Annotated in this window: 41 protein-coding genes and 5 tRNA genes; 16 read left to right on the top strand and 30 right to left on the bottom strand. The window is 64.6% G+C overall.

Features of this window, described 5'->3' with window-relative positions; all coding sequences use genetic code 11:
- The first annotated feature begins 9 nt into the window (after positions 1-9).
- The 13 genes from JHD67_RS12175 to JHD67_RS12115 all read left to right on the top strand — a co-directional run bounded on the left by JHD67_RS12175 (position 10) and on the right by JHD67_RS12115 (position 19,128).
- The gene (locus JHD67_RS12175; protein WP_255557236.1) at positions 10-6,222 is read left to right on the top strand and encodes a non-ribosomal peptide synthetase; all 6,213 of its coding nucleotides are present in this window, start codon (positions 10-12) and stop codon (positions 6,220-6,222) included.
- 30 nt (positions 6,223-6,252) lie between these two features.
- Positions 6,253-7,380, top strand: coding sequence for a glycosyltransferase (locus JHD67_RS12170; protein ID WP_199099447.1), 1,128 nt, complete (start codon positions 6,253-6,255; stop codon positions 7,378-7,380).
- Positions 7,377-8,504 carry a glycosyltransferase family 2 protein gene (locus tag JHD67_RS12165; RefSeq protein WP_199099446.1) on the top strand — a complete coding sequence of 376 codons (1,128 nt, stop codon included), beginning with the start codon at positions 7,377-7,379 and terminating at the stop codon, positions 8,502-8,504. The genes JHD67_RS12170 and JHD67_RS12165 overlap by 4 nt, the downstream gene beginning before the upstream one ends.
- On the top strand, positions 8,498-9,607 hold the full coding sequence (locus JHD67_RS12160; protein WP_199099445.1) for a polysaccharide deacetylase family protein: 1,110 nt from the start codon (positions 8,498-8,500) through the stop codon (positions 9,605-9,607). Before JHD67_RS12165 ends, JHD67_RS12160 begins: the two co-directional genes overlap by 7 nt.
- Positions 9,595-10,860, top strand: a complete 1,266-nt coding sequence (locus JHD67_RS12155; protein ID WP_199099444.1) for an O-antigen ligase family protein — start codon at positions 9,595-9,597, stop codon at positions 10,858-10,860. Before JHD67_RS12160 ends, JHD67_RS12155 begins: the two co-directional genes overlap by 13 nt.
- A gap of 91 nt (positions 10,861-10,951) precedes the next feature.
- On the top strand, positions 10,952-12,307 hold the full coding sequence (locus JHD67_RS12150; protein WP_199099443.1) for a phenylacetate--CoA ligase family protein: 1,356 nt from the start codon (positions 10,952-10,954) through the stop codon (positions 12,305-12,307).
- Positions 12,307-13,416: a glycosyltransferase gene (locus JHD67_RS12145; RefSeq protein ID WP_199099442.1), complete on the top strand. Its 1,110-nt coding sequence runs from the start codon at positions 12,307-12,309 to the stop codon at positions 13,414-13,416. Before JHD67_RS12150 ends, JHD67_RS12145 begins: the two co-directional genes overlap by 1 nt.
- Positions 13,417-13,419: 3 nt before the next feature.
- Positions 13,420-14,598 (top strand): glycosyltransferase family 4 protein, encoded by a 1,179-nt coding sequence (locus tag JHD67_RS12140; RefSeq protein WP_199099441.1) that lies wholly within the window; start codon positions 13,420-13,422, stop codon positions 14,596-14,598.
- Between the two features lie 2 nt (positions 14,599-14,600).
- On the top strand, positions 14,601-15,236 hold the full coding sequence (locus JHD67_RS12135) for a polysaccharide deacetylase family protein (RefSeq protein ID WP_233171845.1): 636 nt from the start codon (positions 14,601-14,603) through the stop codon (positions 15,234-15,236).
- Positions 15,233-16,399 (top strand): glycosyltransferase family 4 protein, encoded by a 1,167-nt coding sequence (locus tag JHD67_RS12130; RefSeq protein WP_199099439.1) that lies wholly within the window; start codon positions 15,233-15,235, stop codon positions 16,397-16,399. The genes JHD67_RS12135 and JHD67_RS12130 overlap by 4 nt, the downstream gene beginning before the upstream one ends.
- Positions 16,396-17,559: a hypothetical protein gene (locus tag JHD67_RS12125; protein ID WP_199099438.1), complete on the top strand. Its 1,164-nt coding sequence runs from the start codon at positions 16,396-16,398 to the stop codon at positions 17,557-17,559. Before JHD67_RS12130 ends, JHD67_RS12125 begins: the two co-directional genes overlap by 4 nt.
- Position 17,560: 1 nt before the next feature.
- Positions 17,561-18,349 (top strand): formyltransferase family protein, encoded by a 789-nt coding sequence (locus JHD67_RS12120; RefSeq protein WP_199099437.1) that lies wholly within the window; start codon positions 17,561-17,563, stop codon positions 18,347-18,349.
- Positions 18,346-19,128 (top strand): polysaccharide deacetylase family protein, encoded by a 783-nt coding sequence (locus JHD67_RS12115; protein ID WP_199099436.1) that lies wholly within the window; start codon positions 18,346-18,348, stop codon positions 19,126-19,128. Before JHD67_RS12120 ends, JHD67_RS12115 begins: the two co-directional genes overlap by 4 nt.
- 12 nt (positions 19,129-19,140) lie before the next feature.
- On the opposite strand, the gene JHD67_RS12110 is transcribed toward JHD67_RS12115, so the two are convergent.
- From JHD67_RS12110 to rlmE, 18 genes are all read right to left on the bottom strand, one after another.
- Complete coding sequence (locus JHD67_RS12110; protein ID WP_199099435.1) at positions 19,141-20,295, bottom strand: GNAT family N-acetyltransferase; 1,155 nt, start codon at positions 20,293-20,295, stop codon at positions 19,141-19,143.
- 17 nt (positions 20,296-20,312) lie between these two features.
- Positions 20,313-21,839, bottom strand: coding sequence for an oligosaccharide flippase family protein (locus JHD67_RS12105; RefSeq protein WP_199099434.1), 1,527 nt, complete (start codon positions 21,837-21,839; stop codon positions 20,313-20,315).
- A 67-nt stretch (positions 21,840-21,906) separates the two neighbouring features.
- Entirely contained in the window at positions 21,907-23,643 is a 1,737-nt protein-coding gene (locus JHD67_RS12100; protein WP_233171844.1) for a hypothetical protein, read from the bottom strand.
- On the bottom strand, positions 23,633-24,628 hold the full coding sequence (gene galE / locus JHD67_RS12095) for a UDP-glucose 4-epimerase GalE (protein WP_199099433.1): 996 nt from the start codon (positions 24,626-24,628) through the stop codon (positions 23,633-23,635). Before galE ends, JHD67_RS12100 begins: the two co-directional genes overlap by 11 nt.
- Entirely contained in the window at positions 24,625-25,458 is an 834-nt protein-coding gene (locus tag JHD67_RS12090; RefSeq protein ID WP_199099432.1) for an alpha/beta hydrolase, read from the bottom strand. The genes galE and JHD67_RS12090 overlap by 4 nt, the downstream gene beginning before the upstream one ends.
- Positions 25,455-26,237 carry an alpha/beta hydrolase gene (locus JHD67_RS12085; protein ID WP_199099431.1) on the bottom strand — a complete coding sequence of 261 codons (783 nt, stop codon included), beginning with the start codon at positions 26,235-26,237 and terminating at the stop codon, positions 25,455-25,457. The genes JHD67_RS12090 and JHD67_RS12085 overlap by 4 nt, the downstream gene beginning before the upstream one ends.
- Positions 26,234-27,574: an outer membrane beta-barrel protein gene (locus tag JHD67_RS12080; RefSeq protein ID WP_199099430.1), complete on the bottom strand. Its 1,341-nt coding sequence runs from the start codon at positions 27,572-27,574 to the stop codon at positions 26,234-26,236. Before JHD67_RS12080 ends, JHD67_RS12085 begins: the two co-directional genes overlap by 4 nt.
- Positions 27,575-27,634: 60 nt before the next feature.
- Positions 27,635-28,420, bottom strand: a complete 786-nt coding sequence (locus JHD67_RS12075) for a polysaccharide biosynthesis protein (RefSeq protein ID WP_199099429.1) — start codon at positions 28,418-28,420, stop codon at positions 27,635-27,637.
- A complete protein-coding gene (locus JHD67_RS12070) occupies positions 28,417-29,961 on the bottom strand; it encodes an XrtA system polysaccharide chain length determinant (RefSeq protein ID WP_199099428.1) in 1,545 nt (514 codons plus the stop codon). The genes JHD67_RS12075 and JHD67_RS12070 overlap by 4 nt, the downstream gene beginning before the upstream one ends.
- 40 nt (positions 29,962-30,001) lie before the next feature.
- A complete protein-coding gene (locus JHD67_RS12065) occupies positions 30,002-30,625 on the bottom strand; it encodes an XrtA/PEP-CTERM system exopolysaccharide export protein (protein WP_199099427.1) in 624 nt (207 codons plus the stop codon).
- A 533-nt stretch (positions 30,626-31,158) separates the two neighbouring features.
- The gene (locus JHD67_RS12060; RefSeq protein ID WP_199099426.1) at positions 31,159-31,983 is read right to left on the bottom strand and encodes a TIGR04325 family methyltransferase; all 825 of its coding nucleotides are present in this window, start codon (positions 31,981-31,983) and stop codon (positions 31,159-31,161) included.
- 367 nt (positions 31,984-32,350) lie between these two features.
- A tRNA-Lys gene (locus tag JHD67_RS12055) sits at positions 32,351-32,426 on the bottom strand.
- 28 nt (positions 32,427-32,454) lie between these two features.
- Positions 32,455-32,531, bottom strand: a tRNA-His gene (locus tag JHD67_RS12050).
- A gap of 13 nt (positions 32,532-32,544) precedes the next feature.
- A tRNA-Arg gene (locus JHD67_RS12045) sits at positions 32,545-32,621 on the bottom strand.
- A gap of 27 nt (positions 32,622-32,648) precedes the next feature.
- Positions 32,649-32,725: transfer RNA gene (locus JHD67_RS12040), tRNA-Pro, on the bottom strand.
- A 169-nt stretch (positions 32,726-32,894) separates the two neighbouring features.
- A tRNA-Arg gene (locus JHD67_RS12035) sits at positions 32,895-32,971 on the bottom strand.
- A gap of 470 nt (positions 32,972-33,441) precedes the next feature.
- Positions 33,442-35,391 carry an ATP-dependent zinc metalloprotease FtsH gene (ftsH, locus tag JHD67_RS12030; RefSeq protein ID WP_199099425.1) on the bottom strand — a complete coding sequence of 650 codons (1,950 nt, stop codon included), beginning with the start codon at positions 35,389-35,391 and terminating at the stop codon, positions 33,442-33,444.
- Positions 35,388-36,038, bottom strand: a complete 651-nt coding sequence (gene rlmE / locus JHD67_RS12025; protein WP_199099424.1) for a 23S rRNA (uridine(2552)-2'-O)-methyltransferase RlmE — start codon at positions 36,036-36,038, stop codon at positions 35,388-35,390. The genes ftsH and rlmE overlap by 4 nt, the downstream gene beginning before the upstream one ends.
- Positions 36,039-36,116: 78 nt before the next feature.
- Between rlmE and yhbY the strand changes: the two genes are divergently transcribed.
- Complete coding sequence (gene yhbY, locus JHD67_RS12020; RefSeq protein ID WP_199099423.1) at positions 36,117-36,413, top strand: ribosome assembly RNA-binding protein YhbY; 297 nt, start codon at positions 36,117-36,119, stop codon at positions 36,411-36,413.
- Between the two features lie 7 nt (positions 36,414-36,420).
- Positions 36,421-36,798 carry an Mth938-like domain-containing protein gene (locus JHD67_RS12015; protein ID WP_199099422.1) on the top strand — a complete coding sequence of 126 codons (378 nt, stop codon included), beginning with the start codon at positions 36,421-36,423 and terminating at the stop codon, positions 36,796-36,798.
- A gap of 91 nt (positions 36,799-36,889) precedes the next feature.
- Here JHD67_RS12015 and JHD67_RS12010 read toward each other — a convergent pair whose 3' ends face one another.
- From JHD67_RS12010 to surE, 4 genes are all read right to left on the bottom strand, one after another.
- Entirely contained in the window at positions 36,890-37,858 is a 969-nt protein-coding gene (locus JHD67_RS12010; protein ID WP_199099451.1) for a peptidoglycan DD-metalloendopeptidase family protein, read from the bottom strand.
- Positions 37,859-37,923: 65 nt separating this feature from the next.
- Positions 37,924-38,532 (bottom strand): VTT domain-containing protein, encoded by a 609-nt coding sequence (locus JHD67_RS12005; protein ID WP_199099421.1) that lies wholly within the window; start codon positions 38,530-38,532, stop codon positions 37,924-37,926.
- Positions 38,533-38,563: 31 nt separating this feature from the next.
- On the bottom strand, positions 38,564-39,244 hold the full coding sequence (locus tag JHD67_RS12000; protein ID WP_199099450.1) for a protein-L-isoaspartate(D-aspartate) O-methyltransferase: 681 nt from the start codon (positions 39,242-39,244) through the stop codon (positions 38,564-38,566).
- 1 nt (position 39,245) lies between these two features.
- Positions 39,246-40,040: a 5'/3'-nucleotidase SurE gene (gene surE / locus JHD67_RS11995; protein ID WP_199099420.1), complete on the bottom strand. Its 795-nt coding sequence runs from the start codon at positions 40,038-40,040 to the stop codon at positions 39,246-39,248.
- Positions 40,041-40,240: 200 nt separating this feature from the next.
- Here surE and JHD67_RS11990 point away from each other — a divergent pair, with 200 nt between their 5' ends.
- Positions 40,241-40,786: a Smr/MutS family protein gene (locus tag JHD67_RS11990; RefSeq protein WP_199099419.1), complete on the top strand. Its 546-nt coding sequence runs from the start codon at positions 40,241-40,243 to the stop codon at positions 40,784-40,786.
- 45 nt (positions 40,787-40,831) lie between these two features.
- Here JHD67_RS11990 and truD read toward each other — a convergent pair whose 3' ends face one another.
- The 8 genes from truD to JHD67_RS11950 all read right to left on the bottom strand — a co-directional run.
- Positions 40,832-41,848 carry a tRNA pseudouridine(13) synthase TruD gene (gene truD, locus JHD67_RS11985; protein WP_199099418.1) on the bottom strand — a complete coding sequence of 339 codons (1,017 nt, stop codon included), beginning with the start codon at positions 41,846-41,848 and terminating at the stop codon, positions 40,832-40,834.
- 57 nt (positions 41,849-41,905) lie between these two features.
- The gene (gene mgtE, locus JHD67_RS11980; protein ID WP_199099417.1) at positions 41,906-43,324 is read right to left on the bottom strand and encodes a magnesium transporter; all 1,419 of its coding nucleotides are present in this window, start codon (positions 43,322-43,324) and stop codon (positions 41,906-41,908) included.
- On the bottom strand, positions 43,321-43,794 hold the full coding sequence (gene ispF, locus JHD67_RS11975; RefSeq protein WP_304487904.1) for a 2-C-methyl-D-erythritol 2,4-cyclodiphosphate synthase: 474 nt from the start codon (positions 43,792-43,794) through the stop codon (positions 43,321-43,323). The genes mgtE and ispF overlap by 4 nt, the downstream gene beginning before the upstream one ends.
- A 15-nt stretch (positions 43,795-43,809) precedes the next feature.
- Positions 43,810-44,499 carry a 2-C-methyl-D-erythritol 4-phosphate cytidylyltransferase gene (gene ispD / locus JHD67_RS11970; protein WP_199099449.1) on the bottom strand — a complete coding sequence of 230 codons (690 nt, stop codon included), beginning with the start codon at positions 44,497-44,499 and terminating at the stop codon, positions 43,810-43,812.
- A complete protein-coding gene (ftsB, locus tag JHD67_RS11965) occupies positions 44,499-44,822 on the bottom strand; it encodes a cell division protein FtsB (protein ID WP_199099415.1) in 324 nt (107 codons plus the stop codon). The genes ispD and ftsB overlap by 1 nt, the downstream gene beginning before the upstream one ends.
- Before the next feature lie 19 nt (positions 44,823-44,841).
- Positions 44,842-46,155, bottom strand: a complete 1,314-nt coding sequence (eno, locus tag JHD67_RS11960; RefSeq protein ID WP_199099414.1) for a phosphopyruvate hydratase — start codon at positions 46,153-46,155, stop codon at positions 44,842-44,844.
- Positions 46,156-46,248: 93 nt separating this feature from the next.
- Positions 46,249-47,082, bottom strand: coding sequence for a 3-deoxy-8-phosphooctulonate synthase (gene kdsA / locus JHD67_RS11955; RefSeq protein WP_199099413.1), 834 nt, complete (start codon positions 47,080-47,082; stop codon positions 46,249-46,251).
- Positions 47,079-48,153 (bottom strand): CTP synthase (locus tag JHD67_RS11950; protein ID WP_199099412.1); only part of this gene is annotated, 1,075 nt, incomplete at its 5' end. The genes kdsA and JHD67_RS11950, both read right to left, overlap by 4 nt.

The following is a 48,153-nucleotide window of genomic DNA, read 5'->3' as shown; positions in this document are numbered from 1 at the left end:
CAAGCCGCCCTGCAGCAATTGGTGGATCGCCATGAGGCCTTGCGCGCCACCTTCAGCCGCGATGGCGAGGAGCTATGCATCGCCGCGCAGCAGGCGCTGGTATGCGAAGTACGCGACCTCTCATGGCTGGGCGTGGATGAGCGCGGTGCGGACGTCGAGGCCACCCTGCGGCATGCCGTCACCACGCCATTCGACCTGGAAAACGGCCCGCTGGTACGCGCCGAACTGCTCAATCTGGATTCGCAGGATCACCTGCTGGTGTTTACCGCGCACCATATCGTGTGTGATGGCTGGAGCTTCGGGGTGATCGTGCGCGATCTCGCCGCGCTCTATGCACAGCAAGTCGGACAGGGCGCGGCGCTGCCCGTGGCGGACACCTTCAGCAGCTTCGCGCTCGCCGAGGCCGCGCATAAGCAGAGCGACGATGGCCGCCACGCTGAAGCCTATTGGCTGCGGCGCTTCGCCGATACCGCGCCCTCGCTGGACCTGCCCACCGATCGTCCACGTCCACGCCAGCGCAGCTTCGCCTCGCGGCGCGAAGACCTGACAATCGATGCCGCCCTCGTCGCGAATATCAAGCGCGCTGGCGCGCAACGCGGCGCCAGCCTCTACGCCACCTTGCTCAGCGCGTTCGGCCTGCTGTTGCAACGCCTCAGCGGCCAGGACGACGTCGTCATCGGCATCCCCTCCGCCGGCCAGGCCGCAGGGGGGCACGACGCCTTGGTCGGTCATTGCGTAAACGTGCTGCCGCTGCGCGTGGCCATCGATCCGACCGTACCGTTCGCGCAGAGCCTGAGCCTGGTGCGCAGCGACCTGCTCGATGCCTTCGAACACCAGCAGTACACCCTGGGCAGCCTCCTGGCGCGGCTGTCGTTACCGCGCGATCCCGGCCGCCTGCCCCTGGTGAGCGTGCTGTTCAATCTGGATCAGGCGCTGGACGAACGCAGCGTGAGCTTTCCCGGGCTGCGCTTCCAGTTCACCGGCAACCCGCGCGCGTTCGAGAACTTCGAGCTGTTCGTCAACGCGGTGCAATTGCCCGATGGCCTGCGCCTGGAATGCCAGTACAACAGCGACCTGTTCGACGCCGCCACCATCCAGGCCTGGCTCGATGCCTATACGACCATGCTGCGCGCCATCGCTGCCACGCCCGATGCACCGGGCGGCACGCTGGCCCTGGTATCGGGCGAGGCGCTGGAAGCGCTGCGCGGGCTGCAACCGGCACGCACGCCCTATCCCGCCCAGCAGTTGGCCCACCAGTTCTTTGAACGCCAGGTCGACAGCCATCCTGCGCGCATCGCCATTGCCAACGGTGCGGCGCCGCTCACCTACGCGCAATTGGACGAACGCGCCAACCGCATCGCCCAGGTACTGCGCCAGCGCGGCGTGGCTCACGGCGGCCTGGTCGGCCTGTCGCTGTCACGCGGGCCGGACATGATCGCCGCCTTGCTCGCGGTACTGAAGACCGGCGCCGGCTACGTACCGCTGGACCCCAGCTTCCCACCCGATCGCCTGGCCTTTATGGCCGAAGACGCCGCGCTCGCCGCCTTGATCGTGGACGACGAGCCCATCGCCGCGCTGGCCTTCCCTGTCGACAAACTCCTGTCGCTGCGCCGCGATGCCGACACCATCGCCAACGCCAGCCCGGCGCGCCTGCCGCACGATGCGTTGGCGGCCACGCCCGAATCGGTGGCCTACCTGATCTATACCTCCGGCTCTACCGGCAAGCCCAAAGGTGTGCGCGTGCCACATCGCGCCACGGCCAACTTCCTTGCCAGCATGCAGCGCGAGCCCGGCATCGGGCCCGACGACCGGCTAGTGGCGGTGACTACGCTGTCCTTCGATATTGCCTTCCTGGAACTCATGCTGCCGCTGAGCGTGGGCGCCGCCGTAGTGCTGGCCAGCTACGACGACGTGCGCGATGGCGCCGCGCTGCGCCGACTGGTGGAACAGAGCGACGCCACGATCATGCAGGCCACGCCCGCGGGTTGGCGCATCCTGCTGGAATCGGGCTGGGCCGGCCGCGCCGGCTTCAAGGCTATCGCCGGTGGTGAGCCCTTGCCGCTGGATCTGGCCGACACCCTGCTCGAACGCTGCGGCGAAGTGTGGAACGCCTACGGCCCCACCGAAACCACGGTGTGGTCCACCCTGTGGCGGGTGCAGACACCGCGTGCGGGCATCGCTATCGGGCGCCCCATCGCCAACACCACGGTATATATCCTCGACGAGCATGGCGCGCCCTGCCCGCTGGGCATGCCCGGCGAGATCTACATCGGCGGCGACGGCGTCACCCTGGGCTATCTGCATCGCCCCGAACTCAACGCGGAACGTTTCCTGGCCGACCCCTTCGCCGGTGAGGCCGACGCATGGATGTATCGCACTGGCGACCGCGGCCGCTGGCTTGCCAGCGGACTGCTGGAACATCGCGGCCGTCTCGACTTCCAGGTGAAGATTCGCGGCTACCGCATCGAACTGGGCGAAATCGAAGCCGCGCTGGCCGACCTGCCGGAAGTCGCGCGTGCCGTCGTGGTCGCTCGCGAGGATCGCCCCGGCGACGTGCGACTGGTCGCCTATGTGGTGCCCAGCGAAGGCGCCGCCATCGAAGAAGCCGCGCTGTGTCCGCGCCTGCGCCAACGCCTGCCCGAGTACATGGTGCCGCAGCACATGATGGCGCTGGAGGCCATTCCGCTGCTGCCCAACGGCAAGATCGATCGCAAGGCGCTGCCGGCGCCGCCGGTGCATTCGGTAGCGGCCGACCGTCCGCGCCAGGCGCCGCAGTCCGACACCGAGCGCCGTGTGGCGGCCGCCATGGAGGCGGTGCTGGCGCTGCCCGAGCTGGACGTCAACGACAATTTCTTCTCGCTGGGCGGACACTCGCTGCTCGCCGCCCAACTCACCGCGCGACTCAATCGCGAGTTCGAGATCACCCTCTCGTTCCGCACCCTGTTCGACGCGCCCACCATCGCCAGCCTGGCTGCCACCATCGACCAGCTCAAGGCCAGCGGCGCGGCCATCTCGGCGCCCCCCATGACACGCCGTGCCGAGCAGGGGCGCGCGCCACTGTCGCTGATGCAGCAGCGCCTGTGGGCGCTGGAAGAACTGCAGCCCGGTCGCGTTACGTATAACGCGCCGTCCGCCCATCGCCTGCGCGGCGCGATGAATGAAGCCGCCTTCGACCAGGCCATGCACGAACTGATGCGGCGCCAGCCGATCCTGCGTACCGCCTTCCGCCGTCAGGGTGACGAGGTGGAGCAAGTGGTGGATGACGTGGCGCTGACCTTGTTCCCGGCGGAGGATCTCTCCGCGCTGGCCGAGAGCGAACGCGAGAGCGTGCTCATGCAGCGCTTGCAGACACTCACCGATACGCCGTTCGATCTCACCCGTGCCCCCCTCTTCAGCGCGCGCATGTTCAAGCTCGCGCCCGACGAGCACGTATTCTTCTTCATGCCGCACCACATCATCTGGGACGGCTGGTCGTTCGACATCCTCTACGCGGAGTTGTCGCAACTCTACAAAGCCTTTGCCGAAGGGCGTCCCTCGCCGTTGGCGGAACTGCCCGTGAGCTACGGTGATTTTGCAACCTGGCACGCGCAGTGGCTGGAGAGCGAGCCGTTCAAGGCGCAGCTCGACTACTGGCGCGAACGCCTGGCCAAGGCGCAGGAAACGCACGCACTGCCGACCGACCACCCGCGCCGCCCCGGCATGTCGGGCGTGGGCCGCACCGAATGGATCCGTGTACCCAAGGATAAAACCGACGCGATGCACCAGGTTGCCAAGCAGGCCGATGCCACGCTCAACATGGCCTTGCTCGCGCTCTACTACGTGCTGCTCAGCGGCATGGCCGGCCAGCGTCACCTGGTGGTGGGCACGCCGGTACGCGCGCGCAACCAGACCGAAGTCGAAATGGTCATGGGCTATTTCAATAACCTGCTGCCGCTGCATGTGACGGTGGACCCCTCGCTGCGCTTCATCGATTTCGTGCGGTTGGTAAAGAACGCCGCCATCGAGAGCTTCGGCCACCCCGACGTGCCGCTGGAGTTCCTGCAGCGCGAGCTGCGCACCGGCCACGGCCACGGTGCGGTGCTGTATCAGGCCCTGTTCTCGTTCCAGGATGCACGCCAACGCGTGGTGGACTGGGGTGGCCTGGAACACGATCAAATCCTGCTGTTCCAGAGCGGCGCCACCGAGGATCTCGGCCTATGGTTCCTGGAGAACAACAAGGGCCTGCTGGGCGGCGTCACCTACAACGCCGATATTCTGCAAGCCGATACGGCCCGACTGCAGCGCGACCGCTACCTCACCTTGATGGCGCGCGTGATCGCCGACCCCAGCCAAACCATCGACACGCTCAACGCGATCACCGCCGACGAGCATGCCCAGCAACAGCAATGGAACGCCACGGCGACCTCCCAGCCGGCGCTCACCGATGTGCTGAGCCAGTTCGAGGCCCAGGTCGATGCGGCACCCAAGGCCCCGGCACTGGCCGTGGGTAACTGGAATACTTCCTACGAGGAACTGGAGACACGCAGCAACCGCGTCGCCGACTGCCTGCGCCAACGCGGCGTGGGTCGCGGCAGCGTGGTGGGCGTATGCGCCGAAGCCGGCATTGGCCGATTGAGCGCCCTGCTGGGCGCCTTGAAAGCGGGCGGCACACTGCTGCTGCTCGATCCGGAAGACCCGGCCGCACACCTACTCGACCTCATCAACGACGCCGATGCCAGCTTCCTGATCGGCCCCGCGTCCTTGGAAAGCACACTCCGCTGGCCGCATGCCAAGGCCCTGTGGCTGGATACCGATACCAGCGAACTGCTCGCCGCATCGGCACAACGCAATACCGATTCGCGCGCCACCCTGGACGACATCGCCATCGTCAGCTATCTCCCTGGCGATAACGCGCAGCCGCACGGCATGGGCATCAGCCATCGCGCACTCGCCCTGCAAGTGGCGGGGCTGCGCGACGAACTCGGCGTCACCGCGGCGGATAGTGTGCTTGGCATGGCACCAGGCACCACCGGCCTGTCCGTGGTGGAACGTTTCCTTGCACTGGGCAGCGGCGCCAAGTTCGTGCTCGCCGGCATCCACCAGACCGACGATGGCGACGCCTTGCTCAGCCTTATCAACGCCAGCGCCACCGGTGTGATGCTGGCTCCCGGCCCCACTTGGCGCGCCTTGCTGGCAGCGGGTTGGCAAGGCGACGCCAGGCTGCGCGCCGTATGCGTGGCGGGCGCGCCGACACCCGAACTGGCTACTCAGCTGGCGGCACGCAGCGCCGGCCTGTGGAACCTGTTCGGCGCCGACAGCAGCGCAGCCGTGGCAAGCATCGGGCGCATCGAGCACCCCGCCGAAGGCGTACACGCCGGGCGGCCGCTGACCTCGACCACCGCGTGGATTCTCGACGCCCAACAACGCCCTTGCCCCATCGGCGCCATCGGCGAAATCCATCTGGCGGGCGACACGCTCCATGCACCGTTTGGCCAGCGTGCCAGTAGCAGCGACACGCGCCACGTCGCTACCGCGCATGCACCCGCATTGCGTCCCACCGGCTATCGCGGCCGCTGGCTCGCCGATGGACAGCTCCAGGCGCTGGGTCGCTTCGATCGCCGCGTGCAGGTCGGCGGTCGCGAAGTCGATCCAGCCAGCACCGAAGCACTGCTGCGCCAGCAACCTGGGGTGGCCGACGTCGCCGCCGTGGCGCGTACGCACGCCGACGGTGCCAGCCAGATCGATGCCTATGTGGTAGCCGCCACAGACACTCGCCTGGATCGCGAAGCACTGCGCACCGCACTGAGCCAACTGCTCGCCGCGCATGCCATGCCCAGGCACCTCGTATTGCTGGATGCACTGCCGCTGCTGGCCGATGGCACGCTGGACGTCGCGGCCCTGCCACCGCCGGGTGCGCACGGCGATGACCTGGCCGAGCTGGCGGTGCAACCCAAGACGCCGGGCGAGCAGCTGCTTGCCGCTCTGTGGAAGGATCTCCTGCATATCGGCCAGGTGCGCACCAGCGATAGCTTCTTCGATATCGGTGGTCACTCCTTGCTCGCCGTGGAGATGGCTACGCGGGTGCAACGCGAAACCGGCGTGCGGCTCAACTTGCTGGATATCGCCAACGGCACGCTCGCCACGCTGGCGGCCGAGTTGGTGGCCGCGCCGGAAGCGGCGCCCGCCAGCCCCCGGCCGGCCCCGCTCGGCCAGCGCCTGCGCAGCCTGTTTGGACGACGCTGAGATGAATCCATCGGTTTGGGGGAAGCCGATATGAGCTCACTGGTCTATGCCGCATTCCTGGCCAGCGGATGGCTCCTGCTCTACACCTTCGTCGGCTATCCGGCGGGGGTGTGGATGCTGGCGCGCTTACGGCCGCAGCGCATCGACAAGCAGAACCTCACGCCCACCGTCAGCGCCATCATCGTGGTGCGCGAAGGTGCGCTGCATATCCGAGAGAAGATCACCAACCTGGGCACGCTCACGTATCCGCGCGAACGCATCGAGATCATCGTCGCCTGCGATGGTTGCCGCGACGGCACGCCACGCCTTGCCAAGCTGGTCAACGACCCACGTGTGCGCGTGCTGGAGTTCGGTACGCCGCAAGGCAAGGCTGCCTGCCTCAACAGCGCCGTGGCGGCAGCCAAAGGCGAGGTGCTGCTGATGACCGATGTGCGCCAGACGCTGGCGCCGATCGCCCTGCGCGAACTGGTGGCGAACCTGGCCGATCCGCAAGTAGGTATCGCCAGCGGCGAAGTGCTCTACACCGACAACCACTCCGGCTTCGCCCAAGGCATCGCCACCTATTGGCGCTACGAGAAGGCGCTGCGCCTGGCCGAAAGCCAGAGCGGCTCCACCGTCAGCGTGAGCAGCGCGCTCTATGCCATGCGGCGGCTACAGTTCGAACCGCTGCCGCCCGGCACCATGCTGGAGGACGTGCTCATCCCCCTGCGCATCACCGCCAGCGGCCGTCGGGTGATCTTCGAGCCACGCGCGCTCGCGTGGGACCGCCTGGAGCAGCGCGCGGAGGAAGACCGCCCGCGTCGCGTCTACTACGCTGCCGGTCACTATCAACTGTCCCGGCTGGCACCCTGGCTGTTGTCGCCGCAGAACAATCCCGTATGGCTGCGCTTTGTCAGCCACAAGCTGCTTCGACTGGCCACACCGTGGCTGCTGCTAGGCATGGCGCTGGCTTCGCTGCTGCTGGCCCGGCGCCATGTACTGTGTACCGCCACCGTCGCCCTGCTGGTGGCGGGCGCCTGCCTGGTGGCGGCCGGACGGCTCTCACCGGCACTCACGCGCTGGTTGCCGGTACGACTGGCCGCAACGTTCTTCTATCTCAATCTGTCCTCGGCGCAGGCGCTGGTAACGTTCGCGCGTCGCCGTGAGGTGGGGCCATGACCGCCGCCTATGTGATTTTCTGGGTCTGCGGCCTGCTCCTGGTCCACATCTTCGTGGGCTATCCAGCGTGCATGTGGCTCCAAGCGCGATGGTTCCCGCGGCCGGTGCATACGCAATCGATCACGCCCAGCGTGACCGTGGTAATGGCCGTCTACAACGGCGGTGCCCTTATCGAGGCCAAGCTGGCGAACCTCGGCGCGCTCGACTATCCGCGCGATGCCATCGACATCGTGATCGCCTGCGACGGCTGCCGGGACGACACCGCCCGACTCGCGCACGCGTTTGGCGATGCACGCGTACGCGTGCTGGCGTTCTCCGAGCGCCGCGGCAAGGCCGCCTGCCTCAACAGTGCCGTAGAGCAAGCACGCGGCGAAGTATTGCTGCTCACCGACGTGCGTCAAAAGCTGGCGCCGGGCGCCCTGCGCGCCTTGGTAGCCAACCTCGCCGATCCTGGCGTGGGTGCGGTCAGCGGCGAGCTGATGCTATCGGACCCTGACTCCGGCTTCGCCCAGGGGGTGGATGCCTACTGGCGCTACGAAAAGTTGATCCGCCACGCGGAAAGCCGCTCCGGTTCCACCATCGGCGTCAGTGGCGCGCTGTATGCCATGCGTCGATCGCTGTATCGCCCGCTGCCCGACGGCACCGTGCTGGACGACGTACTGGTACCGATGCGCGTGGTGGCCGACGGTTCCCGCGTGGTGTTCGAACCCGAAGCCATCGCCTGGGATCGCGCATCGCAGGCACCGCAGGAGGAGCGCCGTCGCAAGATCCGCACGCTGGCCGGCAACTGCCAGTTGATCCAGTTGGCACCCTGGTTGCTGCTTCCCTGGCGCAACCCGGCCTGGTTCCGATTCGTGAGCCACAAACTGCTGCGCCTGCTCGCGCCATGGCTTTTGCTTGGCGTCGCCGTCACCTCCGCTTGCCTGGCCGGCCGCTACCTGCCGTGTGCGCTGGCACTGGCCGCCCTGCTGGTGGCCGCGCTGCTGGTGCTGATCGGCCGCCTGCAAAGCGTCACTGCACGCTGGCTGCCGGTACGCCTGGCGACGGCGTTCTTCTATCTCAACCTGTTCGCCGCGCAAGCCGTGGTGACTTTCGCGCGCAACAAAGGACTGCACCTATGGTGACGCAGGTACGCGATAGCGGCCGCCCGGCCGGACTTCGAGGGCAGCTTGGCGAGCTGTGCCACAGCACCGGCCTGCTCGGCTCCGTGCAGCGCCTGCGTTCCTGGCTGCGCAAGGATCTGCGCATCCTGGCGTATCACCGCATTACGCCGCTGCCCGACCCGGATACCTACGAATTCGACATGGAATTGATCAGCGCATCGCCGCAAGGCTTCCGCGAGCAGATGCGCTTCATCAAGCAGCACTACCGCCCCATGCACCTGAGCGAGGTCGCCGCCGCGCTGAATGCAGGCAAGGAGTTGCCGGCCGACGCCGTGGTGGTCACCTTCGACGACGGCTACTACGACAACTACCAGGTGGCCTTTCCCATCCTGCGCGAGCTGGGCGTACCCGCCACGTTTTTTGTCTCCACCGGGCATATCGACAGCGGCCGGCCGTTTGCCTACGACTGGCTGGTGCACATGATCCTGCTCAGCACCGCCGAGCGGCTGGTGTTGCCTGAGATCAACCTGGACATAGCCATTCCGCCCACGCGCGCCGAACGTCGCGTGCTGGCGGCCATCGTGCTCGATTGCATGAAGGAGATCGACGCCCTGGAGCAATCGGCCATGACCCGCCGGCTGGAGCAACTGTGGTCGATGCCCAGCGATACCGCTCCGCCGGATTGCCTGCCGATGACCTGGGACCAGATCCGCGAGATGCACGCGGCCGGCTATGAGTTCGGCTCGCACGGCGTACACCACCGCATGCTTTCCAAATTGCCACAGGAAGAACTCGACTACGAAGTGCGTCATTCGCGCGAGACGCTGGATCGTGAACTCGGCCCGAGCATGCGGCACATGTCCTATCCGGTGGGCGGGGCCCGCGCGTTCGATCAACGGGTCATCGAGACCACGCGCGGTGCCGGGTTCGAACTGGCCTGCTGCTATATCAGCGGTACCAACCCGCAACCCCACATCAACCGCTATGCGCTCTACCGTCTGGCGGTGGAACGCAATATGGGTACCGGCTGGTTCGCCGCCATGCTGGCCATGCCCAGCCTGATGAGCTACCCCAGCGGCAGCCACACCGAGCTTGCGATCAGGGGTGAAGCATGTTCCCACTGATCCTGCTGTACCTGGTGCTCACCATCGTGCGCCCGCAGGACTATATGCCGGCGCTGATCGGCGTGCCGGTGTTGCCGGTGGTGTTGATACTGGCATTCCTGTGCTGGCTGGGTTCCAAGGAAAGGACCTTCGCCGCGCCGCAGTTCGCGATATTGCCAGTCTTCATGCTGGTGCTGATGATCTCGCAAGCCACCAACGGCTGGACCGGCGGCATGCTGGACCAGGCGGCCAAGTTCGGCCCCACCGTCATCTCCTTTTTCATCCTCGCCGCCGCGTGCACGCAAAAGCGCCGCGTGGAAATCAGCATGGCGGTGATCGTGCTGTGCTCGTTCGTACTGGCCATGCATGGCGTGGACCAGAGCAACAGCGGCGTCGGCTGGACGGGCATACCCGTAGGCGAGGACGGTCGCATCCAATACGTAGGCATTTTCAACGACCCCAATGATCTCGGCCTGCTGTTCGTCGCCTCCGTGCCGATGGCGATCTACCTGGGTCGCAAGAGCGGCGCGCTCGGCAAGCTGTTCTGGTATGCCGGCACCCTGTTGCTGCTGTATGGCATCCGCCTCACCGATTCGCGCGGCGCCATGCTGGCCGTGCTGGTGATGGCCGGCGTGTATGTCTGGTACCGCCGCGGGGCCATGCTCGCCGCCGTGCTCGGCGTGGTCGGGCTGACCGTGATGAAGCTGCTTTCCTCGCGCATGCAGGATCTGGATGCCGGCGAGGAATCGGCCAATGGCCGCGTCGATGCCTGGTACTCCGGCCTGCACATGTTCATGTCGCATCCCCTGTTCGGCGTGGGCGCGGGCAACTTCACCGAATACAACGACCTGACCGCACACAACTCCTTCGTACTGGTGCTGGCCGAGGCCGGCTTTGCCGGCTACGTGTTATGGCTGGCATTCGTGGGGTACAGCTTCTGGATGATGTGGCTGGTACTGCGCTACAAGCCCGATGTGGCCCAGTTCCCGGAGGACGCCGCGCAATGGCAGATCGAGCGCCCGCTCGCGCTCACCCTGTTCATCGCGCTGTGCGGCATGTTTACCACGGCGTTCTTCCTCAGCCGCAGCTACATGATCGTGCTCTACCTGATCCTCGCCATTGCGGTGGGCTACTTCGTCGGCGCGCGCAAGCGCATGCCCGGCATGGCCAACTACCGCATCACCCGCAACTGGTGGCGCTGGGTACCCGCCGCCATGGGCAGCATTGCGGGGCTGTACGTGCTGGTCGCCATTCTGCTGAGGACCGCAGGATGACAACGCGCTGCCTTGCCTACCCGCACGGTGTTTCGCATGTGGCAGTAGCCGTCCTCTTGGAGCCCGGCGCATCGACAGGGATACATGCACCATGAACAGCTTCTATGAAAAGGCCTTTCGACGCGTGCTCTTTCCCGTTTACGAAAGCGGCATCCGCCGTCGCGGCACGCTGGCGTGGCTGGCCGAGTACGAGCACAACCAATGGCTGTCGCCGAACCAACTGGAATCATTGCAATGGGAGCGCCTGAAGCGCCTGCTGGAGCACTGCTACCGCGAGGTGCCCTACTACCAGCGGCAATGGAAGGCGCTGGGCATCACGCCCGACGATATCCGCAACCGGGATGACTACGCCCGCCTGCCCATGCTCACCAAGGCCGATATCCGCGCGCAGGGCGACGATCTCAAAGCCCAGTCGTGGCGCGATCGCATGCTCTACAAGAACACCAGTGGCTCTACCGGCGAGCCGCTGCGCTTTGGCTATACCCGCGAGAGCAACGACCGCCGCAATGCGGTGATGTTTCGCGGCTACGGCTGGGCGGGATCACCGCCGGGACGTCGCAGCCTGGTGATGTGGGGCGGCGGCCTGGGCAATCCCACGCTGGCGCGTCGCTGGAAAGACCAGCTGTACCACGCCGCGTTCGGCCGACGCATCGTCAACAGCTTCCATATGACGGAAGCGAACATGAGCGAATACGCCGACCTCATCGATAGCTACCGCCCGGAAGTGCTGGCGGGCTATTTCAGCCCGCTGCTGCGGCTGGCGCAATGGCTGCTGGATACCGGCCGGCGCGTGCATTCGCCCAAGGCGTTCATCGTCAACGGCGAGGCCATGCACGAATTCCAGCGCGAGATCGTCGAGAAGGCGTTCGGCTGCCCCGCCTTCAATACCTATGGCTGCCGCGAATTCATGATGATCGCGGGTGAATGCGACCAGCACAAAGGCATGCACGTAAACATGGACCACTTGCTGGTGGAACGCGTGCAGCCGCCGGATGCCCACCTCGCACCGCTCACCGGCGAGGCGGTAGTCACCGATCTGTTCAACTACGGCATGCCATTCATCCGCTATGCCACCGGCGACCTTATTACCGCCTCGCCGCAGCTCTGTGCCTGCGGTCGCGGCCTGCCCCTGATCACCCAGGTGGAAGGACGCATGCTTGATGCCATCCGCACGCCGGACGGGCGCATTCTGCCGGGCATGTTCTTCCCCTTCCTGCTCAAGGAGGTGCCCGGCGTGCGGCAGTACCAGGTCGTGCAGCGACAGCTCGATCGCCTGGATGTTTCGCTGGTGCGCGGCGATGCCTTCAACGATGACTCGCTGGCGATGATCCATCGCGAGATCCGCAAGGTGCTGGGTGACTCCATCGAAGTGGCCTGCCACTTTGTGGACGACATTCCCTTGACCCGCAGCGGCAAGACGCGCCTCACCATCTCGGAACTGGCTTAGTGAACATCACCCACGTAGTGGAAAACCTCAATCGCGGCGGCCTGGAGCGCATGGTGCTTGAGTTGGTGAAGATCCAGCACCGCCAAGGCCACCGCTGCCAGGTAGTGTGCCTGTTCGAAACCGGCTCGCAGGCGCACGAGCTGGATGCACTGGGCATTCCCGTCATCGGCTGCCACAAGCGCGACGGGGTGGACTTTCGGGCGCTGGCCCGCGCCCGCCGCAGCTTCGCGCGCCACGGCACCGAGGTGCTGCACACGCATAACGCGGTGGCGCACTATCAGGCCGTGCTGGCAAGTTGCGGGCTGGGCATTCGACGCATCCTCAACACCCGCCATGGCATGGGCGTGAACCAGCGCACGGGGCGCCGCGAGTGGTTGTATCGCCGCGCGCTCGCGCATACCGATACCGTGGTGACGGTTTGCCAGGCGGCGCTGCGCGACGCGGTGGCGCGCGGCATCGTGCCCCGGGTAAAGGCCGAAGTGGTGCCCAACGGCATTCCGGTGAACCTGTTCGCGCCCGCCTCGCCCGATATGCGCCTGCGCCTGCTGGAAGCCTTGCAACTGCCCGCGCACGCCCCCCTCATCGGCACCGTGGGACGCCTCAACTGGGCCAAGGACCAGATCGGCCTGATCCGCGCCTTCGGCCAGGTGCATGCGCGGCATCCGCATGCCGCGCTGGTGCTGATTGGCGACGGCGAACTGCGCGCGCACCTGCAGCAGCGCGTGAACGACGAAGGCCTGCAACAGGCCGTGCATTTCCTCGGCGACCGCAACGACGTGCAGGCGTTGTTGCGTGGACTGGACCTGTTCGTGCTCTCGTCGCTCAGCGAGGGATATTCGATGGCCTTGCTGGAAGCCTGCGCCACCGCGCTACCCATCGTGGCGACCGACGTCGGCGGCAATGGCGAAATCGTGCACGACGGCCACACCGGGCGGCTGGTACCCGCCGGCGACCCGCCGGCCCTGGCCGAGGCCATGCTTGCCTTGATCCAGGCGCCCCAGAAAGCCAGTGCCTGCGGTCGTGCCGCACGCGAATGGGTGGAGCGCAACGGTTCGCTGGAAACCATGGCCGGCCGCTATGACCGGCTCTACCAAGACACGGAGCACTGAGCGATGCGCCTGCGCGTGCTCGTGTTGACCAACCTCTTCCCCACGCCTTGGGACCCGCTGCGCGGCGCCTTCAATCGTCAGCAATTCGAACGGCTGGCCCAGCATCACGACGTGGACGTGCTCACCGCCGTGGACTTTCGCGAGCGTCTGGCCGGACGCAAGGGCGAGGTATCGCTCAAGGCATTGCGCACCGACTACTTTACCTTTGTCTATCCGCCGCGCATCGGCCGCTCGCTGCACGCCGCGTGCTGGTACCTGTCGTTGCTTGCCCAGCGTGGCCGCCGCCTGCGTGCGGCGCATTACGATTGCCTGCTCGCCAGTTGGGCGTATCCCGACGCGGTGGCGGTAGGCTGGTTGGCGCGCAAGCTCGGTATTCCGTATGTGGTGAAAGTGCATGGCAGCGATCTCAACGTGCAAGCCACCTTCGCGCTGCGCCGGCCGCAAATCGCCTCCGCGCTGCGCGACGCCCATGCCGTGGTGGCGGTAAGCCAGGCACTCGGCGCCAAGGCCACCGCGCTGGGCGCGCAGCCGTCGCAGGTGCACGTGCTCTACAACGGCGTGGACCCCACCCTGTTCGCGCCGGGCTCCCTCAGCGAGGCGCGCAGTCGCCTCCAGCTATCCCCCGACGCCCCGCTGCTGCTGTACGTGGGTAACCTGAAGGACAGCAAAGGCTGCCTGGATCTGCTCGAGGCCTTCCCCGCCTTGCTGGCCGCACAGCCCCGGGCCCAACTCGCCTACGTCGGCGCCGGCCCATGCGCGGCAGCGCTACGCGAGCGCGCCAGCGTGCTGGGTTGTGCCGATCGAGTACAACTGGTCGGCGCCATCCCCCATGATGCGCTGGGCGACTGGTTCCGCGCCGCGGATCTGCTATGCCTGCCCAGCCACAATGAGGGCGTACCCAACGTGGTACTGGAAGCCATGTCGTGCGGCACCCCGGTGGTCGCCACGCAGGTGGGCGGCATTCCGGAAGTGGTGCCGGCGCTGGCCGGCTTGCTGGTGCCGCCGCACGACCCTGCCGCCCTGTCGGCGGCCTTGATCGAGGCCTGCGAGCGCCACTGGGATAGCGAGGCGATCGCCCTGCACGCCTCGGTCTTTCGCTGGGAAGACAACGTGCGCCATCTCGCCACCATCCTCAGCGAAGTGGTAGCGTCAGCGCCATCGCCAGCGAGGGCCGTTGCGTGAATATGCGACCCCATAAGCAGCGCCTGCTCCGCTGGCTGCCGGACAGCCTGCTGCAGACGCGCGGGCCGAGCCTCGATGGTGTGCGCTATCTCACCTTCGACGATGGCCCCGACCCGCAGCACACGCCTCGCCTGCTCGATCTTCTGGCCGAACATGGCGTGCATGCCAGCTTCTTCCTGGTCGGCCATCGCGTGGAACACCATCCCGAACTGGTGGCGCGCATGGTGCGGGATGGCCACCTGGTCGCCAACCATTCCTATTCCCACCGTGCGTTCCAGGCGATGACGCTGCGACAGCAGATGGACGAGTTCGCACGCACCGATGCCTTGCTGCAGGCGTTCGACGGGCAAGCCCGGCACCGCCTGCGCACGCCGCAGGGCCACCTCGATGCGCGCCTGCTGCTGCAGTGCGCACGCCAGTCGCGCAACATCGTGTACTGGTCGTACGACAGCCTCGACTACCAAAAGCCTGAGCACCACGATTTCGTCGCCCGCCTGCGCGCCGACCCGCCGCGTTCCGGCGACATCGTGCTCATGCATGACGACAGCGACCGCGCTACCGATGCACTCGCCGTGCTGCTGCCGGAATGGCAGCGTGCCGGCCACCAGTTCCGCGCCTTGCCAGGGATAGGACCATGAAGATCCTGTATCACCACCGCACGCGCGGCCGCCATGTGGAAGGCGTGCACATTCGCGGCATCGTCCATGCGCTACGCGACCTGGGCCACGACGTCACGGTGATGTCGTTCCCCGGCGCCGATCCCGAACACGAGTTCGCTGCCGCGCAGCCCGGCAAGCGCGGCCGACTCGCCGCACTGGTGGCGCACATGCCCGGCGTGCTGTTCGAACTGCTGGAGCTGGGCTACAACCTGGTCACCTTGTGGCGCATCGAACGGGCGATCCGTCAACAGCGTCCCCAGCTGATCTACGAGCGCTACTCGCTATTCCTGTTCGCCACCGTGTGGCTGGCGCGGCTGCATGGCATTCCCCTGGTGCTTGAGATCAACGACTCCGCCCTGGTGCATCGCGTGCGGCCGTTGAAGCTCACCGGCCTGGCCCGTCGCATCGAGGGCTGGTGCCTGCGCCAGTGCACCGGGTTGGTGTTCATCTCCAGCTATTTCCGCCAACAAGCGGAGGAAGCCTACGGGCGGATCGCGCCCTCGGTGGTGTCGCCCAACGCAGCGGACCTGTCCCGCTTCGATCCCCGCCGCTACGATCGCGAACGCCTGCGCGCCGAACGCGGGCTCAAGGGCTACGTGGTATGCGGTCACATCGGTGTATTTGCGCATTGGCACGGCGTGGACGGCTTCGTCGACGCCATCGCCCAGCGCTTGCGCGAACAACCCGAACTGTTGCTGGTACTGGTCGGCGACGGACGCACGCTACCGGCCGTGCGCGAGCTGGTGGCCGAGCGCGGCTTGTCGCATCGGGTGATCCTGCCCGGCCGGGTACCGCATGACGACGTGGCCGCCTGGATCGCATGCATGGATTACGCCGTGCTGCCCGACTCCAACCTCTACGGCTCGCCCATGAAGCTGTTCGAACTCATGGCGATGGGCGTGGCCGTGGTCGCGCCCGATTACGAGCCTGTCACGGAGGTCATCAGCGACGGGCACACCGGCTGGCTTTTCCCGCGCGGCGAACTCGATGCCTGTGTGCAACGCGTGCTGGATCTGGCCACCCAGGAAGACGAACGCCGACGCATCGGCCACGCCGCGCGCGACTATGTCGTACGCGAACGCCAGTGGCGCAACAACGCCGAGCAATTGCTCTCGCTGGTGCCGACGGAGGCCGTGGGATGAGCCTGCTACTTTTGATCCTGGTGGTGGTGCTCGCCATGATGGCGGTGGTGCTGCGGCGGGCGATCTACGCGCGCAACATGCAGATATGGCTGGGCAGCTACCTGCGCCGGCGCGTGCCCGATCCGGGCAAGGGCACGGTGCATGTGATGTTCTGCTTCGTCGATCACTTCGAGCCTGCCTGGGGCAAGGCACCGCTGGAGACACAGCGCGCCCGGGTGGACCGCTGGTGCCATGAATACCGGTTGCTGGCCAATGCACACCGCGACGCTGACGGCCGGCCGCCGCAGCACACCTTCTTCTATCCGGAAGAAGAATACGTCGACGAACACCTCGACAAACTGGCGGCGCTCTGCGCGGATGGCTACGGCGAGATCGAGGTGCACCTGCATCACGACAACGACACCGAAGCCAATTTCCGCAGCACCATCGCCCGCTTCAACCAGGTGTTGCACGAACGCCACGGCGCGCTATCGCGCGACCCCGACACGGGTGAGCTGCGCTTTGGTTTCATCCACGGCAACTGGTGTCTGGACAACTCGCGTGCGGATGGCCGTTGGTGTGGCCTCAACAACGAGCTGGTACTGCTGCGCGAACTGGGCTGCTATGCCGACTTCACCCTGCCCTCCGCGCCCAGCGACACGCAAACGCGCACCATCAATGCCATCTACTACGCCACCGATGACGTCGCGCGCCCCAAGTCGCACGACACCGGCGTGCCGGCGCGTGTCGGCGGCCAGCCCAGCGGCGACCTGTTGATCGTACAGGGTCCACTGGGACTCAACTGGCGCGAGCGTCGGCTGGGTGTGATTCCCCGCGTGGAGAATGCCGACGTACGCGCCTCCTGCCCGCCCAGCGATGCGCGCGTGGATGCCTGGGTGCGCGCCGGCGTGCAGGTGGAGGGCCGCCCGGATTGGATCTTCGTGAAGATCCATACGCACGGCACGCAGGAGCGCGACATGGATACCTTGCTCGGCGAACCCGTACACGCCATGCATCGCTACCTGGAGCAGCGCTACAACGACGGCAACCGCCATATGCTGCATTACGTCACCGCGCGCGAGATGTACAACATCATCAAGGCGGCCGAGGCGGGCAAGCGCGGCAATCCCAACGAATACCGCGACTTTGCACTCCCGCCGCCACCGCACCGGGCGTATTGACATGCGCACCGTGCTGATCTGCCATGCCTCGGACCGCTTTGACCGCGAAGGACTCGCCGCGTGGCTGGACTCCTTCTCCGAGTTGGCGGGTATCGTCGTGCTGGAGGAAACCCCGCAACAGATGCGCGCCCGCGTGCGACGCGAAATCCACCGCGTGGGCTGGCTGCGCTTTCTGGACGTGATCGCCATGCGCCTTTACCAGCGCCTGGCGTTGGCTCGCCGCGACGGGACATGGACTGAGCAAGCCCTGGCCACGCTTCGCCAGCGCTACGGTGCCGCACCCTCGGTGCCGCAAGTGATGGCTGCCGACGTGAACGATCCGGCAGTGCTCGCCTTTCTGAAAAAGGCGGCGCCCGACGTCGTGCTGGCGCGCTGCAAGCAACTGCTCAAGAAGCGGCTGCTGGCGATTCCTCGCGTGGGCTGCTTCGTGATGCATCCCGGCATCTGCCCGGAGTACCGCAATGCGCACGGTTGCTTCTGGGCGCTTTCCGAACGTGACTTGGAGCGCGTGGGCATGACCTTGCTGAAGGTCGATGCCGGTGTGGATACCGGGCCGGTGTACGGCTACTTCAGCTACCCGTTCGACGAGCGGCGGGAATCGCATGTGGTTATCCAATACCGCGTCGTGCTGGAGAACCTGGAACGCATCGCCGCGCGCTTGCAGGAGATCGCACGCGGGGATGCCAGCACCATCGATACCCGCCATCGCGCCAGCGCGGCCTGGGGCCAGCCCTGGCTCAGCCGATACCTGCGCTGGCAGCGCGCGGCGGCAAAGGCCGGCGAACGATGAGCATGCCCGTGCTGATGTATCACGATGTGGTCGACGCCGGCATGCCGGACCAGAGCGGCTTCCCCGGCGCTGCCGCCGCCCACTACAAGCTCGATACGGCGCATTTCACCGCGCACCTCCATGCGCTCGCTTCCAGCGGCCTGCACTTTCCCTCCGTGTTGGCACAGGAAGCATCCGCCGATCGAACCTGCCTGCTCACCTTCGACGATGGTGGCGAGAGCGCGACCCGCGTGGCCACACTGCTGGATCGCCATGGCATGCGCGGGCACTTTTTTATCACCACGCAACGTATCGGCACCGCGGGCTTTGCTTCCGCGGCGGAGCTGCTTGCCCTGCACCGCGCGGGCCATGTGGTGGGTAGCCACTCCCACACGCACCCTGCGGACATTTCCAGCCTCGATCACGCTGCGCTGGCTGCGCAGTGGGTGGAAAGCCGCGACCGCCTCGAGCAGATACTCGGCGAGCCCGTACAGGTTGCCTCGGTGCCTGGCGGCTTCTATACGCACCGCGTGGCGCGGGTGGTGGCTGCCGCAGGCTTTCGCTACCTGTTCACCTCCGAGCCCACCGTAGCCATGCATAGCGTAGAAGCCTGCCGCGTGCTGGGACGCTACGCCGTATGGCATGACACGGCCGCACGGGACGCGCTGGCATTGGCCACCGGCGAAGGATCGCAACGCCAGCGCCAATGGCTGAGCTGGAACCTCAAGAAGCCGCTCAAGCGCTGGTCACGGCCGGTCTATCAACTGGTGCGTCGTCGCTGGCTGGGTGAACATTCCTAACGCCCCAGACGCTCAGGCGACACTGGCGTCTTGCGCGCGACCGGACAACCGACGCGCCCAGCGATACAGGCCGCGCATAGGCGCGATCATGCCAAAGCGCGCCAACGGGCTGGCCCCACGGACCAGATACAACGAACCGCAGGGCACCTGCCGATTGGAAAGGACGCGCTTGTACTGGTTGTCGCCATAACCGAAATCGATGACATCGCCCGGGTGACGCTCCAGCAGGTCGCATACCGCCTGGAACACCAGGGCCGAACCGGCGCCGAGCGGGGCGAACTCTTCGTCATAGCCGGTATCGTCCATCAGGTAGCGACCATCGTGGCGATAGCCGTGCACATACGCCACCGCTCGATCTCCCAGCAACAACAGGTGCCCCACCAGGCGCCCCTGCGCCGCCAGCCGCCGAAACAACTCGACCCGCGCGGGCAGCTGCCAATCGATCGGCAGCTCCTTGGCGTGCCAGCTGTTCGCGTACACCTGATTCATCAGCGCCGCGTAGGTTTCCATGTCATCCGGATGCTCGAACACACGCATGTGCGCCTGCTCGCCTAGCTTCTTGTACACATTGCGCTGACGACGCGTGAGATCGTTGCGCTTCTTGGAGCCCAGCGCGCCCAGCCAGTCGCCTAGCGCGGGAGCGGGATCGATCGACCAGCTCACCTGATCGAGCAGGTTCGATTGCACCGGGGTAAAGCGATGCGGCCCCAGCGCCAAGGCCTGCGCAAAGCTATTGGGCAAACTCGTCTCCTGGATGCGCAGCACGCGTGCGCGGCGCGTATGTCGCAACACCTCGGCCACTGCACGCTCCACTTGCACACGCCACGCTGGCGACGCCACCACGCCCGAACCAAGCAACCGCAACGCGCGCCCACGATAGATCGGCACCTGATGCGGCCCCAGCGCGAGACGGGCGTGGTGTACATAGGCGAGCAGCGGCGCGTAGCCCACCACGTTGCCATCCGGCGCACGCACCACCACCACATGCGGCGAGAAGATCTCGCCGCGCCAGGCAAGTTCGAACAACAGCCAATCCGGATGCTGCACCACGCCCGAAGCGGCACCGGGCATATCCGCCACCCGCGCCAGCGCATCGCGCAACTGGCGCAGTTCTTCCGTGCCATGCACGGTGATGGCGGTGATGGACGCGTCGCTGGACAACATCATGGCGAGATCCAGGCTCCCTATCCTTGTAGACAACTAAGGCCGCGCATCAACACGCGTCCGGGTGGCCCCAGGCGCTGCGCCACCGAGGCAATGAACTGGTAATCATCGTCGGCCCAGTAGCGCACCAGCACGCTGGCCGGCAGGAACACCACCAGGAAGACGGCGCTACCCAGCAGGAAGCCAAAGGGGTTGGCGACCCAATGTGTCACCAGCCACGCCGTCGCGGTCGCCAACAGCCCGATACCGAACAAGCGCGCCATAGCCCCCACCGGCAAGCCGCCCGTGGTGGCACGGCGCAGGTAGTAGATCGCCAGCAACAACTCGGAGAACCGCGTACCCGCATAGGCCAGCACCGCGCCGGTGAGCCCAAGCCAGGGAACCAGCGCCAAGCCAAGCACGGCGTTGACGGTCAGCGAGATCATGGCGATGCGTACGCGGTCACCTTGCCGGTCCACCACGGTCTGGTAGGCAGCGATGCCATTGACCACCAACAGCAAGCCCGCCAGCACCAGCATGGTTTCAATGGCGGGAATCGCGTCCACGTAGCGGTGCCCATACATCAGGGTAACGATATCGGGCGTGGTGACCAGGCCGAGCCCGGCAATGAGCAACCCCAATGCCCAATAGAAGCGCGAAGCTTCGCCGAGAAAGCGCACCGCGTTCTCATGCCCCTTCTGGCCGTACGACTTGGACATATACGGCAGCAAAGTCGACGTCAGCCCCACCGAGAACAACTGCACCGCCCCCTTGGTCAAGGTTCCGGCGATCGCAAAAAAACCCACGGCGGTGGTGGTACTGAACGTGTTGAGCAGGAACACTTCAATGGTGCCCGCCTTGCAGGAACCCACCAGGATCAGCACGGCGGTGAGCCGCAAATGGCGCACCAGCCGCGCCTTCAGCTCCAACGGGATCGGACCTTTTCCGAACGGCACGCAGTAGTGTCGATAGGCCACGCGGTTGATCAGGTTGAGCAGCAGGCATGCCACCGTGAACAAGCCGACGAAGGCCAGCAACCCCGCATGCAGCACCATGGCCGCAAGCACCAGGCCCATACCCACCACGCCACCCAGCACGGTAGCGATAGCTTCCGGCTCGAAGTGCTCCTGCCCCTTAGCAATCGCCACACGCATGGCGTAGTTGGCCTTGCTCACCGTGGCCACCACCACCATCGCCGCTGCCGGCAGCAGGCCGTTATGCCATTCGGCCGGCTGGATGATGGTCAACGCCAGCAGGAACAGCCCCACCACGATCAGGCTGCTCTTGTGCTGCACCTGGTTGAGCCAATAGGCGATATGGGAGGCGACCTGGGTTTGCCCGGCACCCTCCGCTTCGGCGATGAACTTGGTCGACGACGTGGTAAGCGCGTGATTGCTGCAGACGATCAACCACCCACACAACCACACGGTGAAGGCGTAACGGCCAAAGTCGGACGGTCCCAGCGCGCGCGCGATCCACACACTCACCAGCAAGCCGAGCGCGAACTCGATATAGCTCGATACCGAAACGATGGTGACGCTGCGCAGGATGGCGGTACGGCTGCTCATGCGGTGCTCCGCATGCATCGCTGACCCTGCCGTTGGGAGGCTGCGCCCCTGTTGCGCGGCCCCCGATTCATGGCGAGGCCTGCGCTGCAGGCGATGCCGGAGGCGACGCGCCACTGCCCGGCGGCTGCCGCATCAGCCACTGCACGACGCCACTGCCGCGGTTGTTCCAATTGAACCGGCGCTTGGTGTCGTCGAGCTTGCCGCAAGCGGGGCTATATGAACTGGAGAGCTTCTCGAAGCGCTCCTTCAAGGCCGCACTCTGCTTGGGGTCGGTTTCGAAGTAGTAGGCCGCCGCTACCGGCAACGCCAACTCCACGTCGTGGGCGTCGCTGTACCAACCTTCCGATTCCTGAATCTTGCGCAAGGCATCGATCTTGGCCTTGGAGGACGACCAATACCAGGCAATCTGTCCATCTGCGCCTGAACACGGGTTACGCCAATCGTGCGGATTCACCAGCAGGTCGCGACTGATCCATCCGTACTGCTCCAGATAGCGGCCAAACCCGGCAATCATGCCCGGAATGCGCTTGTCCCCGGTGACCAGCCACGCATGCCATAGACCATCGATGATGTTCTCGGTCATCCACGGCGAGGCACCGCGCACATCGCTGGCGGGGTTCCAATCGTCGTTCTCGTGGATATTCCAGCTATTGCGCCAGGAGCCATCGTCGCCCAATCCGTCCGGGTTGTTGCGCTGGTGCTCATACAGCCAACCCACCCGATCGTTCACCTTGGCCAGCCAGCGCTTGTCGCCGGTGAGTTCATACGCGCTCACCGTGGCCAACAAACCCAGCCCGGCGAGTCGTTCGGTGAAGTACTGCTGCGGCTTGGTGTAAGGACCGGGCCGATTGTTCCAGCCGCCGTTGTCCCACAGCGTCGCCATCTTCTCCACCATCGCGCTGTCGTAGGTCACATCGTCGCCGGTGAGCGCAAGGGAAAGCAGAATGGGCTCGATATAGACGTACTTCACGTCGCAAGGCTTGTCGTTATACGTCCAGCCGCCCGCACAACCAGGGCTCTCCGGCATACCGTCGCGCTTGATGTACTTCATGTAGAAGCGGTAACTGAGATCGGCCGCCTGCAGGTAGTCCAGCCGACCGGTACGAATGTACGCCTTGAACAAGGTCGAGGATCGATCAAACAGGAATGCGGTGGAATCGTCCGCCGGCAAGCGACCGGCCCATTTGAACTGGGTGGCGACATAGTTGGCGTAAGCCTCGTTCGGTGCGGCGACCGCCTGCGGGCCGGCGATCAGCGAAGCGGTCAGCCATTCGGGGGTAAGCGTGGCGAGCGCGGCAGGCACGCGAAGGCCCTTTTCCCCCTCCACCAATCCCGTATCGTACGGCCAGCCGGCGATCTCCTGCTGGCGCGGTTTGTCGATCGCGAAGTAGAAGGTCTCCTCATCGGAGGTGAGCGGTGCACGGAATTGCACACGTACGGCGCGGATGCTGTTGTCCTTGGCGTACCAATGCAGCACGGTCTTGGCGACCGAAGGCACTTCGTTGCCCTTCTCGTCGAGAATCCGCAGCAGTTGCGGGTCCTTCAGCGTATCCGGCGCAAACGGAATGCCCATGGTCACCAGCGCAGGCGAACGGTCTCCCACGTTGCGATGGACCACGATGCGCTGATCGGGTAGCAACTCGCCCTGCGCGGCAGTCGCTGTTCCGGCCTGCGTGGCCGGCGACGGGTTGGTATGCGCCTTGGTTGCCGAGTGTGTAGAGGCAGCCGCAGCCGCGCCCGCGAACAGCAGCAGCACACCCAGGGCGACGCGGCAGCGACGCGCGATGGCGATATCAGGCCACATGCGCTATCCGCTCCACCATCTTCTGCTCCCAACGGAACGCGGTGGTGACGATAAAGTCCAGGTCGTCATATTGCGGATGCCAATCCAGCACCTCCTGCAGGCGCGCGCTCTGCGCGATCAACATGGCCAGATCGCCGGCGCGACGCGGACGTTCCACCACATTGAGCGCGCGACCGCTGACCCGCGTCACCGAGTCGATCACTTCGCGCACGCTGTAGCCATGCCCATAGCCGCAATTGAGCGTGAGCGACGAGCCGCCGCGACGCAGGTGATCCAGTGCACGCAAATGCGCGGCCGCCAGATCCTCCACGTGGATGTAATCACGAATGCCGGTACCATCCGGCGTGTTGTAATCGGTGCCGTAGATGCACAAGCTCTCGCATTTGCCGACCGCATGTTCGCACGCGGCCTTGATAAGCAAGGTGGCATGCGGGGCGGAATGACCGATGCGCCCCAGAGGATCGCAACCCGCGACATTGAAGTAGCGAAGGATCACATGCCGCAAGCTCGATGCCGCGCTCAAGTCGCGCAGGATGTTCTCCGACATCAGCTTGGACATGCCATACGGGTTGACGGGGTTGGTGGGTGTTTCCTCATCCGCGATCCCGGCCTCGGTCAGGCCGTACACCGCCGCCGTCGATGAGAAAATAAAGTGCTGCACGCCGGCTTCCGCACAACTGGCCAGCAGGTTGCAGGTGTTGCAGGTGTTGTTGCCGTAATACTTGACCGGATCACTCACCGACTCGGGCACTACGGTATGCGCCGCGAAATGCAGCACCGTATCGACCCGGTAGCGTTCGAGCACCCTCGATACCAGGCCTCGATCGCCGATATTGCCCACGACGAGTTCGGCACCGTGCACGGCTTCGGCGTAACCGGTGGAAAGATTGTCGATCACCACCACGTGCTCTCCGCGCGCCACCAGCTGCTGCACGACGTGACTACCGATATAGCCGGCTCCGCCGGTGACGAGGACTCCATTCATGGCGAAGCACCTGCATGGGCTGTGGGAAAATTGCGGCAGAGCCACGCCTCGATGTGGTCGATCAGATGCCGCCGATCGTCCACCAGCACGTAGGTGTGGTCGGTTTCCTCGATGTAGCGCGTGCTCACGGCCGGGCTGGCCATGACGCTGCCGAAGCACTCGCGGAACTGCCGCGAGTGGTTGAAATACATGTTGATGCCGCCGCTGTAGATCATGCAGAGCTTGAGGCCCCGCCCGACCATATCGCGCAGGTCTTCGCTCACGACGTCCTGCGGCAGCGGCGCCACGCCGAAGGACGGTGCGTCACCCTTGGCCAGTTCACGCGACTTGCGCCCCAGCCAGCGCGTCCATCTGCGCAGGTTGAACACGCGCGGAAGGTAATAGCGCAGTTTGAAACCCAGCGTGCGGTAGGCAAAGCCATCCAAGAACACCACGCCGGTGAGCCTGGTGTGGCTGGCCCGATCGCGGGCCACGGTATGCGCTTTCTCGGCGCCCGAGCACAGGCCCACCAGCACGAAGCGGGAACACCCGGCCTGCTGCTGCAGCAGGCTCATGGCGTCGTCCACATCGGCGCAAACCTGCTGCGCGCGCGTCTGCGACTCCCCGGACGCACCGCTGTCGCCAATGGTGGACATGTCAAAGCGCAAAGTCGCATAACCCAGCGCATTCATGCGACGCGTCATATCGACATTGAGGCGAAACGGACCGACGCGATGCACCAGCCCCGCATTGAGAACGATCACGCCCACCGGCGCTGGGGTGGATTCGGGCAGCCCGGCGATGCCCACCAGGTGCTGTGCGCGTCCAAACCGGAAGGCCCGCTCGATCATCCGCACGCTCCGCTCAAATGCGAGCTGACGGTCTGGACCACGGGATGCGAGATGATGGCCGCTTCCAGTCGGGCCAGGTCGTCCCACGGCGTGGCGGGTTCGATCACGCGGATGCTGCTGGCATCCACCGACAAGCCTTTCCAATCGTGCGGCGCGGCATCGCCCAAGGTGTCGAGCAGCAGCGATGGTCGCTTGTGCCAGCCGGCATGCAGGGCGCCGATCTGTCGGCGCAGTGCCGGGTTAACCTCAAAACCAAGCCATTGACCTGCGGCATCCACCCATTCGCGCGGGCGCACGAAACGCTTGGTGTCGCGTCGCAAGGCGTCCTGCAGCGCATCGAGCGTGGCGACGTAGGCATCCCCATGCAACACGGGATCCCACACCAGGACATCGTCCAGCCGCGCCGCCTGAGCGGCTGCAAGTGCCACGCTGCCACCCAGGCGAGCGCCAAACGCCACCACATGATCGATACCCGCACGCGCGCGCAACTCGTGCGCCGCCGTGGCGGTGTCTTGCAGGCAACGATCCCAATCCACTTCGCTACTTGCACCGGCCGAATCACCGCAGCCGTAGTAGTCGAATCGCAAGACCGGCATGCCCTCCGCCGCCAGCGTGCTGGCAAGTTGTCGGTATAGACGATGGCAACGGATATAGTCCTGGCCCAACGGCGCGCACAACAGCACTGCCTTACCCATCGAGCGGGGAGCCGGATGATAGATGCCGAATAGCTCCCCGCGCGTACCGAAGAAAAACGGAAGCTCTTTATCAGGCCGTTTCATCGTTTGTATACCACCGTCACCAGGTATTCGTTCTCGTGGTAGGACTGCCCTACCGTGTCGCTGTGCTGGATCTGGCGCACATAGGAAGTGCCCCAGCTCCAGTGCTGGGTCAGCTGATGATTGAACGCCAGGCCGTAGCGATAGCCCTTGTCGTGGCGATCGATGCTGTCGTACGTCACCCGTTCGCCGGTGGCGAAGCCCGATATCGATACGCTTTGGGTGAGCTTGTAGTCCGTGGTGAAACCCAATCCCTTGGCGGATTGGTTCAGCGTGGTCGTGTTGATGTAATCGAGCTTGCTATACGACGGCACGACCGAGAAGTTGAGGCGTTCATCGCGATAGCTATAGGTGGCCGAGATCTGCCGTTCCTTGTATACGTCCGAGCTGATGACCACGCTGCCCACGCCAATGGTTCCGCGGGTGGCGTCCATCGCCTCGGTGAGCGGCTGCAAGGGCACCAGTTCGCCGCCCACGGAGACATTGGTGGGTTGCAGCATGTCCTGCGCCGCATCGGCGTATTGGTACGCACCGTTGATGGTGATGGTGCTGCGTGGCGTAAGACTCCAGCCCAGCACAATGCGCGCGAGCGGGCTGCTGTAGGAGCCGCCCTGGGTAAATTTGATTTGCGACCAGCCCAGCGATGCGTCGATGCTCAGGTGCGTGAGCCGGCTGGTGTAGCGCGCGTAAGCCGCATAATCGTCGTAGTTGGAGCCCGCCGTGCTGCTGCTGAAGTCGACGTGCTGGTACTCCACGTTGCCGGAGATCTGGTCGGTGGGGCTGATATCGCGAAACAGACGCAGCGCGGCTTGTCCACGCGATGAATTGAACTCGTCCACCTTGGATGCATAGCTATTGATGTAGTGCACTTCCGCGTCGCCCGTCATACCCTCGCCCACGCGAAAATGCAGGGTCGGGCCGATGGCAAGTACGTTGGTTTGCTGCTGATTGCCCGGCGCATTGGCGGCCAGGGAGTTCACCGGCGCCACGCCTGCGTAATCCTGCACGGTGAGATCGAGCCGCTGGGGAATCACCGCCCAGTTGGCTTGCCCCGCGACCTGGGCCACGGTCTGGTTGGCGAAGGTGTTGCCGGAATAGTTGCGATATTCCAGGTTGCCGGTAACGTTGGCCTGCACCGCGGAACCCTGCTGGGTGTAAGCGAATGTGACGCCAGGAGCCAACACATTGGTGCTGATCGGCGCGGTGGTGGTCAGTGCGGCGTTATCGGTGTGCTCGCCCGTCACATAGACCGACCAGTCGAACTGCGACGCGTACACGTTGCCCGAGCACGCCGCCAGGGCAACCATGATCGATCGAGCCAGTGTTGTGCGTACTGCCATGTCCCTTCCCCTGGTGGAGTCGTCGCTGGAACCGCCTAGGTCAACTCGCAGTACGGCCCTTCACGGCACGTGGTTAAACACCACACCGGCCATTTTTTCGGGATCGAAATTGGTGACTGCCTGACTGATCGCCCCTGGCGTGTCGCGCCCATAACCCGCCACCACCACCACAAAGTCGGCCAGGTCCGAAAGGATGCGTGCGTCCGGTGAGCCCTTGATGGCGGGCCCGTCCAGGAACAGGTAGCGATCGGGATAGCGACAGCGCAGCGAGTCGAGCATGGTGCTCATGCGGAACGAGGAGAAATACTCGCCGCTGTTCTCGCGTGCCTTGCCCGCCGGAATCAGGCGCATGCGCGGAATACCGGTTCGGTACAGCACCGGCTCGATGCCCAGCGAAGGCTGTTCCAGAAAGTCGATCAGGCCACCACTGAGCGGCTCCACGCCCAACGCTTTGTGCTGACTGGGATAGCGCAGATTGCAGTCGATCAGCAAACTGGTTTTGGCTTCATCGAACGCAAAGGCCGCCGCCAGATTGCGCGTGACGAAGCTGCCACCTGAGCGCGGGCTTACTGAAACCACCAACGTGACGAAGTTCTGCTGGCCCGCGATGCCGAGCAGGCGCGTACGAATCTCGCGGAATGCATCGGACTGGCGACGCACCGACTCATCGCGATGGATCAACCGGCGTTCTTCCAGCTGCAGCGGCACCAGCTCCTGGCCGCTCTCGTTCATGCGCGCGATCGAGTGACCCGGTGAGCCATGGCGCTGCAGGCTCCGCGCCGCTTCTTCCAACACATTCTCGAAGCTGTCGGAGGCGTCGTTCACGTTGTCGTCTTTGATGTTCATCCCTTCAGCCTCAGCCAGAACACGCCCAGGTAGATCGCCGCAATGCCCGCCAGCGTGACCATCAGAAACAGGTTTTGCCGATGCTCTCGACGACGATCATCGGGGGTGGGATAGAACGGGATGGAGGCCAGCACGGCGAGACCCGTCGCCTGCTCCAGGCGCTCTACCGAACGCACGCGTGGATCCAGCCGCACCAGCCCGAACAACAGGCCCACCGGCACTGCCAATGCCAGCGCGAGCCCCGCAATGCTGAAGTGCATGAAACGCAGGCCCGAGGGCACCAACGGCATCACGGCGGGGTTCTGGATCAGGAAGGTCAGACCACGCTGCTCGGCATCCAGGTTCATGGACACACGTGCGTTCTCGCGACGCTTGAGCAGATCCTGATACACGTCCCGATTGACGTTGTAGTCACGCGTGAGCTCGGCCACCACGTTCTCGGAATTGGCGATGCGGGCGCTGCGCTGCAGTTCGGTTTGCAAAGCCGCTTCGCTGGCACCCAGGCGCGCCGCAGCCGCCGCAGTGGAGGCGCGCGTGGTGCTCAACTGGGTCTTGATCTGCTGATAGGCCGGATTGAACTGCACGCGGCTATCCAGTGTCGTTGGTGTGCCGGACAGTTGCGCGGCCGCCTTGCGCTGGTCTTCCTGCGCCATCTGCTGGCGAAGGTCCTGCATCTGGTGACGTATGCGGACCACGTCCGGGTATTCCTCGGTATAGGTCAGCAGCAGCTTGTCCAACTGCGCCTGCAGATCGGCCATCTGGGTTTGGTAGACGCCACCCACCGTCTCCACCGTGCTCACTTCCGACTCGCCGGTGAGCTGGGACGCCAGCGAACCTTCCTGCGAACGGCGCTCCATCAGATCCATGCGCGCCTGCTCGATCTGGCTGCGCAACTGGCTGATGCGCGCATTGGTATCGGTCTCGCTGCCCGGGCGCGCATCTTCGTTGGTGCCGCGATAGGCCTTGAGCTTGTCCTCCGCATCGGTGAGCTTGCTGCGGTAGGCCTCGACCTGGCTGTTGATGAACTCGTAGGCTTCGCGACTTTCACGCTGCTTGGAAGCCAGGCTTTCGCTGATGAACAGCTGCGCGAACTGCCGCGTCACCTCGTAGGTACGGCGGGGATCGGTATCGAAATAGCTGATGGTGATGAGGTTGTCGCGCTCCATCAGCACCTTGGTGCGCGACTTGATGCCTTCCACGATGCGATCCTGTTCGATCGGCGAGGGGTGCTTGGCCGCCCAGCCGCCGACAACCAGGATCTGGTTCATCACGTCGCGGCTGAAGATCACGTCGCGGGCGATGCTGGCTCGGTTCTTGTTGGCCGTCGCCGATGCCGCGCCCTCCATCAGCGGCGAGATGATGTTGCTCTCCTGCGCGATGATGGTGGTGGATGCCTCGTATTTCTTCGGCCACAGCGTGCCGGTGACCAGGGCCGCCAGGGCAATCAGCGCGAACAGCACGCCCATGGTCACTCGCCGACGACGCGCCTCGCTTACCAGTGCTGGTACCAGGCTCGCAAAAGGTGTGAGTTCGCCACTCATAGCTATTCCCTCGATCCGGTTCCCTGGATCACGGCGGGCGTCAAAACGCCCGCAACGGCACGGTCACCACGTCACCAGGCTGCACCGGATAATTGGTGGCCAGGTCCCCTTGTTGCAGCACTTTGTCCAGCCGCACCGCATAGGGCGTGGTTACGCCATCGGCGGTCTTGCGATAGAGCTCGGTGCGGTCGGGCGCGGCGAATTCGGTGGTGCCACCAGCCGCCAGCACCGCATCCAGCACGGTCATGCCCTGCCGGTAAGGAATGGACACTGGCGAGCGAACAGCACCGGTTACGCGCACGCGTGAGAGGTATTCGTGGCTGCGCAGCTCGGTGAGGATCACCGCTACCTGCGGGTCGCGCACGTAGGCTTGCAGCTTGTCCTTGATCTCGCCGGCCACTTCCTCCGGCGTCTTGCCGCCCGCGACCACATCGCCAATCAGCGGCACGGTGATCTTGCCGTCCGGACGCACCGGCACGCTTACGCTCAAATCGGGGTTATGCCAGACGGTGATCTGCAGTTGGTCATCGACACCAATGCGGTAGGTCGTCACAGCCTGCGCCTGTGGATCGATCTTGGGCGCCTCTGTCGACCCGCCACCGGTCGCGCAGGCGCTCAACAACAGCACCGCACACAGTACGAAAAGCTGACGAAGACTCTTCATGGCCGCCCCCTGGTTCAAAAGTGTGAACTGCGTCACGACTGAGTATATCCAATAGAAAATCCCGCTTGACAAAGCCATTAGAGCTATGACTTGCCGCACATGGACGGCCATCGCAACCGCACCGCCAGCCGCGATGGAAGGCTCTCGCTACCGCGCGCTCGCCTCTAGCAGCCAGACGGCCTAGGCAGGGCCGGCCCACTGATCCGACGCGGTAGGCGGGCTACATCCGACACATGAGAGCAACCCCGCCGGGGCAGCCGATTTAGACCATTTGGCCGATACGTCCGGACGCTCCACCCATCGGGCCGCATCCAACTCATTCCGACACGGCCAGGTACGCACTTGCCAACCGCGCCGACCGCAGCGGGAGCGCCTTGCGTCGTCAGGGGTTGCATGGCGCGCGCCTCTGCCGCCGCTTAGATCGAGCGATGCAGCAAATGCCTCGCCAGAAAGCGCGCTTAAAGGATGTGTAACGGGTGCCATCCAGGAATCAGGCACCCGGCTCGCATGGCGATGACGCGGGTGGGCGCGCGTCAGGATTCGCGACTGAGATACAAACCAAAGTAACGATCCAGCGAATGCGCCGGATAGAAAGGAATATCACAGCGGCGATCGGTGTTCTCCCAGCGATCGCGCACGACATAGCCCAGCTCTCGCAAGCCATCCACGAACTCGCGCTCAGCAATGACGCGATACGGGCAACAGGAAACCCCGGTGTTCTGCACGGTGAAGTACGACACCGTCATATGGATGGGCACGGAGTTCAGCAGCAAATGCGCCGGTCGCCGATCGAGCTGGGCGAGCAACTGCGCCAACGTGTAATCAAGGTACTGCAGCGAACCCGCCGCAAAGAACACATTGGCATCGCCGGCATCCTCGGGACGAGAGGTGAAACTGAGGTGGCGCAGGCTATCGTTCTTTTCCGCCCATGCCGCACCGGCCTCCATCACCGCCGGCACGTCCATTACCGTCCAGCGCACGGTATCGGGGTAACGGAAATAGCGCTGATATGCGTAATACGCAATGCCGATATGGCCACCCAGATCGAACACGGAGGTCTGCCCCTCCTCGAACAGGCGCGACAACCACCACATCGCGGGGTAGTCGTTGAGAAACACGCGCCGCGTGCGCTCCCGATAAAAGGAGGCGGATGCCGCGTTGTCGTACCCCTGCAGCAGACTCTGCGGAATACTTGCCTGCGCTTCCGCAAAGCTGGAGTACACGCCGCGATAGAGATTGCGCATGGTGGAATCGTGCGCACGAAAACGCCGCTCGTACCTGGCGCGCAGCAAGCCGCCAATACCCGGCCAATGCGACGCTTGCTCCACTATGCCCTGGATCGTCGTATGACTATCCATACCGCCCCCGTTGCCATGTGATGCCCCGCACCACCGCATACGCGGCAACTCGCAAAGCCCTGCCCGCACTATCAGCCCAAACGCCCGCCCCGGGCAGACTCACGAACGCTCTATGGCCATCAGCCTAGGGGGACAGCGTGGAAGCAGCCTGATCGTGACGTGGCGCGGCGCGGCGCGTCCGGCCTGCCGTGTGCCCGTGGTGCAGCTCATCGGAAGGGCTAAAAAGTAGGCCGAGATCAACTTGGCATGACCTGAGACACTGCGCCGGCGGGCGCCGTTTCATAGGCGAATTACCGGCCAATTTCCCGGGCATTTTTCCGGCAGGCAAAAGAAAAGGGACTTAGCTTTCGCTAAGTCCCTATCTTTTTGGTGGGCCGTCTAGGATTCGAACCTAGGACCAATTGATTAAGAGTCAACTGCTCTACCAGCTGAGCTAACGGCCCAAAACTTGTTTTTACTTACCGGCTCAACTGGGGTGGAAGATGGGACTCGAACCCACGACCCTCGGAATCACAATCCGATGCTCTAACCAGCTGAGCTACATCCACCGCAAACTTGAACTGGCGCGCCCGACAGGAATCGAACCTGCAACCGTCGGCTTAGAAGGCCGATGCTCTATCCGGTTGAGCTACAGGCGCTTGTGCACATTGTGCATCAGCATCTGCTGGTCGGGGCAGAGGGATTCGAACCCCCGACATCCAGCTCCCAAAGCTGGCGCTCTACCAGGCTGAGCTATACCCCGATTTCGAACCCTCAACCTTCTCGGGCTGAAGCCTTGAAATGCTACGGGTGACGCGTAGCCTAGTCAATCCGTATAAAGCATACCGAACTTTCTCACTACGTTCGGTCCGTTTGGCGATTCACTGCCTTGCGGTGCAAATCGTTGTGCGAACACATCGACTTGCTAAATTTGGCGCGCCCGGAGAGATTCGAACTCCCGACCACCAAGTTCGTAGCCTGGTACTCTATCCAACTGAGCTACGGGCGCGTTTTCAAAACATTTTGCCTTGCCGCTTAACCACCTTAGTGGAAAGCGCCGAAGCGAGAAGCGGAATTATTCAGATTCGAGGCCGGCGCGTCAATACTTTTTTTCATATTTTTTTCATCGATTGCTGAAGAAGCTTCTGCAAAACGATGAAAACGCGTCACCCGAGCTGCATAGTTTATGCCATCCGCTTCGGGTTTCGCCAGACCTTTCCGGCAAAAAATTTCACAAATAGTGATATGGGGTGACAACACCCTGCATGGACACCGTTACGCGGCGCTCGCGCTTCGCATGACGCGCTACGCGTGACGTGCTGCATGCGTACTGAGACTCGTCGCCTGCCCCGCACGATGTGTGTGGCGTGGTGACCGCGATAGCCGCGTTCTGTGCGCATTGCACGCGACCCTGCATTGCAGGAAAAACAAAGGCGGCCTTGCGGCCGCCTTTGATGTGCTGTTTCTGCACGCCATCGATCAACGATCAGCGATACGACTCTGCGTGGCCGGATCACCCACCTTGGCACCCGCATCGCCACGCGGCGGCGGAGGCGGCGGCGTGGAGCCGGTGCTGGAGGTCTTGGACCAATCCGCCGGTGGACCCGGCACGCGACCATTCATGATGTCGTCAATCTGGTGCGCGTCGATGGTCTCGTACTGCAGCAGTGCGTCGGCCATCACGTGCAGCTTGTCGATGTTGTCCGTCAGCAGCTGCTTGGTGCGAGCATAGTTGCGATCGAGGATGGCGCGCACTTCTTCATCGATCTTGCGCGCGGTCTCGTTGGAGACGTTTTTGTGCTGCGTCACGGCGCGCCCAAGGAACACTTCGTCCTCTTCCTCGCCGTAGGTGACGGGGCCGAGCGTGTCGGACAAGCCCCACTTGGTCGCCATGTTGCGCGCCATCTTGGTCGCGCGCTCGATGTCGTTGGAGGCACCGGTGGTGACCTTGTCCTCACCGAAGATCAGCGCCTCGGCCACGCGACCGCCATACAGCGAGCACAGCTGCGATTCGATCGCCACACGGTTCATGCTGTACTTGTCGCCTTCCGGCAGGTACATGGTGACGCCCAGCGCGCGACCGCGCGGAATGATGGTGACCTTGTAGACGGGATCGTGCTCGGGCACGAGGCGACCGACGATGGCGTGGCCGGCTTCGTGATAGGCGGTGAGCTTTTTCTCGTCTTCGCTCATGGCCATCGAGCGACGCTCGGTACCCATGAGGATCTTGTCGCGTGCCTTGTCGAGGTGGCTCATGCGCACATCGCGTGCGTTCTCACGCGCGGCGAACAGCGCGGCCTCGTTGACCAGGTTAGCGAGATCCGCACCGGAGAAGCCGGGCGTGCCGCGCGCGATGGTCATGGGGTCGACGTCCGGTGCCGTGGGCACCTTGCGCAGATGCACTTTGAGGATCTGCTCGCGGCCCTTGACGTCGGGCAGGCCCACCACGACCTGGCGGTCGAAGCGGCCCGGGCGCAGCAGCGCCGGATCGAGCACGTCGGGACGGTTGGTGGCGGCGATGACGATGACACCTTCGGTGCCCTCGAAACCGTCCATTTCCACCAGCAGCTGGTTGAGGGTCTGCTCGCGCTCGTCGTGACCACCCCCCAGGCCGGCGCCGCGATGGCGACCGACGGCATCGATTTCGTCGATGAAGATGATGCACGGCGCGTGCTTCTTGGCCTGCTCGAACATGTCGCGCACGCGGCTGGCGCCCACGCCCACGAACATCTCGACGAAGTCGGAGCCGGAGATGGAGAAGAACGGCACCTTGGCTTCGCCGGCGATGGCCTTGGCCAACAGCGTCTTACCGGTACCCGGCGGGCCAACCATCAGCACGCCGCGCGGAATCTTGCCGCCCAGCTTCTGGAACTTGCCCGGGTCGCGCAGAAACTCGACCAGTTCGCCCACTTCTTCCTTGGCTTCGTCGCAACCGGCGACGTCGCTGAAGTTGACCTTGATCTGGTCCTCGCCTTGCAGCTTGGCGCGCGAGCGACCAAAGCTCATGGCGCCTCGGCCACCGGCACCGGCCTGCATCTGGCGCATGAACCAGATGAACACGCCTACGATAAGAATGATGGGCAGCCAGTTGAGCAACAGGCCTAGCAGGGTCGGGCCGTTGTTGGACGGCTCCTGGCGCACTTCCACGCCCTTGTCCTGCATCTGCTTGACCACCGAGTTGGTGGACCAGCCGAGGACCGGTGCAACGGTGCGGAACGCGCTGCCGTCCTTCAGCTTGCCGCTGATGGCGGCCGGCTGGTCGGCACTAATGGTGGCCGTGGCCACGTTTCCGTTGTCCACGCTCTGCACGAAGCTGCTGTAGGGCAGATCCGAGGAGGACGCGCCATGCGGATTGAAGCTCTGGAACACGGTGAGCAGAACCACCGCGATGATCAGCCAGAGCAGCAGGTTTTTCGCCATTTCATTCATGCACGGTTCTCGCCCGATTGCCCGCCGGTGATCTTGCGACCCACGGCTAATGCATACACCTCCCGCGAACGTGCGCGGGAGGCCTTAGGTTTACGCATGGTCACGCGGGTGAAGTCCCCGCGCAAGCTGCGCAAGTAATCGTCAAAGCCTGTCCCCTGGAACAACTTGATCAGGAACGATCCACCCGGCTTGAGCCATTGCCGGCTGAAATCCAGTGCCAGCTCCGCCAGGTCCATCGCCCGGATCTGGTCCGCCAGGGCTACACCACTCATATTGGGGGCCATGTCAGATAGCACAAGATCCACTTTTTGGCCCTGCAAACGGCTTTCCAGCTCGCGCAACACCGATTCTTCACGGAAATCGCCCTGGAGGAAATCCACCCCGGCAATACCTTGCATGGGCAGGATATCCATGGCGATCACCGCGCCGGTGTCGCCCAGGCGCTGGCGGACCAGTTGGGACCAGCCGCCCGGGGCGGCACCCAGGTCCACCACGCGCATGCCCGGCTTGAGCAGGCGGTCGCGGTCGACCAGCTCCTCCAGCTTGAACACGGCACGGGACCGCAGGCCCTCGGCCTGGGCCTTCTTCACATAAACATCATCGAAATGCTCCCGCAGCCAGCGGGAACTACTCTTGCTGCGAGACATGTCGGCAACGGACGCAGGTAGGGGGATACCGCATGATACCCTTAGCAGTCTCTCCGCCGCGAATTTAAGACTGAACGCATGGCTCTTTCCCCCTCGCAGCGCCGCTACCTGCGCAGCCTCGCCCACGATCTCCACCCTGTCATCCTGCTTGGCGCCAAGGGTGCCACCGAGGCTGTCCTCAAAGAGCTGGACCTCGCTCTCTCCCATCATGAACTGGTGAAGGTGAAGCTGTCCGGCGGCGATAAGGACGAGCGCCAGGAGCAGATCGACTTCCTCACCAACGGCACCCGATCCGAGAGCGTGCAGCAGATCGGCCATATCGCCGTACTGTTCCGTCGCAACGAGGACGAGCCCAAGCTCGCCCTGCCGCGCTGAGGCACGCATGGACCTGACGCTCGACCGCCCAGGCAATTACCTGTTCGTGCGCCGCGTGGGTCCACGCAGCGTCACGGTGATGGACCGGGAAATCACCGCCAGCTTCCTGCTGGCGCCTGACCGTGCGATCGAAGGCTGGCCGGTGGCCGCGTCCACTGAGCTGGATGCCGGCCATGCAGAGGCCATCCTGGAACTGAAGCCGGAGTTGGTGGTGCTGGGTACCGGCGAGCGCCAGGTGTTCCCGGCCGCTGCCTTCATGGCCGGGCTGCTGCGCAAAGGCGTCGGCGTGGAAGTGATGGACAACGCCGCCGCCGCTCGCACCTATGACTTACTGGCGGCCGAGAGCCGTCGCGTGGTGGCGGCCTTTATCTTGCCGGCGGCCTGAAAGCCGACATCCTGGCAGCCACGCCGCTACCGTGAGAGAGCGCACATCGGCGCTCTACTCACGCACCCACCTACGGAATGGCCTTGCGCGCTTAGCGCGACGGCAGGTAGCCCAGCGGGTCGACCGGGTTGCCGTCCTTGCGAATCTGGAACTGCAATTCGTCGCGGGTGGCGCCTGTGGCGCCCATCTCGGCGATCTGCTGGCCGGCGCTCACGCGTTGACCTTCCTTCACCAAGCGCTTGCTGTTGTGGCCGTAGGCCGACAGATAGCTGTCGTTGTGCTTGACGATGACCAGCTCGCCATAGCCCACCAGGCCGTTACCGCTATAAACCACTACGCCATCGGCGGCCGCGCGCACGGGGTCGCCGGACTTGCCGGCGATCTCGATGCCCGGAATGGCATCGCCTGCCTGAAAGCGCTTGATGAGTGAACCGTCGGCAGGCCATCGCCAGGCCACGCCGCCACTGCTGCGGGTAGCCCCCGGTGCGGCGGGCGCTGGCGGGGGCGGCGGCGGTGTGGTGGCGGCCGCCACCGGGGCGCCGGCCACCGGCACCACCTGTGCCGTGCTTGCCGCCGACGCCGGGGTGCTGGCGGGCGTGGTCGAACTGCTCGCGACCGGCACGGACACGACCGGCGCAGGAGCATCCGCAACCCCATGGGTCGCGGCGGGCGCAGGCGTGGGTGTCACAGGCTTGGCGGTGGTCACCACCGTGCCTGTCATGTTGCGTACGGGCGTGACGGCCGGCTTACCACCCGCCGGGCCGAGCTTGAGCTCCTGGCCGGGCCAGATGGTGTAAGGCGAATCGATATGGTTCCAATTGGCCAGGTCGCGGAAATCCACGCCGTTGCGAAACGCGATGGAATAGAGCGTGTCGCCCTTCACCACTCGATAGGAGCCGCCGGGTGCCGGACGCGCGGCCGGAGACACCACGCCGCCGCGAGACGAACCACCAGCGGCAGGCTCGACCACCACGGAGCGCTGCGTGCCGCATGCGGCCAGCACCACGGTGGCGGAAACCAGAACGAGTGACCGGAGATATCCATTCATGGCCGCCAGCATAACGAGGCCATCGCCGTTTTTCATGCGATGACCCACTGGACGACCGCCGGCCCGACGGCCGACGTTCAGCGCGAGAGCAGCCACCACGCCAACAATCCCACCAAGATGACGATAGCCGCCCAACCGATGCGCTCGATATGTTTGTGCAGAATGCGCTCGGCGCGCTCACCAAACAGGCGGATCAGCAGCGCCAGCAGCCATACGCGCTTGCCGCGTCCAACCGCCATGCACACCAGGAACGGAATGATCGGCACGCCAACGATACCGGCGGCCCAGGTCACGAACTTCATCGGCACCACCGGCTGCAGCGCGGCCAGCGCCAGCACCACCAGCAAGCCAAGCCAATGCTCGTTCATCTGCAGGCGCAGGTTGTCCACGCCCTTCTCGATGGGCGCCAGCAGGTGCAGGCTGTCCAGCAGGGGCGACAGCGCGTGGAAGGCCCAATGGCCCAGGGCGTAGCCCACCAGCGAACCTATCAGCGAGAACAGCAGGCTGATGTTGGCGTAGAAGAAGGCCTTGTGACGCTTGCCCAGCATCATCGGCGCCAACATCACTTCCGGCATGATCGGAAAAATGAAGGCTTCGAAGAAGCTCAGGCCGCAGAGGTAATAGACAGCCCTGGGGTGGCGCGCCCACGTGAGTGCACGCGCATATAACGGTCCGAACAAACGCATGCTTAGCGGGTTCCCTGTATGAAGTGGTGCATCAGCCGATGCCGCCGAGCAAAGGCACGAAACTGACCGCACCCAGCTCTTCCTGGATGAAATCGCCCTGGCCGTCGCCACGCATGCGGATCAGCATCTGGTTGCTGGGCGAACCTACCGGCGCCACCAGCACACCGGTGGGGCTGAGCTGATCGAGCACGGCGTGCGGAATGGCATCACCGGCGGCGGTGAGGATGATGGCGTCGAATGGAGCTTCATCCGGCCAACCCAGCTTGCCATCGTCGTGGCGCGAGCGGATGTTGGACAACCCCAACTGGCGAAAGCGACGACGCGCCTGTCGCAGCAATTCTTCGATGCGCTCCACGGTGAAGACCTGTGGCACCAGCTGCGCCAGCACCACGGCCTGATAGCCCGAACCGGTGCCGATCTCCAGCACCTTCTGCGGCACACCGTATTCCAGCAACGCCTCGGTCATGCGCGCCACTACCCACGGCTGGGAAATGGTCTGGCCATGGCCGATCGGCAGGGCGGTGTTTTCGTAGGCGCGCGAGTGCAGCGCCTGATCGATGAAATGGTGGCGAGGCGTATTGCGCAGCACGTCGATCACACGCTGGTCGCGAATGCCCTCTTCCTTGAGTTTGGTAGCGAGACGGTCGCGCGCTCGCTGCGAGGTCATGCCCTCGCCTTTCAATGCCGATGGAGGCAGCGGATGCACGTTCACCTCAAGCGGCCTCATCGGTCGACTGGCCGCCCGAGACACCCTGATTCAGGCCGCCTACCCAGCTGCTGACTTTCTCCAACGCCTGGAAACGGGTGAGATCGACATGAATCGGCGTGACCGACACATAGCCGCGGCGCACCGCGTCGAAATCAGTGCCGGGGCCGGCATCGTCCACGTCGCCGGCCGGACCAATCCACCAGATGGTTTTGCCGCGCGGATCGGTCTGCTTGATGCATGGCGCCGAGCGATGACGCTTGCCCAGGCGAGTGACTTCGAAGCCGCGGATGTCCTCCCACGGGCGATCGGGCACGTTGACGTTGAGGATGGTATCGGCCGGCAGCGGGTCCACCAGCAGGCGCTGCATGAGCAGCAGCACGGCATTGGCCGCCGACTCGTAATGAATGCCGTTATGGTCCTTGCTCACCAGTGACACGGCGATGGCGGGCAGGCCGAGAAAGCGCCCTTCCATCGCGGCCGATACGGTGCCGGAGTAGATCACGTCGTCGCCCAGGTTGGCGGCGTTGTTGATGCCCGAAACCACGATATCCGGCTCGTGATCCAACAACCCTGCCAGCGCGAGATGCACGCAATCGGTGGGTGTGCCGGCGACACGGTAGTAACCGTTGTCCATGCGCAGTGCGCGAATGGGCGCATCCAGCGTGAGGGAATTGCTAGCGCCGGAACGGTCGCGATCGGGGGCCACTACCGTGACCTGGCCAACCGCGCCTAGGCGCTCAGCAAGTACGCGGATGCCCGGTGCATCCACGCCATCGTCGTTTGAAACCAGAACTTGCATGATGATCCGTTCAGAGCCAGTCGCAGCGTCTTGGCCTTGCCGAAAGACGCCTGGTGAAGCACCGAGTCTACCGGACCGGGGCGACGGTTTCACATTGCCCGGAGCACGCTTTAACCATACGTCGGCGTTCAACTTGAGACCCATCTCACGCTCAGTGCCGGCGCGACACGCGCCCCCAGCGCCTGCATTAGGATGGATGGATGAAACAACGCCCTCCCACCCAGGTTACCGAGGACGACGCTCGCCTTTTTCGCGAGGCCATTGGCGAGGTGAAGCCTTTCGATCCCGTCGCGCCCCCACCGGCCGCGCCCAAGCCGGAACCGGAAGCGCGCATGTTCGAGGCGGATGAGGCGGCCGTGCCAGGCGAGCTGCTGGATATGGCCTTTGACCCGGCCCTGATCGAAGTCGGCGAGGAGCTCACCTACCTGAGGGACGGCTATCCGCCCAAGCTGCTGCGTCAGCTCAAACGCGGCCAGTTCAGCATCCAGGACGAAATCGACCTGCACCAGATGAACGCCGCCGCCGCACAAGCCTGTATCGCGGACTTTCTGGCCGAGGCCAAGCAGCGGGGCCTGCGCTGCGTGCGCATTGTGCATGGCAAGGGGTTGCGCTCGCGGGCGTCTGGCCCGGTGCTGAAGATGCTCACTGACCGCCTGCTGCGCCGCCGCGATGACGTGGTGGCGTTTGCATCGGCAAGGCCCATGCAGGGGGGCACCGGAGCGGTGGTGGTCTTGCTGAAGGGCTAAGCTTTTGCGCGCCCCTTTCCACCCTGGAGAAGGGGCGCGCCGGGGTCAGCCCGCGCTAGCCAGCTCTCGCACCACGGTGGTGGCGTACGCGCCCGGGGGTAGCTCGAAGCTGAGTTCGAGCGCATCCTCGTCCAGCCAGCGCCAGGACAGGTTCTGCGGAATCATGCGCAGGGCGCGACGCTCCTGATCCATCTTCGCCTCGACCAAGCCTTCGGCCAGGTCGCTATTGGCGGCAGCCACGGCGTTCTCCAGCGCAGCTACATCCGCCTTGGCCGGAGTTTCGCCACGGCCCCACAACGGACCGGAAGGATGGATGTCGCCGCTGGCCAGTCGCGCGGACAAGGTAGCGTCGAACGGCTCGGGGCCAAACCAGGAGCGCGAACCGGCCAATGCCCAGATCTCGCCCTCCATCGGCGAATCCCATACGCCCTGCTCCACGCGCGCCGCCAGCAAGGCATTGAAGATATGCGAACGCGCGGCGGACAGCAGGAAGTGACGCTTGTCGCGATCCACCCGTCGCCCCGCGAACATGGCACGCGCCTGTGCCACATTGCCGCCTTCACGGCCAAAACGCTGCTCACCGAAGTAGTTGGGCACGCCACGCTGGGCGATCTGCTGCAACACCTGATCGGCCACGGTGCGATCGCCCTGGATCTGGCGCAGCACCAATACGAAGCGGTTACCGCGCAGCGCGCCACGCTTGAGCTTGCGCTTGTGGCGCGTCACAGCCAGTACTTTCACGTCGGCGTGCGGAAACGTCGACCAATCCGGATCGGGCTTGCCAGCCAATTGCACGGAGAACGTCTGGCGCGTCACCGCATGACGGTCCTTGAGTCCCGCATAGCCGACATTGAGCGGGGGGATGCCGGCGAACTTGGCCAGCTCGCGCGCCACCCAATCGGTGTTGGCGCCACGCTTTTCCACCCACAGCAACGCATGCTCGCCCTCGCCATCAGCGTCATAGCCGAGGATCTCCTCCACCTGGAAATCCTCCGGCGTGCTGCGCAGCACGGCGGTCAGGGGCGGGTTGCCATAGGCATAGGGCAGTTCGAGATCGGACATGGGACTCCACCGGCGCCGCCGGCTATCAATAGAAAAAACAAAAACGCCAAAGGCGTATTACATCAGGAACAGCGTGGCGAGACCGAGAAAGATGAAGAAGCCGCCCGAGTCGGTCATGGCGGTAATCAGCACGCTGGAGCCCATGGCCGGATCGCGACCCAAGCGCATCATCAGCAAAGGGATGCCCACGCCACAAAACGCGGCCAGCACCAGGTTAAGCGTCATCGCCGCCGTCATCACCAAACCCAGCGCCAGATTGTCGTAGAGCAGCCACGCCACCAGGCCGATCACCCCGCCCCACACCAGGCCGTTGAACAGCGCCACGCCCATTTCCTTGCCCCACAAACGGCGGGCGCTGGCTGGAGTGATCTGGTCCAGCGCAAGCGCGCGAACGATCATGGTGATGGTCTGGTTGCCGGAATTGCCGCCAATGCCCGCGACAATGGGCATGAGCGCGGCCAGGGCGACCAGATTCTGGATAGAGCCTTCGAACAAACCGATCACGCGCGAAGCGATGAAGGCCGTGACGAGATTGATCGCCAGCCACGCCCAACGGTTGCGCACGGATTTCCACACGGAGGCGAAGATGTCTTCCTCTTCACGCAGGCCACCACGACTGAGGGCTTCGCTTTCGCTCTCCTCGCGCAGCACGTCCACCATCGCGTCGATGGTGATGCGGCCTATCAGGTAGCCACCGCCATCGACCACCGGTGCGGTGACCAGATCGTAGCGCTCGAACGCCTGCGCCACTTCGTAGGCGTCATCGGTGGGATGGAAGGTGTTGACGTCAGGCGCCATTACCTCGCTCACCATCTTCTCGGGCGAATTGACCAGCAGCCAGTGCAGCGGCAACACACCCGTCAATAGATTCTCGTGATTGACCACGAACAGCTTGTCGGTCTGCTCGGGCAGCTCGTCGAAACGGCGCAGATAGCGCAGCACGGTTTCCAGGCTCACATCCTCGCGGATGGTCACCATTTCGAAATCCATCAGCGCGCCAACCTGATCTTGCGGATAGGACAGCGCCGCCTGCACGCGCTCGCGCTGTTGCGCGCCAAGGCTGGCCATCAGCTCGGGAAGCACCGCGGTCGGCAGGTCGTCCACCAGGTCTGCCAGTTCGTCGGCGTCCAGCGGTTCCACGGCAGCAAGGATCTCGCCCTGGTCCATGTCCGCGATCAGCGATTCGCGCACCGCGTCGGAGACTTCGAGCAGGATTTCGCCGTCGCGATCAGCCTTGACGCGATGCCAGACGGTCAATCGGTCGTTGCGTGGCAGCGCTTCCAGCGCATAGGCGATATCGGCCGGATGCAGGCTGTCCAGCAAGCGCTGTAGCTCTACCTCGGTCTCGCGAAAGCCCGCATCGGCATCTGGTTCGGCGAGTTGGCCGAAGCCGTGCAGCCGGCGCAACAGCTCGATAATGGTGTCGAGCTGTTCGTGTGGGCGCGAGGCCGGACTGCGAGCCCCTGACTCGCTCATGCCAGGACCAGCAATACGCAGGCTTGCGCCGCAATGCCTTCGCCGCGCCCGGTAAAGCCCAGCTTCTCGGTGGTGGTGGCCTTGATGCTGATGCGATCGATCGTGCTGCCCAGCTCCTCGGCTACCGCTTCGCGCATCGCTTGCGCATGCGGGCCCACCTTAGGCGCCTCGCAGATGACCGTGACATCGGCGTTGCCCAGCGCGTAGCCCTGCTCGCGCATCAATTTGGCCGCGTGGCGCAGGAATAGTCGGCTGTCGGCGTTGCGCCACTGCTCCTGGCTGGGCGGAAAATGCCGACCGATGTCGCCCATGGCCAGCGCGCCAAAGATGGCGTCGCACAATGCATGGATCACCACGTCGCCGTCGGAATGCGCTACCAGGCCCTTATGGTGCGGCACGCGTACGCCGCCGAGCATCACATGATCGCCCTCGCCAAAGGTGTGGACGTCAAAACCTTGGCCGATTCTCATCATGCGGCCTCTCCTTTAAGTACGCGGCAACAGGAACTCGGCCAGCGCAAAGTCGGCTGCCGTCGTTACCTTGATATTGTCCTCGGCGCCTTCGACCAGCAATGGCGCCAAGCCGACACGCTCCATCGCCATCGCCTCATCGCTCACCGTCACGCCGTCGGCGGAGGCGGCATGCAAGGCGGTAGCGAGTTCGCCACGACGAAACATCTGCGGCGTGAAGGCACGCCAACGATGATCGCGCGGCTCGGTGACCTGGCTGCGACCGTTATCGCCGGCACGCTTTAGCGTGTCGCGCAAGGGCGCGCCCAGCAACGCGCCACCCGCTGCGATGCCCTGATCGATAAGGCGCGAGATGTCCGCCTCGCGCACGCAGGGCCGCGCCGCGTCATGCACGAGCACGAAGGTATCGTCGCTGACCTCGGTCGGCAGTGCCTGCAGCCCGGCAAGCACGGAATCGCAGCGTTCTGCCCCACCAACCGTGGTGAGCACAGGCTTGCCACTCAGTTGCTCGATGCCAAGCCAATGCCGATCGCAGTTACCGAGCACGACCATCAAGCCGGCAATGCGCGGATGCGCTGCCAGCCGTTCCAACGTATGCAGGATCAGTGGCCGCCCGGCGAGCGGCAGGTATTGCTTGGGCAGTTCACCGCCAACCCGGGTGCCGCGCCCTGCGGCCGGCACCACACACCATAGGGGCGCCATGATCAGCGCTCGCCTGTGGATGCGGCGGAAGCGGGCGCCTGCTGGGCGCCCGGCTTTTCGACCACCTGGTAGAACGTTTCGCCTGGTTTGATCAAGCCCAGCTCTACACGCGCACGGGCCTCCACCGCTTGCTCGCCGTGCTTGAGATCATCCACGTCAGCGCTCAACGCCTGGTTGCGTTGCTGCAACCGGGCATTGTCCTCGCCCTGCTTCTTGACGGCGGCGCGCAGGGTTTCCACCTCGTGCACGCCTCCGTTGCCGTTCCACAGCTTCATCTGCAGGCCGACGAGCACCAGCAGCAGAATCAGGGCGACCCAGCGCAACATGGATAGTCGGCCTCCCGGCTCAGCCCGGCAGGCTGGTCAGGTTGGGGAACGCATCGCGACCGGCGTAACGTGCCGCCGAGCCCAGCGCCTCTTCGATGCGCAACAGCTGGTTGTACTTGGCCACGCGATCGGTGCGGCACAGCGAACCGGTCTTGATCTGGGTAGCAGTGGTGGCTACGGCGATATCGGCGATGGTGGTGTCTTCGGTTTCACCCGAACGGTGCGAGACGATGGCGGCGTACTTGGCCGCATCGGCCATGGCGATGGCTTCCAGCGTCTCGGACAGCGTGCCGACTTGGTTCACCTTGATCAGGATGGCGTTGGCGATGTGCTTGTCGATGCCTTCCTGGAAAATCGCCGGGTTGGTGACGAACAGGTCGTCACCAACCAGCTGCACGTTCTTGCCGAGCGTATCGGTGAGCAGCTTCCAGCCGTCCCAGTCGCCTTCGCCCATGCCGTCTTCAATGGTGACAATGGGGTACTGCTTGGCCCAGCTGGCCAGTACGTCCACCCACTGCGCCGGGGTGTAGACCTTACCCTCGCCTTCCAGGTCGTACTTGCCGTCCTTGAAGAACTCCGAACTGGCCACGTCCAGGCCGAGCAGGATATCGCTGCCGACCTTGTAGCCGGTCTTGTGAATGGCTTCGAGAATGGTGTCCAGCGCTTCGATGTTGGAGCGCAGGTTCGGCGCGAAACCGCCCTCATCGCCCACGGCGGTGTTCAGGCCCTTGCCCTTGAGCACGCTCTTGAGCGCGTGGAACACCTCGGTACCGGCGCGCAGCGCTTCAGCGAAGCTGGGCGCGCCTACCGGTAGGATCATGAACTCCTGCACGTCGACGTTGTTATCGGCATGCGCGCCACCGTTGATGATGTTCATCATCGGCACCGGCAGCGCACCCGGCTTGCCGGTGGTGCCGTTGATGGTGGCGAGGTACTGCCACAGCGGCTGGTGATGCTGCGCTGCCACGGCATGCGCGGCGGCCATGGACACGCCGAGAATGGCGTTGGCACCCAGCTTGCCCTTGTTGGGCGTGCCGTCCAGATTGATCAGCTTGGCGTCAAGGCCGCCCTGGTTGGCGGCGTCGAAGCCCTTGAGTGCGCTGGCGATGGCGTTGTTGACGTTGGCCACGGCGTTTTTCACGCCCTTGCCCAGGTAACGCGCCTTGTCGCCGTCACGCAGCTCCACAGCCTCGCGCGAACCGGTGGAGGCGCCGCTGGGAACCGCTGCGCGACCAAAGCCGCCGCCAGCCAGGGTCACTTCCGCTTCGAGCGTGGGATTACCGCGGGAATCGAGGATTTCACGGGCGTGGATGCGGGTGATTTCGGTGCTCATGGGGTCCGTAGCTTTGCTGAGGTAAATGAAGCGGTGAAGAACATCCTGCCTGTGTCGCGGGGGATTCGCTTCGTTCGCCTCCCCCGCGGCGGATCAGAGCGTATGTTCCAGGAATGGATGTCGCTTGGTGACCTGGTCGAGTTCCAGCAGCGTCTCGAGCAAGGCCTCCATCTTATCCAGCGGCCAGGCGTTGGGGCCGTCGCTCAGCGCCTTTGCCGGGTTGGGGTGGGTTTCGGCAAAGAGGCCGGCCACACCCACCGCCACGGCGGCGCGCGCCAGTACCGGCACGAATTCGCGCTGACCACCCGAGGTGGCGCCCTGCCCACCCGGCAACTGCACCGAGTGGGTAGCGTCGAACACTACCGGACAACCGGTGTCGCGCATCACGCTGAGAGAGCGCATGTCCGACACCAGGTTGTTGTAGCCGAAGCTCGCGCCACGCTCGCACACGAGGATGTCCTCGTTGCCGGTGGCCTTGGCCTTGTCGACCACGTTCTTCATGTCCCACGGGGCGAGGAACTGGCCTTTCTTGATGTTCACCGGCTTGCCGGCGCGGGCAACCTTCTGGATGAAATCCGTCTGGCGGCACAGGAACGCCGGCGTCTGCAGCACGTCCACCACCTCGGCCACTTCGTGCATGGGGGTGTACTCATGCACATCGGTGAGCACCGGCACCCCGAGCTGACGCTTCACTTCAGCCAGAATCTTCAGGCCCGCTTCCATGCCGGGGCCGCGAAAGCTGTCGATCGAGGAGCGGTTGGCTTTGTCGAAGCTGGACTTGAAGATGAAGTGGATGCCGAGCTTGCCGGTGATCTCCTTGAGCTTGCCGGCGGTATCCATCTGCAACTGCTCGGACTCGACCACGCACGGGCCGGCAATCAGGAACAGCGGCTGGTTCAGGCCAACCTCGAAACCACACAGCTTCATGCCACCGACTCCTTGGCCAGACGCTCGCCCTCACGCACCGCCTTGAACTCACGGGCGGCCTGCACGAAACCGATGAACAGCGGGTGCCCATCGCGCGGGGTCGAGGTGAATTCCGGATGCGCCTGGCAGCCCAGGAACCACGGGTGCTTCTGCTGCGGCAGCTCGACGATCTCCACCAGCAGGTCGTCCATCGACTTGCCGGAGATCACCAGCCCGAGATCCTCGAACGGCTGGCGGTAACGGTTGTTGAACTCGTAACGATGGCGATGACGTTCGCGCACCACGTCCTGGGCGTAGAGCTGACGGGCCAGCGTGCCAGCCTTGAGGCGGCACTCCTGCGCGCCCAGGCGCATGGTGCCGCCCAGGTCCGAACGCTCGCTGCGGGTTTCCACTTCGCCGGTGGCGGTCGTCCACTCGGTAATCAAGGCGATTACCGGGTTGGGCGTATTGCGGTCGTTCTCGCTGGAATCGGCGTCGGTGAAGCCGGCCACGTTACGGGCGAAATCCACTACCGCGGCATGCATGCCGTAGCAGATGCCGAAATACGGCACGCCCTTCTCGCGGGCGTACTTGGCGGCCAGCACCTTGCCTTCGAAGCCACGCTTGCCAAAGCCGCCGGGCACCAGGATGGCGTCGGCATTGCCCAGCACCTTGGCGGCGCCTTCGGCCTCGACCTGCTCGGAATCAACCCAGTTGAGATTGACGCGGGTGAGCTGCTTGATGCCGCCATGGCGCAGCGCCTCGCCCAGGGACTTATAGGCGTCCTTGTGCTCGACGTACTTGCCGACAATGGCCACCGTGACCTCGTCCTTGGGATGCTCCACCGCGTCCACGGTGCGCTGCCAGGAGGAAAGGTCGGCCGGACCGGCCGGCAGGCCCATGCGCTTGACGACAATTTCGTCCAGCCCCTGCTTGTGCAGCCACAACGGCTGCTTGTAGATGATGTCCACGTCGGCCGCGCTGATCACGGCGTTCTCGGGCACGTTGGTGAACAGCGCGATCTTGCGGCGCTCGCCATCGGGCAGCGGCTGTTCGCAGCGGCACAGCAGTACGTCCGGCTGGATGCCGATG

The sequence above is a fragment of the Dyella sp. ASV21 genome (genome assembly GCF_016428975.1).
Lineage (GTDB): Bacteria > Pseudomonadota > Gammaproteobacteria > Xanthomonadales > Rhodanobacteraceae > Dyella.
The sequence above is the reverse complement of the archived record's forward strand: the minus strand, read 5'-3'. Positions and strand labels throughout refer to the sequence as shown.

What these genes read in the sequence shown, in the direction of transcription:
- JHD67_RS12120 (WP_199099437.1), top strand. Translation starts at nt 17,561, where the DNA reads ATGCGCACCGTGCTGATCTGCCATGCCTCGGACCGCTTTGACCGCGAA.
- ftsH (WP_199099425.1), bottom strand. Translation starts at nt 35,391, where the DNA reads ATGAATGAAATGGCGAAAAACCTGCTGCTCTGGCTGATCATCGCGGTG.
- galE (WP_199099433.1), bottom strand. Translation starts at nt 24,628, where the DNA reads ATGAATGGAGTCCTCGTCACCGGCGGAGCCGGCTATATCGGTAGTCAC.
- JHD67_RS12165 (WP_199099446.1), top strand. Translation starts at nt 7,377, where the DNA reads ATGACCGCCGCCTATGTGATTTTCTGGGTCTGCGGCCTGCTCCTGGTC.
- ftsB (WP_199099415.1), bottom strand. Translation starts at nt 44,822, where the DNA reads ATGTTGCGCTGGGTCGCCCTGATTCTGCTGCTGGTGCTCGTCGGCCTG.
- JHD67_RS12125 (WP_199099438.1), top strand. Translation starts at nt 16,396, where the DNA reads ATGAGCCTGCTACTTTTGATCCTGGTGGTGGTGCTCGCCATGATGGCG.
- rlmE (WP_199099424.1), bottom strand. Translation starts at nt 36,038, where the DNA reads ATGTCTCGCAGCAAGAGTAGTTCCCGCTGGCTGCGGGAGCATTTCGAT.
- JHD67_RS12140 (WP_199099441.1), top strand. Translation starts at nt 13,420, where the DNA reads ATGCGCCTGCGCGTGCTCGTGTTGACCAACCTCTTCCCCACGCCTTGG.
- JHD67_RS12090 (WP_199099432.1), bottom strand. Translation starts at nt 25,458, where the DNA reads ATGATCGAGCGGGCCTTCCGGTTTGGACGCGCACAGCACCTGGTGGGC.
- JHD67_RS12085 (WP_199099431.1), bottom strand. Translation starts at nt 26,237, where the DNA reads ATGAAACGGCCTGATAAAGAGCTTCCGTTTTTCTTCGGTACGCGCGGG.
- yhbY (WP_199099423.1), top strand. Translation starts at nt 36,117, where the DNA reads ATGGCTCTTTCCCCCTCGCAGCGCCGCTACCTGCGCAGCCTCGCCCAC.
- JHD67_RS12150 (WP_199099443.1), top strand. Translation starts at nt 10,952, where the DNA reads ATGAACAGCTTCTATGAAAAGGCCTTTCGACGCGTGCTCTTTCCCGTT.
- JHD67_RS12080 (WP_199099430.1), bottom strand. Translation starts at nt 27,574, where the DNA reads ATGGCAGTACGCACAACACTGGCTCGATCGATCATGGTTGCCCTGGCG.
- kdsA (WP_199099413.1), bottom strand. Translation starts at nt 47,082, where the DNA reads ATGAAGCTGTGTGGTTTCGAGGTTGGCCTGAACCAGCCGCTGTTCCTG.
- truD (WP_199099418.1), bottom strand. Translation starts at nt 41,848, where the DNA reads ATGTCCGATCTCGAACTGCCCTATGCCTATGGCAACCCGCCCCTGACC.
- JHD67_RS12075 (WP_199099429.1), bottom strand. Translation starts at nt 28,420, where the DNA reads ATGAACATCAAAGACGACAACGTGAACGACGCCTCCGACAGCTTCGAG.
- JHD67_RS12110 (WP_199099435.1), bottom strand. Translation starts at nt 20,295, where the DNA reads ATGATGTTGTCCAGCGACGCGTCCATCACCGCCATCACCGTGCATGGC.
- JHD67_RS12010 (WP_199099451.1), bottom strand. Translation starts at nt 37,858, where the DNA reads ATGCTGGCGGCCATGAATGGATATCTCCGGTCACTCGTTCTGGTTTCC.
- JHD67_RS12005 (WP_199099421.1), bottom strand. Translation starts at nt 38,532, where the DNA reads ATGCGTTTGTTCGGACCGTTATATGCGCGTGCACTCACGTGGGCGCGC.
- JHD67_RS12105 (WP_199099434.1), bottom strand. Translation starts at nt 21,839, where the DNA reads ATGAGCAGCCGTACCGCCATCCTGCGCAGCGTCACCATCGTTTCGGTA.
- ispF (WP_304487904.1), bottom strand. Translation starts at nt 43,794, where the DNA reads ATGAGAATCGGCCAAGGTTTTGACGTCCACACCTTTGGCGAGGGCGAT.
- JHD67_RS12170 (WP_199099447.1), top strand. Translation starts at nt 6,253, where the DNA reads ATGAGCTCACTGGTCTATGCCGCATTCCTGGCCAGCGGATGGCTCCTG.
- surE (WP_199099420.1), bottom strand. Translation starts at nt 40,040, where the DNA reads ATGCAAGTTCTGGTTTCAAACGACGATGGCGTGGATGCACCGGGCATC.
- JHD67_RS12115 (WP_199099436.1), top strand. Translation starts at nt 18,346, where the DNA reads ATGAGCATGCCCGTGCTGATGTATCACGATGTGGTCGACGCCGGCATG.
- JHD67_RS12070 (WP_199099428.1), bottom strand. Translation starts at nt 29,961, where the DNA reads ATGAGTGGCGAACTCACACCTTTTGCGAGCCTGGTACCAGCACTGGTA.
- JHD67_RS12160 (WP_199099445.1), top strand. Translation starts at nt 8,498, where the DNA reads ATGGTGACGCAGGTACGCGATAGCGGCCGCCCGGCCGGACTTCGAGGG.
- eno (WP_199099414.1), bottom strand. Translation starts at nt 46,155, where the DNA reads ATGAGCACCGAAATCACCCGCATCCACGCCCGTGAAATCCTCGATTCC.
- JHD67_RS12130 (WP_199099439.1), top strand. Translation starts at nt 15,233, where the DNA reads ATGAAGATCCTGTATCACCACCGCACGCGCGGCCGCCATGTGGAAGGC.
- JHD67_RS12155 (WP_199099444.1), top strand. Translation starts at nt 9,595, where the DNA reads ATGTTCCCACTGATCCTGCTGTACCTGGTGCTCACCATCGTGCGCCCG.
- JHD67_RS12060 (WP_199099426.1), bottom strand. Translation starts at nt 31,983, where the DNA reads ATGGATAGTCATACGACGATCCAGGGCATAGTGGAGCAAGCGTCGCAT.
- JHD67_RS11990 (WP_199099419.1), top strand. Translation starts at nt 40,241, where the DNA reads ATGAAACAACGCCCTCCCACCCAGGTTACCGAGGACGACGCTCGCCTT.
- JHD67_RS12065 (WP_199099427.1), bottom strand. Translation starts at nt 30,625, where the DNA reads ATGAAGAGTCTTCGTCAGCTTTTCGTACTGTGTGCGGTGCTGTTGTTG.
- JHD67_RS12100 (WP_233171844.1), bottom strand. Translation starts at nt 23,643, where the DNA reads ATGTGGCCTGATATCGCCATCGCGCGTCGCTGCCGCGTCGCCCTGGGT.
- JHD67_RS12135 (WP_233171845.1), top strand. Translation starts at nt 14,601, where the DNA reads ATGCGACCCCATAAGCAGCGCCTGCTCCGCTGGCTGCCGGACAGCCTG.
- mgtE (WP_199099417.1), bottom strand. Translation starts at nt 43,324, where the DNA reads ATGAGCGAGTCAGGGGCTCGCAGTCCGGCCTCGCGCCCACACGAACAG.
- JHD67_RS12015 (WP_199099422.1), top strand. Translation starts at nt 36,421, where the DNA reads ATGGACCTGACGCTCGACCGCCCAGGCAATTACCTGTTCGTGCGCCGC.